The 57,671-nt window shown below is 73.4% G+C and carries 47 protein-coding genes (2 of these 47 cut by a window edge); 31 read left to right on the top strand and 16 right to left on the bottom strand.

The genetic code is table 11. From position 1 onward, the window contains the following. From KV205_RS05650 to KV205_RS05635, 4 genes are all read right to left on the bottom strand, one after another. Positions 1-842, bottom strand: partial view of a cation diffusion facilitator family transporter gene (locus KV205_RS05650; RefSeq protein ID WP_265862626.1) — the 5' portion only. 103 nt of this gene lie to the left of the window's left edge; the window shows 842 of its 945 coding nt (coding positions 1-842); it begins with the start codon at positions 840-842; its stop codon lies off the left edge, out of view. 22 nt (positions 843-864) lie between these two features. Continuing rightward, positions 865-1,737, bottom strand: coding sequence for an acyl-CoA thioesterase II (locus tag KV205_RS05645; RefSeq protein ID WP_265862625.1), 873 nt, complete (start codon positions 1,735-1,737; stop codon positions 865-867). Continuing rightward, the gene (locus tag KV205_RS05640) at positions 1,738-2,895 is read right to left on the bottom strand and encodes an acyl-CoA dehydrogenase family protein (RefSeq protein ID WP_265862624.1); all 1,158 of its coding nucleotides are present in this window, start codon (positions 2,893-2,895) and stop codon (positions 1,738-1,740) included. A 140-nt stretch (positions 2,896-3,035) separates the two neighbouring features. Continuing rightward, positions 3,036-4,529 (bottom strand): PucR family transcriptional regulator, encoded by a 1,494-nt coding sequence (locus KV205_RS05635; RefSeq protein WP_265862622.1) that lies wholly within the window; start codon positions 4,527-4,529, stop codon positions 3,036-3,038. A gap of 128 nt (positions 4,530-4,657) precedes the next feature. Here KV205_RS05635 and speB point away from each other — a divergent pair, with 128 nt between their 5' ends. Next, entirely contained in the window at positions 4,658-5,626 is a 969-nt protein-coding gene (gene speB / locus KV205_RS05630; protein WP_265862621.1) for an agmatinase, read from the top strand. Positions 5,627-5,740: 114 nt separating this feature from the next. Continuing rightward, positions 5,741-7,423 (top strand): thiamine pyrophosphate-binding protein, encoded by a 1,683-nt coding sequence (locus tag KV205_RS05625; protein WP_265862620.1) that lies wholly within the window; start codon positions 5,741-5,743, stop codon positions 7,421-7,423. Between the two features lie 9 nt (positions 7,424-7,432). Here the strand turns inward: KV205_RS05625 and KV205_RS05620 are convergent, their stop codons facing one another. Next, entirely contained in the window at positions 7,433-7,756 is a 324-nt protein-coding gene (locus KV205_RS05620; protein WP_265862619.1) for a hypothetical protein, read from the bottom strand. A gap of 296 nt (positions 7,757-8,052) precedes the next feature. Here KV205_RS05620 and KV205_RS05615 point away from each other — a divergent pair, with 296 nt between their 5' ends. From KV205_RS05615 to KV205_RS05600, 4 genes are all read left to right on the top strand, one after another. Beyond that, positions 8,053-11,829: an ABC transporter ATP-binding protein gene (locus tag KV205_RS05615; RefSeq protein WP_265862618.1), complete on the top strand. Its 3,777-nt coding sequence runs from the start codon at positions 8,053-8,055 to the stop codon at positions 11,827-11,829. An 80-nt stretch (positions 11,830-11,909) separates the two neighbouring features. After that, on the top strand, positions 11,910-12,269 hold the full coding sequence (locus KV205_RS05610; protein ID WP_265862617.1) for a hypothetical protein: 360 nt from the start codon (positions 11,910-11,912) through the stop codon (positions 12,267-12,269). A 110-nt stretch (positions 12,270-12,379) separates the two neighbouring features. After that, a complete protein-coding gene (locus KV205_RS05605) occupies positions 12,380-12,784 on the top strand; it encodes a hypothetical protein (RefSeq protein ID WP_265862616.1) in 405 nt (134 codons plus the stop codon). A gap of 100 nt (positions 12,785-12,884) precedes the next feature. Then, entirely contained in the window at positions 12,885-14,330 is a 1,446-nt protein-coding gene (locus KV205_RS05600) for a S28 family serine protease (protein ID WP_265862615.1), read from the top strand. A gap of 104 nt (positions 14,331-14,434) precedes the next feature. On the opposite strand, the gene KV205_RS05595 is transcribed toward KV205_RS05600, so the two are convergent. Then, a complete protein-coding gene (locus tag KV205_RS05595) occupies positions 14,435-16,273 on the bottom strand; it encodes a glycoside hydrolase family 3 protein (protein ID WP_265862614.1) in 1,839 nt (612 codons plus the stop codon). A gap of 131 nt (positions 16,274-16,404) precedes the next feature. Then, positions 16,405-17,316 carry a LysR family transcriptional regulator gene (locus tag KV205_RS05590; protein ID WP_265862613.1) on the bottom strand — a complete coding sequence of 304 codons (912 nt, stop codon included), beginning with the start codon at positions 17,314-17,316 and terminating at the stop codon, positions 16,405-16,407. Between the two features lie 91 nt (positions 17,317-17,407). On the opposite strand from KV205_RS05590, the gene KV205_RS05585 reads away from it, so the two are divergent. Further along, entirely contained in the window at positions 17,408-18,355 is a 948-nt protein-coding gene (locus tag KV205_RS05585; protein ID WP_265862612.1) for an EamA family transporter, read from the top strand. A gap of 80 nt (positions 18,356-18,435) precedes the next feature. Continuing rightward, positions 18,436-19,008, top strand: coding sequence for an AAA family ATPase (locus tag KV205_RS05580; RefSeq protein ID WP_265862611.1), 573 nt, complete (start codon positions 18,436-18,438; stop codon positions 19,006-19,008). A 19-nt stretch (positions 19,009-19,027) separates the two neighbouring features. Here KV205_RS05580 and KV205_RS05575 read toward each other — a convergent pair whose 3' ends face one another. Further along, positions 19,028-20,074, bottom strand: coding sequence for a LacI family DNA-binding transcriptional regulator (locus KV205_RS05575; protein ID WP_265862610.1), 1,047 nt, complete (start codon positions 20,072-20,074; stop codon positions 19,028-19,030). A 180-nt stretch (positions 20,075-20,254) separates the two neighbouring features. On the opposite strand from KV205_RS05575, the gene KV205_RS05570 reads away from it, so the two are divergent. The 5 genes from KV205_RS05570 to KV205_RS05550 all read left to right on the top strand — a co-directional run bounded on the left by KV205_RS05570 (position 20,255) and on the right by KV205_RS05550 (position 27,119). Continuing rightward, positions 20,255-21,379: a Gfo/Idh/MocA family protein gene (locus tag KV205_RS05570; RefSeq protein WP_265862758.1), complete on the top strand. Its 1,125-nt coding sequence runs from the start codon at positions 20,255-20,257 to the stop codon at positions 21,377-21,379. Next, positions 21,376-22,530 (top strand): dihydrodipicolinate synthase family protein, encoded by a 1,155-nt coding sequence (locus tag KV205_RS05565; protein WP_265862609.1) that lies wholly within the window; start codon positions 21,376-21,378, stop codon positions 22,528-22,530. The genes KV205_RS05570 and KV205_RS05565 overlap by 4 nt, the downstream gene beginning before the upstream one ends. A 26-nt stretch (positions 22,531-22,556) precedes the next feature. Beyond that, positions 22,557-23,330 (top strand): sugar phosphate isomerase/epimerase family protein, encoded by a 774-nt coding sequence (locus tag KV205_RS05560; RefSeq protein ID WP_274710150.1) that lies wholly within the window; start codon positions 22,557-22,559, stop codon positions 23,328-23,330. 94 nt (positions 23,331-23,424) lie between these two features. Next, a complete protein-coding gene (locus KV205_RS05555) occupies positions 23,425-25,650 on the top strand; it encodes an ATP-dependent RecD-like DNA helicase (protein WP_274710054.1) in 2,226 nt (741 codons plus the stop codon). A 179-nt stretch (positions 25,651-25,829) separates the two neighbouring features. Next, a complete protein-coding gene (locus tag KV205_RS05550; RefSeq protein ID WP_265862607.1) occupies positions 25,830-27,119 on the top strand; it encodes a citrate synthase in 1,290 nt (429 codons plus the stop codon). A gap of 393 nt (positions 27,120-27,512) precedes the next feature. Here the strand turns inward: KV205_RS05550 and KV205_RS05545 are convergent, their stop codons facing one another. Together KV205_RS05545 and KV205_RS05540 are read right to left on the bottom strand one after the other, a co-directional pair. Continuing rightward, entirely contained in the window at positions 27,513-29,765 is a 2,253-nt protein-coding gene (locus KV205_RS05545) for a cation-translocating P-type ATPase (RefSeq protein ID WP_265862606.1), read from the bottom strand. Between the two features lie 88 nt (positions 29,766-29,853). Next, the gene (locus KV205_RS05540) at positions 29,854-30,168 is read right to left on the bottom strand and encodes a heavy-metal-associated domain-containing protein (protein WP_265862605.1); all 315 of its coding nucleotides are present in this window, start codon (positions 30,166-30,168) and stop codon (positions 29,854-29,856) included. A 178-nt stretch (positions 30,169-30,346) separates the two neighbouring features. On the opposite strand from KV205_RS05540, the gene KV205_RS05535 reads away from it, so the two are divergent. Next, positions 30,347-31,594, top strand: a complete 1,248-nt coding sequence (locus tag KV205_RS05535; RefSeq protein ID WP_265862604.1) for a cation:proton antiporter — start codon at positions 30,347-30,349, stop codon at positions 31,592-31,594. On the opposite strand, the gene KV205_RS05530 is transcribed toward KV205_RS05535, so the two are convergent. Then, positions 31,572-32,288: a TetR/AcrR family transcriptional regulator gene (locus KV205_RS05530; protein ID WP_265862601.1), complete on the bottom strand. Its 717-nt coding sequence runs from the start codon at positions 32,286-32,288 to the stop codon at positions 31,572-31,574. The two genes, KV205_RS05535 and KV205_RS05530, sit on opposite strands and share 23 nt — an antisense overlap. Positions 32,289-32,439: 151 nt before the next feature. On the opposite strand from KV205_RS05530, the gene KV205_RS05525 reads away from it, so the two are divergent. Next, positions 32,440-34,719: an MMPL family transporter gene (locus KV205_RS05525; RefSeq protein ID WP_265862600.1), complete on the top strand. Its 2,280-nt coding sequence runs from the start codon at positions 32,440-32,442 to the stop codon at positions 34,717-34,719. 102 nt (positions 34,720-34,821) lie between these two features. On the opposite strand, the gene KV205_RS05520 is transcribed toward KV205_RS05525, so the two are convergent. After that, positions 34,822-35,019 carry an AlpA family transcriptional regulator gene (locus KV205_RS05520; protein ID WP_265862598.1) on the bottom strand — a complete coding sequence of 66 codons (198 nt, stop codon included), beginning with the start codon at positions 35,017-35,019 and terminating at the stop codon, positions 34,822-34,824. 229 nt (positions 35,020-35,248) lie between these two features. After that, positions 35,249-36,193, bottom strand: coding sequence for a sugar phosphate isomerase/epimerase (locus KV205_RS05515; RefSeq protein ID WP_265862597.1), 945 nt, complete (start codon positions 36,191-36,193; stop codon positions 35,249-35,251). 282 nt (positions 36,194-36,475) lie between these two features. On the opposite strand from KV205_RS05515, the gene iolC reads away from it, so the two are divergent. From iolC to KV205_RS05485, 6 genes are all read left to right on the top strand, one after another. Next, the gene (gene iolC, locus KV205_RS05510) at positions 36,476-37,435 is read left to right on the top strand and encodes a 5-dehydro-2-deoxygluconokinase (protein ID WP_265862754.1); all 960 of its coding nucleotides are present in this window, start codon (positions 36,476-36,478) and stop codon (positions 37,433-37,435) included. 45 nt (positions 37,436-37,480) lie between these two features. Next, positions 37,481-38,323: a 5-deoxy-glucuronate isomerase gene (gene iolB / locus KV205_RS05505; RefSeq protein ID WP_374214627.1), complete on the top strand. Its 843-nt coding sequence runs from the start codon at positions 37,481-37,483 to the stop codon at positions 38,321-38,323. After that, positions 38,320-40,188: a 3D-(3,5/4)-trihydroxycyclohexane-1,2-dione acylhydrolase (decyclizing) gene (gene iolD / locus KV205_RS05500; protein ID WP_265862594.1), complete on the top strand. Its 1,869-nt coding sequence runs from the start codon at positions 38,320-38,322 to the stop codon at positions 40,186-40,188. The genes iolB and iolD overlap by 4 nt, the downstream gene beginning before the upstream one ends. Positions 40,189-40,210: 22 nt before the next feature. Next, a complete protein-coding gene (gene mmsA, locus KV205_RS05495) occupies positions 40,211-41,713 on the top strand; it encodes a CoA-acylating methylmalonate-semialdehyde dehydrogenase (RefSeq protein ID WP_265862591.1) in 1,503 nt (500 codons plus the stop codon). A gap of 171 nt (positions 41,714-41,884) precedes the next feature. Next, positions 41,885-43,030 (top strand): calcium-binding protein, encoded by a 1,146-nt coding sequence (locus tag KV205_RS05490; protein WP_265862590.1) that lies wholly within the window; start codon positions 41,885-41,887, stop codon positions 43,028-43,030. A 54-nt stretch (positions 43,031-43,084) separates the two neighbouring features. Next, positions 43,085-43,732 (top strand): DUF4291 domain-containing protein, encoded by a 648-nt coding sequence (locus KV205_RS05485; protein ID WP_265862588.1) that lies wholly within the window; start codon positions 43,085-43,087, stop codon positions 43,730-43,732. On the opposite strand, the gene KV205_RS05480 is transcribed toward KV205_RS05485, so the two are convergent. Further along, the gene (locus KV205_RS05480; protein ID WP_265862587.1) at positions 43,698-44,117 is read right to left on the bottom strand and encodes a GNAT family N-acetyltransferase; all 420 of its coding nucleotides are present in this window, start codon (positions 44,115-44,117) and stop codon (positions 43,698-43,700) included. The genes KV205_RS05485 and KV205_RS05480 overlap by 35 nt on opposite strands. A 127-nt stretch (positions 44,118-44,244) precedes the next feature. Here KV205_RS05480 and KV205_RS05475 point away from each other — a divergent pair, with 127 nt between their 5' ends. Both KV205_RS05475 and KV205_RS05470 read left to right on the top strand, forming a co-directional pair. Next, positions 44,245-46,905 carry an alpha/beta fold hydrolase gene (locus KV205_RS05475; protein ID WP_265862585.1) on the top strand — a complete coding sequence of 887 codons (2,661 nt, stop codon included), beginning with the start codon at positions 44,245-44,247 and terminating at the stop codon, positions 46,903-46,905. After that, a complete protein-coding gene (locus tag KV205_RS05470) occupies positions 46,902-47,798 on the top strand; it encodes an ABC transporter permease (protein ID WP_265862584.1) in 897 nt (298 codons plus the stop codon). The genes KV205_RS05475 and KV205_RS05470 overlap by 4 nt, the downstream gene beginning before the upstream one ends. 28 nt (positions 47,799-47,826) lie before the next feature. On the opposite strand, the gene KV205_RS05465 is transcribed toward KV205_RS05470, so the two are convergent. Then, positions 47,827-48,537, bottom strand: coding sequence for a DNA-binding response regulator (locus KV205_RS05465; protein ID WP_265862582.1), 711 nt, complete (start codon positions 48,535-48,537; stop codon positions 47,827-47,829). Positions 48,538-48,783: 246 nt separating this feature from the next. Here KV205_RS05465 and KV205_RS05460 point away from each other — a divergent pair, with 246 nt between their 5' ends. From KV205_RS05460 to KV205_RS05440, 5 genes are all read left to right on the top strand, one after another. After that, positions 48,784-50,334 (top strand): VWA domain-containing protein, encoded by a 1,551-nt coding sequence (locus KV205_RS05460; protein WP_265862581.1) that lies wholly within the window; start codon positions 48,784-48,786, stop codon positions 50,332-50,334. Between the two features lie 328 nt (positions 50,335-50,662). Then, on the top strand, positions 50,663-51,310 hold the full coding sequence (locus KV205_RS05455; RefSeq protein WP_265862580.1) for a ScbR family autoregulator-binding transcription factor: 648 nt from the start codon (positions 50,663-50,665) through the stop codon (positions 51,308-51,310). 554 nt (positions 51,311-51,864) lie between these two features. Continuing rightward, positions 51,865-52,779 (top strand): AfsR/SARP family transcriptional regulator, encoded by a 915-nt coding sequence (locus tag KV205_RS05450; RefSeq protein ID WP_265862579.1) that lies wholly within the window; start codon positions 51,865-51,867, stop codon positions 52,777-52,779. 46 nt (positions 52,780-52,825) lie between these two features. After that, entirely contained in the window at positions 52,826-52,966 is a 141-nt protein-coding gene (locus tag KV205_RS05445; RefSeq protein ID WP_265862578.1) for a hypothetical protein, read from the top strand. A 3-nt stretch (positions 52,967-52,969) separates the two neighbouring features. Then, positions 52,970-54,952: a helix-turn-helix domain-containing protein gene (locus KV205_RS05440; RefSeq protein ID WP_265862576.1), complete on the top strand. Its 1,983-nt coding sequence runs from the start codon at positions 52,970-52,972 to the stop codon at positions 54,950-54,952. Positions 54,953-55,102: 150 nt separating this feature from the next. On the opposite strand, the gene KV205_RS05435 is transcribed toward KV205_RS05440, so the two are convergent. Further along, positions 55,103-56,248, bottom strand: coding sequence for a transposase (locus KV205_RS05435; RefSeq protein WP_265862753.1), 1,146 nt, complete (start codon positions 56,246-56,248; stop codon positions 55,103-55,105). A gap of 592 nt (positions 56,249-56,840) precedes the next feature. Between KV205_RS05435 and crcB (KV205_RS05430) the strand changes: the two genes are divergently transcribed. The 3 genes in view from crcB (KV205_RS05430) to crcB (KV205_RS05420) are tightly spaced (each overlapping or abutting the next) and all read left to right on the top strand, a layout consistent with a single transcriptional unit that may run on beyond the window. After that, positions 56,841-57,254 (top strand): fluoride efflux transporter CrcB, encoded by a 414-nt coding sequence (crcB, locus tag KV205_RS05430; RefSeq protein ID WP_265862574.1) that lies wholly within the window; start codon positions 56,841-56,843, stop codon positions 57,252-57,254. Continuing rightward, positions 57,251-57,613: a DUF190 domain-containing protein gene (locus KV205_RS05425; protein WP_265862573.1), complete on the top strand. Its 363-nt coding sequence runs from the start codon at positions 57,251-57,253 to the stop codon at positions 57,611-57,613. The genes crcB (KV205_RS05430) and KV205_RS05425 overlap by 4 nt, the downstream gene beginning before the upstream one ends. Beyond that, positions 57,610-57,671, top strand: the 5' portion of a protein-coding gene (crcB, locus tag KV205_RS05420; RefSeq protein WP_265862572.1) for a fluoride efflux transporter CrcB. It continues 292 nt past the right edge of the window; 62 of the gene's 354 nt are visible here — the first part of the coding sequence; its start codon is at positions 57,610-57,612; its stop codon lies off the right edge, out of view. Before KV205_RS05425 ends, crcB (KV205_RS05420) begins: the two co-directional genes overlap by 4 nt.

The raw sequence follows: 57,671 nt of genomic DNA, 5'->3' as shown, positions 1-57,671 counted from the left end.
GCCGAGGCCACGTCGCGGAAGTCGACCTTCGCGGCGACCAGCACCTCCTCCGGGCCCTGGATCAGGGTCGTGAGGTCCAGGACGGAGACCACGTGGTCCACCGCGAGGAGCTCGTCCCGCACCGCGTCCCGCATCCGCGGCGGCAGGGCCCGGCCCACCAGGAGCTCGGCGTTGGAGCGGCCCAGCACCCAGGCCACGTACACGAGCAGGCAGCCGATGAGGATCGACGCGACGCCGTCCCAGACGCCGGAGCCGGTGATCTGCCCGCCGAGCAGCCCGCCGGCCGCGAGCATCAGACCGGCCAGGGCGGCGGAGTCCTCCATGACGACGGCCTTGACGGTCGTGTCCGGGGTGAGCCGCAGATAGCGGGAGAACGGCGCCGCGGCGCGCTCGGCCTCCGCGCTGACCTGCCGGATCGCGGTCCGCAGCGAGAAGCCCTCCAGGACGGCGGCGATGCCGAGCACGAGGTACGAGACGAGCGGATCGCCGAGCTCCTCGCCCTGGACGAGCGTGTGGATGCCGTCGTAGAAGGAGAAGACGGCGCCGCCCACGAAGGTCGCCACCGCCGCGAGCAGTGCCCACACATAGCGCTCGCCCGCGTGCCCGAGCGGATGGTCCTCGTCGGCCGGGCGGCTGCCCCGCCGCAGCGCGGTGAGCAGCATGCCCTCGGTCACGGTGTCGGCCACCGAGTGGGCCGCCTCGGAGAGCATCGCGCTCGATCCGCTGATCACGCCCGCGACGGCCTTGGCGGCGGCGATCCCGAGGTTCGCCACCGCCGCCACGATCACCGTGGAGGTGCTTTCCCCGGTGTTTCCAGCGGTGCTTTCACCGATTTCCGACATAGTCGGACGGTATGTCCGGGTGTCAGCGCGGGACGCGAACGACACCCTCCTGGATGACGGAGATCGCGAGCCGCCCGTCCTGCGTGTAGATCCGGGCCTGGCCCAGACCGCGCCCGCCGGACGCGGTCGGCGACTCCTGGTCGTACAGCAGCCACTCGTCCGCCCGGAAGGGGCGGTGGAACCACATCGCGTGGTCGAGCGAGGCGCCCACGACGTCACCGACCGCCCAGCCGCCGCGCCCGTGCGCGAGCAGGACCGAGTCGAGCAGCGTCATGTCGGAGACGTACGTGGCGAGCACGACGTGCAGGAGCGGGTCGTCGGCCAGTTTGCCGTTGGTGCGGAACCAGACCTGGGAGCGCGGCTCGCGCGGCTCCCCGACCGTCCCCCACGGGGGCGTCTCGGCATAGCGCAGGTCCACCGCCGCCCGCGCCTCGATCAGCCGGTCCGCGACCTCGCGGGGGAGGTGGCGGGGCAGCATCTCGGCCGGCGTGGGCAGCGACTCCGGGTCCGGGGCGGGCGGCATGTCCGCCTGGTGGTCGAGCCCCTCCTCGTACGTCTGGAAGGACGCCGAGAGGTGGAAGATCGGCTGGCCGTGCTGGACGGCGACGACCCGGCGGGTGGTGAAGGAACGCCCGTCGCGGATGCGGTCCACGTTGTAGACGATCGGCGCGCCCGGGTCGCCGGGGCGCAGGAAGTACGCGTGGAGCGAGTGGGCGAGTCGGTCGGCCGGGACCGTCCGGCCCGCCGCCACCAGCGCCTGGGCGGCCACCTGGCCGCCGAAGACGCGGGGGACGAGCGCGGACCGGGACTCGCCGCGGAAGATGTCCCGCTCGATCCGCTCCAGGTCGAGCAGATCGAGCAGGGCATCCAGTGCCGTGGGTGTTGCCTCCGGCACTTACAGGCCCATCGACTTGGCGATGATCGACTTCATGATCTCGCTGGTGCCGCCGTAGATGCGGTTGACGCGGTTGTCGGCGTACAGGCGGGCGATCGGGTACTCGTTCATGTAGCCGTAGCCGCCGTGCAGCTGGAGGCAGCGGTCGATCACGCGGTGCGCGACCTCGGTGCAGAAGAGCTTGGCGGAGGCGGCCTCGGCCGGGGTCAGCTCGCCCGCGTCCAGGGCCTCCAGGGCGCGGTCGGCGACGGCCTCGGCCGCGTCCACCTCGGCCTGGCAGGCGGCCAGCTCGAACTTGGTGTTCTGGAAGTGCGCGACCGGCTTGCCGAAGACGGTGCGGTCGGTCACGTACTGCTGGGCGAACCGGACGGCGGCCTTGGCCTGCGCGTACGCGCCGAAGGCGATGCCCCAGCGCTCGGAGGCGAGGTTGTGGCCGAGGTAGTAGAAGCCCTTGCCCTCCTCGCCGAGCAGGTCCTCGACCGGCACCTTGACGTCGACGAACGCGAGCTCGGCGGTGTCGGAGGTGCGCAGGCCGAGCTTGTCCAGCTTGCGGCCGATGGAGTAGCCCTCGGACTTGGTGTCCACGGCGAAGAGGGAGATGCCGAAGCGGCGGTCCTCGGCCGACGGGGCGGAGGTGCGGGCGCAGACGATCACGCGGTCGGCGTGTACGCCGCCGGTGATGAAGGTCTTGGCGCCGTTGAGGACGTAGTGCGTGCCGTCCTCGGAGAGCTTGGCGGTGGTCTTCATGCCCGCGACGTCGGAGCCGGTGCCCGGCTCGGTCATCGCGAGGGCCCACATCTCCTCGCCGGAGACGAACTTCGGCAGGTAGCGCTTCTTCTGCTCGTCGGAGGCGAGCATCTTGATGTACGGGAGCGCGAGCAGCACGTGCACGCCGGAGCCGCCGAACTGCACGCCGGCGCGGGCGGTCTCCTCGTAGAGGACGGCCTCGAACTTGTGGGTGTCCAGACCGGCGCCGCCGAACTCCTCCGGCACGTTGATGCCGAAGATGCCCAGCTCGCCGAGCTTGTAGTAGAAGTCGCGGGGCGCCTGGCCGGCGGCGAACCACTCGTCGTAGACGGGGACGACCTCGGCCTCGATGAAGGCCCGGATGGTCTCCCGGAACGCCTCGTGGTCCTCGTTGAATACGGTACGGCGCACGAGCCGCCTCCTTCGGGTCCTGTCCTGGTCCGGCGCAACGCTTGTCTAAGCGCTTGCTCAGTCCAAGTTACCCGTGGGTTGTTGAAAGTGTCCAGAGTTCTGGACTGTGATCCAGCCCCGGCCCGCGGGGAGAGCGAGCCCTATGCGGCCCGGGCGCTGCCGAGGGCGAACCACAGCTCCATCCGTACGTCCGGGTCGTCCAGGTCGCGGTCGAGGAGGGTCGCGATCCGGGCGATGCGCTGGCGGACGGTGTTGCGGTGGATGTCCATGGCCACCGCGGTGCGGTCCCAACTTCCGTGCAGGGAGAGCCAGGTGCGCAGGGTCTCGGTCTGCGGTTCGGTGAGCGGGGCGAGCAGCACGCGCGCGTGGGTGGCGGCCTCGGCCGGGTCCACGAGGCCGGCCAGGCCGTTGGCGCGGTGCCGGACCAGGGGGGCGCGGGTGGCCTCGGCGCGGCGCAGGGCGCGGGCGGCCTGGGTGTCGGCGGCGGCGAGGGCGGCGGGTTCGGCGGGGGCGCTGACGCCGAGGGTCCAGCCGGGCCGGGCGGTGACGGAGGCCGCGGCCTCCGGCGGGAGCAGGAGCCGCACCACCGCCGGGCCCGCGCCCGCACCCGTTCCCCCGCCCGCACCGGCACCCGCACCCGCGCCCGGGTCCACCAGGTCCGTGCCCAGGGCAGCCGCGAGCTCCGCCGCCGCGAACGGCGTGCTGTCGCCGCCCCGGGCGTGCACCACCGTCCACGGCCCGGGGGAGAGGGCGGCCGCCGCCTCCGCGACCGGCGCGCCGAGCAGCAGCCGGGCCAGGGCCCCGTCCCGTACCGAGATGTCGGCGGCCCGGTGCGGCGCGGTGAGCAGCGAGAGCAGGACGACGGCGACCCCGGCGATGGTGTGGTCGCCCGGTGCGCGCCCTTCGGTCGCGATCCCGAGGGCCATGCCGTCGCCGCCGCCGAGCGCGTACGCGGCGAGCCGCAGCCCGCCGCCGTCCCCGCTCGCGGAGGCCGGGCCGCCGGGCCGGGGCCCGACCACGCCCGCCAGGTCCGCGAGGGCCCGGGCCGCCTCCGGCGGGATCGCGCGGCCGGCCGCCGCCGACTCGGTGCCATCGGCGCCGTACAGCACCGCGCGCCCGCCGAGCCGTGAGGCGAGCGCGCCGAGGACGGCAGGTACCGGCGCCGGGCGGGCGGCGGCGGTCGCCAGGGACTGCTGGGCCTCGCTCACCCGGCGCAGCTCGTGCAGCCGGGCCTCCGCCATCAGCCGCCACAGCGCCCGGGCCACCGCCGTGAACGGCGTCTCGGGCGGCACCTCGATCAGCGGCAGGCCGAGCCGCTCGCAGGCCCCGACGAGCGCGGCCGGCACCGTGTCGTACACCGGCGTGACGCCGAACCCGAGCGCCGCCGCACCCGCCTCGACCACCCGCTCCACGAACCGCGCCGGGTCGGCGAGCTGCACGCCCGCCGTGAGCAGCAGCTCGCCGCCGAGCAGATACGGGTACGGGTCGGCCATCTCCGAGGCGTGCACCCAGTGCAGCGGTACGTCCCCTGGCCCGGCCAGCAGCCGGAGCCCGAGGTCCCGCCGGGCGAGCAGCGCGGCGAGCGGGACGGGGGAGGTGGGCGGCGCGGGCTCCGGCGCGGCGGACGTGGTCATGGATCCTTCGTACACCACGCGGCCGTACTGTGGAGGAAACGCACACTTCTCCGCCGCTGTCCGGCCCCCTACTGTCGACTCGCCGGACCGATCCATCTCCGGACCGATACATCCCAGGAGGACCGACCATGAGCAGCAGCGACCAGAACACCCCGCGCGGCCCGATCGACTCGTCCCGCATCCCGCGGTACGCCGGTCCCGCGACGTTCGCCCGGCTGCCGCGGCTCGACGAGGTCGGCACCGCCGACGTCGCCGTGGTCGGCATCCCCTTCGACAGCGGCGTCTCCTACCGCCCCGGCGCCCGCTTCGGCGGCAACGCGATCCGCGAGGCCTCCCGCCTGCTGCGCCCGTACAACCCGGCGCAGGACGCCTCCCCGTTCGCCCTCGCGCAGGTCGCCGACGCCGGTGACATCGCGGCCAACCCGTTCAACATCAACGAGGCCGTCGAGACCATCGAGGCCGCCGCCGACGACCTGCTCGCCACCGGCGCCCGCATGATGACCCTGGGCGGCGACCACACCGTGGCGCTGCCGCTGCTGCGCTCGGTGGCCAAGAAGCACGGCCCGGTCGCCCTGCTCCACTTCGACGCGCACCTCGACACCTGGGACACGTACTTCGGCGCCGAGTACACCCACGGCACCCCGTTCCGCCGCGCCGTCGAGGAGGGCATCCTCGACACCTCCGCCCTCTCGCACGTCGGCACCCGCGGCCCGCTCTACGGCAAGCAGGACCTCACCGACGACGAGAAGATGGGCTTCGGCATCGTCACCTCCGCGGACATCTACCGCCGCGGCGCCGACGAGGTCGCCGACCAGCTGCGCCAGCGCATCGGCGACCGCCCGCTCTACATCTCCATCGACATCGACTGCCTCGACCCGGCCCACGCCCCCGGCACCGGCACCCCCGAGGCGGGCGGCATGACCTCCCGCGAGCTCCTGGAGATCCTGCGCGGCCTGTCCTCCTGCAACCTGGTCTCGGCCGACGTGGTGGAGGTCGCCCCGGCCTACGACCACGCCGAGATCACGGCGGTGGCGGCGTCCCACACGGCGTACGAGCTGACGACGATCATGTCGCGGCAGATCGCGGCGAGCCGGTGATCGCGCGGAGCCGATAATTCCCCGGGGTGCCCGGCCCGCCGGCCTTCGCGGCCGGCCGGGCCGGGCATCCTCGCGTACGCGCCCGACCACGCCCACGCCCCAAGGAGCCGGCCCATGACCCACGACCACGACCTGGTCCTGCGCCCGACGCCCGCGCAGACCGAGGCGGCCCTCCACCCGCCCGCCGGGCGGACCGGCGGGGACCTGGTCGTCGAGAGCCTCAGCGGCCTCGGCGCCACGACGGTCTTCGGGCTCCCCGGGCAGCACGCGCTCGGCATGTTCGACGCGCTGCGCCGCTCCGACCTGCGGTACGTCGGGCTGCGGGTCGAGAACAACGCGGGCTTCGCCGCCGACGCGTACGGGCGGATCACCGGCGAGGCCGCGCCGCTGCTGCTCTCCACCGGCCCCGGGGCGCTGATGTCGCTCGCCGCGCTCCAGGAGGCGGCCGCGGCCTCCGCGCCCGTGCTCGCGATCGGGAGCCAGATCCCGGTCGCCGGGCTCGGCGGCGGCCGGCACGGCTATCTCCACGAGCTGCGCGACCAGCAGGCGTCCTTCCGGGACGTCGTGAAGTCCGTGCACACCGTGCGGACGCAGTCGCAGATCCCGTCCGCGATCGCCGCCGCCTGGCAGTCCGCGCTCACCGCCCCGCACGGGCCGGTGTGGGTGGAGATCCCGCAGGACGTGCTGCTCGCGGAGACGACGCTGCCGGTGGTCACGGCCATGGACGCGACGCCCGACGAGATCCCGCCGCGGCCCGAGCTGACGGCCGTCGCCGCGCACCTGCTCGCGCACGCCGAGCGCCCGGTGATCGTCGCGGGCGGCGGGGTGGTCCGCTCGGACGCCTCCGGCAAGCTGCGGGCGCTCGCCGAGCGGATCGCGGCGCCCGTCGTGACGACCTTCGGCGGCAAGGGCGCCTTCCCGTGGCAGCACCCGCTGTCCCTGCAGTCCTGGCTGGAGGACCGGCACACCACGGACTTCCTGGAGGACGCGGACGTGCTCCTGGTGGTCGGCTCCGGCCTCGGCGAGCTGTCCTCGAACTACCACACCTTCGCCCCGCGCGGCCGGGTGATCCAGATCGAGGCCGACGCGGGCAAGCTGGAGTCAAACCACCCGGCGCTCGGCATCCACGCGGACGCCCGCCTCGCGCTCCAGGCGCTCCTGGAGACGGTGGCGGTACGGGAGGACCCGGCCGCCCCGGAGCGGGTCGCCGCCCTGCTCGCGAAGGTGCGGGGCCGGCTCGCCGCCCAGGAGCTCGACCTGGAGCAGCGGGTCGTGGCGGCGGTCCGCGAGGCGCTCCCGTCCCGGGCCCCGAGCTTCTGGGACATGACGATCCTGGCCTACTGGGCCTGGTCCGCCTTCGACGCGCGCCACCCGAACACCATGCACTCGGCCCAGGGCGCCGGCGGCCTCGGCTACGCCTTCCCCGCCGCGCTGGGCGCCGCCGTGGCCGACCCGACCCGCCCGGTGCTCGCGGTCTCCGGCGACGGCGGCGCGATGTACTCGATCGCGGAGCTGGCGACGGCGAAGCAGTACGAGCTCGACGTCACCTGGCTGATCGTCGACGACGGCGGTTACGGCATCCTGCGCGAGTACATGACGGACGCCTTCGGCGCGGCCACCGCCACCGAACTCACCCGCCCCGACTTCGTCGCCCTCGCCGAGTCCTTCGCCGTCCCGGCCACCCTCACCACCCCGGACACCCTGGCGTCGGACCTCGCCGCGGCCCTGAAGACCCCGGGCCCGTCGGTGGTGGTCCTCCCGGCCCTGCTGAAGATGTTCGAGCCGACGCACCTGTGACCGGGACGGTCACTTCATGACGGCCCCGTGCTCCGTCTCGTACTGATCGAGTCCGGTTCGGAAGCCCAGCAGGAACTCCTCCTGGGCCTCCTTGGTCAGCCCGGTCGGCAGCCGGCCGCCGGCCGGAACGTGGTCGGGAATGGACCGGAAGACCTCGGCTGCCGCCGCGGCGTGCTCCACCCCGCGCGTGTGCGCCGCCCGCAGGCGCTTGCCGACCCTGGCCAGCTGCTCGTTCAGCTCCCGTTCGGGGAAGCGCTGGGCGTCGTACAGACCGCTCCCTCCGGCGAGCCGGCCCGGATCCGGCCGGCCGCTGATCACGCGCAGCGCGTGCATCGCCGCCCACAGCCGGCCACATAGAAACGCGGTACTCCGCGTGGACTCCGTCACGCCCTCGTCCTACCCCGGCGGGGGCAGGCCGCGAACGTTCGTTCCCGGCCATGTGCCCTCCAGGCCCCGGCCCCGGCCCCGGCCCCGGCCCCGGCCCCGGCCCGGCCGCCCGGCCGCCCGGCGGCCTAGGACCTGCGACCCGCCCGGGTCGGTCCTTCGGCCCGGGATTGTTGCCGCGGGATGAAATCGCACGTCGGCCGCGTTGGCCCTTCCGGTAGAGCAGGACGGACGGGAGGCGCCACGTGGCGGCGGTGGGGCAGCAGCAGACGGGGGAGCGGGGCCCGGGATGGGCCCGCAGGCTCTGGGGGTATGCCTGGCGGTACAAGGCGGACGTGGTGCTCGCGCTGGGCTCCTCGCTCGCCGGCATGGCCGTGCTCGCGCTCGTGCCCCTCATCACCAAGGTCGTCATCGACGACGTGATCGGTTCGAGGACGGGCTCCCTCGCCCTGTGGACCGGCCTCCTCCTCGGCGCGGCCGTCGTCGTCTACGTCCTCACCTACATCCGCCGCTATTACGGCGGCCGGCTCGCCCTCGACGTCCAGCACGACCTGCGCACCGAGATGTACGGGACGATCACCCGGCTCGACGGGCGGCGCCAGGACGAGCTGTCCACCGGACAGGTCGTCGGCCGCGCGACCAGCGACCTGCAGCTGATCCAGGGCCTGCTCTTCATGCTCCCGATGACCATCGGGAACGTGCTGCTCTTCCTCATCTCGCTCGGCGTGATGGCCGCCCTGTCCCTGCCGCTCACCGCCGTCGCCCTCGCCGTCGCCCCCGCCCTGTGGTGGATCGCCCGCCGCAGCCGCACCCGGCTGCACCCCGCCACCTGGTACGCGCAGCAGCAGGCCGCCGCCGTCGCCGGTGTGGTCGACGGCGCCGTGACCGGCGTCCGCGTCGTGAAGGGCTTCGGGCAGGAGGAGCAGGAGACCGGCAAGATCCGCGAGGCCGGCCGGAAGCTGTTCGCGGGCCGGCTCCGCACCATCCGGCTCAACGCGAAGTACACCCCGGCCCTGCAGGCCGTCCCGGCGCTCGGCCAGGTCGCCGTGCTCGCCCTCGGCGGCTGGCTGGCCTACAAGGAGCAGATCACCCTCGGCACCTTCGTCGCCTTCTCCGCCTACCTCGCCTCCCTCGTCGGCCCGGTCCGCATGCTCGCCATGGTCCTCACCGTCGGCCAGCAGGCCCGGGCCGGCGTCGAGCGGGTCCTGGAGCTCATCGACACCGAGCCGACGATGAAGGACGGCACCAAGGAGCTTCCCGCGGACGCGCCCGCCACGGTCGAGTTCGACGACGTGTCGTTCGCGTACGAGAGCGCCGACGGCAAGGCCAACCCGGTCCTGGAGGGCTTCTCCCTGGAGATCCGGCCCGGCGAGACCGTCGCCGTCGTCGGCGCCTCCGGCTCCGGCAAGTCCACCGTGTCGCTGCTCCTGCCCCGCTTCTACGACGTGACGCACGGCGCCGTCCTCGTCGGCGGCCACGACGTGCGCGAGCTGACCCTCGACTCGCTGCGCGCCGCCGTCGGCCTGGTCCCCGAGGACAGCTTCCTGTTCTCCGACACCGTCCGCGCCAACATCGCGTACGGCGTCCCCGACGCCACCCAGGAGCAGATCGAGACCGCCGCCCGCGCCGCCCAGGCCGACCGGTTCGTCGCCGAGCTGCCCGAGGGGTACGACACCAAGGTCGGCGAGCACGGCCTGACCCTGTCCGGCGGCCAGCGGCAGCGCATCGCCCTCGCCCGCGCCATCCTCACCGACCCGCGGCTCCTGGTCCTCGACGACGCCACCTCGGCCGTCGACGCCAAGGTCGAGCACGAGATCCACGAGGCCCTGAGGTCGGTCATGGCCGGCCGCACCACCCTGCTCATCGCGCACCGCCGCTCCACCCTCGGCCTCGCCGACCGGATCGCCGTCCTCGACGGCGGCCGGCTCGCCGCCATCGGCACCCACGAGGAGCTCCAGGAGCACTCCGCGCTCTACCGCCGGCTGCTCACCGACCCCGACGAGCTGGGCGCCGTCTCGCCGGGGCACGTGCTGCCGGCCGAGCCGCCCGAGGACCGCACCCTGCGGGCCGAGCTGGACGCCGAGTTCGACGCCGAACGCGGCATCACCCCCACCCTGTGGGTACGGGACGAGCGCGCCGAGGAACGCGAGGCGAAAGGCGCCGGGGCCACCCCGGAGCTGCTCGCCGCCGTCGACGCGCTGCCGCCCGCCACCGACGCCCCGGAGGTCGACGAGGGCCGCGCGGTCGCCCCCGAGACCTCGTACGGGCTGCGCCGACTGCTGCACGGCTTCGGCCTTCCGCTGCTCGTCAGCCTCGGCCTGGTCGCGGTCGACGCGGGCGCCGGGCTGCTGCTCCCGGTCCTGATCCGGCACGGCATCGACGAGGGCGTCAACCGGCTCGCCATCGGCGCCGTCTGGGCCGCGTCCGCGCTCGCCCTGCTCACCGTGTTCGTCCAGTGGATCGCGCAGACCGCCGAGACCCGGATGACCGGCCGCACCGGCGAGCGGATCCTCTACGCGCTCCGCCTGAAGATCTTCGCCCAGCTCCAGCGCCTCGGCCTGGACTACTACGAGCGCGAGCTCACCGGCCGGATCATGACCCGGATGACCACGGACGTCGACGCCCTGTCGACCTTCCTGCAGACCGGCCTGGTCACCGCCTTCGTCTCCGTCGTCACCTTCTTCGGCATCATGGGCGCCCTCCTGGTGCTCGACCTCCAGCTCGCCCTGGTGGTCTTCACGACCCTCCCGGTCCTCGCCGTCGCCACCTTCTTCTTCCGCCGCGCCAGCGTGAAGGCCTATGAGCTGGCCCGCGAGCGGATCAGCGTGGTCAACGCCGACCTCCAGGAGTCCGTCGCCGGACTGCGGATCGTGCAGGCCTTCCGGCGCGAGCGGTCCGGCGCCGAGCGGTTCACCGCCCGCAGCCAGGAGTACCGCGCGGCCCGCATCCACGGCCAGTGGCTGATCTCGGTCTACTTCCCGTTCGTCACCCTGCTGTCCTCGGTGGCCGCCGCGGCCGTCCTGATCGTCGGCGCCCACCGCATCGAGGACAAGACCCTCACCACCGGCGCGCTGGTCGCCTACCTCCTCTACATCGACCTGTTCTTCGCCCCCGTCCAGCAGCTCTCGCAGGTCTTCGACGGCTATCAGCAGGCCGCCGTCTCGCTCAAGCGGATGCAGGAACTCCTCCAGGAGCCCACCTCCACCGCCGCCGCGGACGCCCCGCTCGACGTGCTCTCGCTGCGCGGCGAGATCGCCTTCGAGGACGTCTCCTTCGGCTACGGCTCCGCGGACGACGGCGAGGAGGCCCTGACCGGCATCGACCTGCGCATCCCCGCCGGGCAGACCGTCGCCTTCGTCGGCGAGACCGGCGCCGGCAAGTCCACCCTGGTCAAGCTGGTCGCCCGGTTCTACGACCCGACGGCCGGCCGGGTCACCGCCGACGGCACCGACCTGCGCGCGCTCGACCTCACCGCGTACCGGCACCGGCTCGGCGTCGTCCCGCAGGAGGCGTACCTCTTCGAGGGCACCGTGCGCGACGCCATCGCCTACGGACGCCCGGACGCCGGCGACGCCGAGGTGGAGGCCGCGGCCCGCGCGGTCGGCGCCCACGACATGATCGCCACCCTCGACGGCGGCTACCTCCACGCGGTCGCCGAGCGCGGCCGGAACCTGTCGGCGGGCCAGCGCCAGCTGATCGCCCTGGCCCGCGCCGAACTCGTCGACCCCGACGTGCTGCTCCTCGACGAGGCCACCGCCGCCCTCGACCTGGCCACCGAGGCCCAGGTCAACGCGGCCACCGACCGCCTCGCCGGCCGCCGCACGACCCTGGTCGTCGCCCACCGCCTGACCACCGCGGCCCGCGCCGACCGGGTCGTCGTCATGGACCACGGCCGGGTCGCCGAGGACGGCACCCACGACGAACTCCTCGCCCTGGACGGGCGGTACGCGGCCCTGTGGCGCACCTTCATCGGCGAGGACGAGGACACCGAGCAGGAGCCGACTCCCGCCGAGGCGATCTGAGCACGGCAGATCCGAGCACGGCAGATCTGAGTACGGGAGCGCATACCGGGCCCCGGGCGGACGGGGGTTGAATCGGTCGCATGAGCGACGACCTCCTCCCGCCCCTCCCGGGCCCCCGGCCCGCACCGACGGCGGCGCGCCGGCTGCGCACCCGCGCCCTGTGGGCCGGGCTGCTCCTGGTGCCCGCGACGATCCTCGTCGTGGTGCTCGCGCTGGCCTCGGCGAGCGGCACGGAGTGCGTGATGTACGGCACCTGCGGGGAGATCCCCGGCTGGGCGTACCTGGCCACCCTCGCCGTGGCGGTGGCCGCCTGGATCCGGGCCCTGAGCACCCCGGACACCCCGCACACCCCCGCCACCGGCCGCACGGCCGCGTTCTGGATCCTGCTCGGCGCCGAGCTGACCTTCCTCTCCCTCGTCGCCGGCCACTTCTCGGGCTAGGCCGTGTCTTCGGCGTACGGCCGGAGCCGGGCCCGCAACCGAATCGGGCCCGGCCGCGTCGTAAACCTGTACGAGTTCAGGCGGGGGAACCAAGGGGAGGGGCGGGGGACATGAGCGCGGGGGCGGTGCGAAAGACGGGGCGGGGCCTCTCGGCGTATCTGCTCGCCCTGGTCACGGCCGTAGGTCTGCTCGTGCTTGCCGGCCCACCGGCCGGGAGCGCCGAGGCGGCGTCCGTCTGCGCCGGGCGGCCCACCCGCGTCATCGGGTTCGCCACCGGCGAGCTGCGGCTCTACCGCACCCGGCAGTACGCGTGCGCGGTCGCCGTCGCCAAGCGGCCCGGGCCGCTGCGGCCGATGTCCCTGTCCGTGCAGCCGCGCGGCGGACGGGCGGCCGTGGACGCCGGACGGTTCGGCCGGCAGGCCGGGCCGGTCACGGTGTACGCGCTGAACCGCTGCGTCCGGGTGTCCGCCACCATCGACGGCCGCTCCACCGCCACCGGCTGGATCCTGTGCTGAAGCACAGGAAACGCCCCGGCGTAAGGCCCAACTGGGTCTGGCGGTCCACACGTTGCCCCCGCTAGGTTCGCGACACCGTTGTGAACCAAGGGGAGGGTGCATGCGCAAGTCGCTCAGATGGCTGTTGTCGCTCTCGGTGCTCATAGGCACCGCGGGCTCCACCGGCGTGGCCACCGCCGCGGAACCGGACACGGACAGCAGAGCCGTCGCAGAGGCGCAGAGCGCGGACATCAAGGACCGCATCCTGGCGATACCCGGGATGAGCCTGATCGAGGAGAAGCCGTACGCCGGCTACCGCTTCTTCGTCCTGAACTACGAGCAGCCGATCGACCACCGGCGCCCGTGGGCCGGCACGTTCCAGCAGCGGATCTCGGTCCTGCACAAGGACACGGACCGCCCGACCGTCTTCCGCACCAGCGGCTACGGACTGAGTACCACGCCCGGCCGCGCCGAGCCGACCCGGATCGTCGACGGCAACCAGGTCTCCATGGAGTACCGCTTCTTCACGCCGTCCCGGCCGCAGCCCGCCGACTGGTCGAAGCTGGACATCTGGCAGGCCGCCAGCGACCAGCACCGCATCTTCACCGCGCTGAAGAAGATCTACGGCAAGAACTGGCTGTCCACCGGCGCCTCCAAGGGCGGCATGACCGCCACCTACTACGAGCGCTTCTACCCGCGCGACATGGACGGCGTGGTGGCGTACGTGGCGCCCAACGACGTGGTGGAGAAGGAGGACTCGGCCTACGACCGCTTCTTCGAGACCGTCGGCACCAAGGACTGCCGCGACCGGCTGAACGCGATGCAGCGCGAGGCGCTGGTGCGCCGCGAGCCGCTGGAGAAGAAGCTCGCCGCCCAGGCCGCGGCCGACGGCTCCACCTTCAACACCCTCGGCACGCTCGACAAGGCCTACGAGGCCGTCGTCCTCGATTTCGTGTGGGGCTTCTGGCAGTACTACGGCCAGGACGTCTGCGACCAGATCCCGGACGCCGCCACCGCGAGCGACGACACCGTCTACGAGACGATCGACGCCTACTCCGGCTGGGCCGCGTACACCGACCAGAGCCTGGAGGGCTACACGCCGTACTACTACCAGGCGGCGACCGAGCTCGGCTCGCCCACCATCACCCAGCCCCACCTGGCCGGGCTGAGCCGCTACGGCTACCAGCCGGCCCGCAACTTCGTGCCGCGCGAGATCCCCATGAAGTTCAAGCCGTGGGTGATGCGGGACGTCGACACCTGGGTCCGCCACAACGCCAACCACATGCTGTTCGTCTACGGCGGCAACGACCCGTGGGGCTCCGAGCAGTTCCGCCTCGGCAAGGGCGCCCGCGACAGCTTCGTGTACGTGGCGCCGGGCGCCAACCACGGCGCCAACGTGGCCGGTCTGGTCGAGGCCGAACGGGCCAACGCCACCGCCCGGATCCTCGCCTGGGCCGGCGTCGACGCCCCCGCCGTCCGGGCCGCGCAGCCGCTGGCCCGCTTCGACGCCCGGATCGACCGGCCGGTCGACGAGGACGCCACCCGGGAGCACGGGCTGCGCCCGTAGGTCCGTCCGCGATTCCCGTGGTTCCGGGCCCCCGTACGCACGCGATCGCGCGCGTACGGGGGCCCTTGCTCGTCGTCGCCCGGGCCCGCCGGCCGCTTCGCCGGTCAGCGGTACGAGAGTCCGTAGCCCACCGGGTACAGCACCTTCGCCGGGTCGGCCGCGTCCTGCACCGGGACCGGAAGCCGGCCCTGCGGCTCGGCCCGGCCGGCCAGGACCCGTACGGCGGCGCGCAGTTCGACGTCCGTCCAGGAGTAGGCGGCGAGCGTGGCCCGCTGGCCGGTGGTCCGCGCCACGTCGTACGGATTGCGGATGGCGATCGTGACCACCGGCACCCCGGTCGCCACGAGCCGGGCGACCAGTGTGCGCTGGGTGCTGGTCGCCGTCAGGTTGTACGTGCCCACCACGACCAGGTCCTGGCCGGCCGCGGCGGCCACCGCCTCGTCGATCTTCGCGGCGGTCGGGGCCGTCCCGGTCGGCACCACCGTGGGGGTGAAGCCGAGTTCGTTCAGGGCGCCGGCCACGGTGCCGGTCGGCGGGCCGGTGGTGCCCGACGGCGAGGCCGGGTCGGCGCCCACCACCAGGACCTTGGGATGGCTGCGCCGGCTGACCGGCAGGAAGCCGCCCTCGTTGACCAGCAGCGTGGTGGTCCGCTCGGCGATCCGGTCCGCGTGCGCGAGGTGGGCCGGGGTGCCGACCGTGCGGTCGACGCCGGCGTCGCTGACGTACGGGTCCTTGAACAGGCCGAGTCCGGCCTTGAGCCGCAGGATCCGCAGGATCGATTCGTCGAGCCGGGCCTCGGTCAGCTCGCCGTTCTTCACGGCGGCGAGCACCGCGTGCCAGGCGACGGAGAGGTTCGGCGGGTTGAGCAGCTGGTCCACGCCCGCCTTCAGCGCGAGCACGGGGACGCGCTCGTCGCCGTACTTCGTCCGTACGCCCTCCATGCCGAGCGCGTCGGTGACCACCACGCCGTCGTAGCCGAGCTGTTCGCGCAGGATGCCGGTGAGGATGGGGCGGGACAGCGTCGCCGGGTCCTCGCTCGGGTCGAGCGCGGGCACCACGATGTGCGCCGTCATGATCGAGTCGATGCCGGCGGCGATCGCCGCGCGGAACGGCGGGGCGTCGAGCTCCGCCCACTGCTCGCGGGTGTGGGTGATGGTCGGCAGGCCGTAGTGGCTGTCGGTGGCCGTGTCGCCGTGCCCCGGGAAGTGCTTGGAGGTCGCCGCGACCCCGCCCTGCTGATACCCCTTGACCTGCGCGGCGACCATCGCGGCCACCGCCGCCGGGTCGGCGCCGAAGGACCGTACGCCGATCACCGGGTTGGCCGGGTTGACGTTGACGTCGGCGACCGGCGCGTAGTTCTGCCGGATGCCGACGGCGGCCAGCTCGGCGCCCGCGATCTGCGCCGCCTTGCGGGCGTCGGCGTGCGAACCGCCCGCGCCCAGCGCCATCGCACCGGGCATCAGGGTGGCCGGCTCGCCGACCCGGCAGACGATGCCGTGCTCCTGGTCGGTGGAGATGAGCAGCGGGAGCGGGGTCGGCTGCGCGAGCCCGGCCCGCTGGATGCCGTTCGACAGGTCGGCGATCTGGTGCGGGTCGCGGGTGTTGTGCGCCCAGGCGAAGTAGATGATCCCGCCGACGTGATAGCGATCGATCAGCTCGGCGGCCGTGCGGACGCCGATCTCCTTGAGGTTGGCGTCGACGTCGGCCTGGTCGGGGGCGGTGGCGGAATGGCCGTAGACCCGCATGACGAACAGCTGGCCGACCTTCTCCTCCAGGGACATCCGGGAGAGGAGCGTGCGCAGCTTCTTGTCGTCGGCGGTCCGCTGCTCGTCGGAGACCGGCTGGTCGGCGAGGGCGGCGGGGGCGGTCACGCCCGTGACGGCGGCGGCCGCCGCAGCGGCGGTGGCGGTGAGGACGGTGCGTCGGGAGGGGGCCGGGGGCACTGGTGCTCCTTCCGTGAAGGAAACTTCCAAGGTGACACGGATATCCGGAAACTAACTGCCAGGTCAAGGATCCGCGCAGGAATGACGCCCCGTCACCCGACCGGCGTCCGTCGCCGGGGCGGCGCCGCCCGTCACTCGGTCGCCGCGATCTCCGGCCACACCTCCTGCAGGGTCCGCACCGTCTCCGTGATCGCCGGCCGCCGGGCGGCCCCGGTCCGCCACAGCGCCCACAGCCGCCGCATCGGGATCGGGTCGAGCCGCAGCGCCACCACCTCCGGCGGCAGGGTGCCGCGCCCGAGCCGCGGTACGAGCGCGATGCCGAGCCCGGCCGCCACCAGCGCCACCTGGGTGTGGTTCTCCTCGGCCTGATGGGCGATCAGCGGCTCGTAACCGGTCGCCCGCAGCGTCCGGATCAGCCAGTCGTGACACACCGTCCCCGGCGGCTGGGTGATCCACCGCTCCTGGCTCAGCTCCTCGCGCCGCACCCCGTCCCGGCCCGCCAGCGGATGCTCCCGCGGCACCAGGATGTCGCACAGGTCGTCGCCGATCACCGCCTGCTCCACCCCCGGCGGTACGGGCAGCGGCGCGATGTCCCAGTCGTGCGCCACGGCCAGGTCGAGCACGCCCCGCCCCACCAGGTCCACCGAGAGGTGCGGGTCCACCTCGGACAGGCGGGCGTCGAGCGCCGGATGGCGGCGGGCCAGATCGGCGAGCGCCCGGGGCATCAGACCGCGCGCCGCGCTGGCGAAGCAGCCGATCCGCAGCCGCCCGGCGGGCAGCCCGCGCCGCTCCTCCAGACGCACCTCCGCCTCCTCCACGAGCGCGAGCAACCGCTCGGCGGTGTCGGCCAGTTGACGGGCTTCGTCGGTCAGCCGGACGCCCCGGCCGCTGCGTTCGAGCAGGGTCGTGCGGGTCTCCCGCTCCAGCTTGGCGATCTGCTGCGAGACCGCCGAGGGCGTGTAGCCGAGCGCGGTGGCCGCCGCGCCGACCGTGCCGTGCACGGCGACGGCGTGCAGTGCACGCAGACGTCCCAGATCGAGCACGTCGACGACCCCTTTCTGTAGCAGTGCTTCATCCAATCATGAAGGAATCCGTGCTGGTGCTACACGGTCCGGGCGGGCGATGCTCGTCCCCATGCGCCCCGCTCATGTAGCCCTCGCCGCCCTGGTCGCCGCCGTCTGGGGAGTCAACTTCGTCGTCATCGAGATCGGCCTCGACCACTTCCCGCCGCTGCTCTTCTCCGCCCTCCGCTTCCTCGTCGCCGCCCTGCCCGCCGTCTTCTTCGTCGGGAGGCCCAAGGTGGCGTTGGGGGCACCTCCCACGCCCGGAGGGCCGTGGGGGAGGATCGTGGGGGTCGGACTCGCCCTCGGCGTCGCCAAGTTCGGACTGCTCTTCACCGGCATGAGCCTCGGCGCCCCGGCCGGCCTCTCCTCCCTGATCCTGCAGGTCCAGGCGGTCTTCACGGCCCTGTTCGCCTTCCTCGCCCTCGGCGAGCGGCCCGGCAGGGTCAAGGTGCTGGGCATGGGTGTCGCGCTCGCCGGCATCGGCGTCGCCGCCGTCGACGAGGGCACCTCCGGACCGCTCACCGGCTTCGTCCTGGTGATCGCGGCCGCCGTCTGCTGGGGCGTCTCCAACGTCCTCACCCGCAAGGCCGCCCCGCCCGACCCGCTCAACTTCATGGTCTGGGTCAGCACCGTCCCCGTACTCCCGCTGCTCGCCCTCTCCCTCCTCCTCGAAGGCCCCGACCGCGACCTGGCGGCGCTGCGCGGACTCGACTGGACCGGCGCCGGCGTCATCGTCTACGTCGCCTGGGTCACCACCGTCTTCGGCTTCGGCGCCTGGGGCTGGCTGCTCCGCCGCCACCCGGCCTCCTCCGTGGCCCCCTTCTCCCTCCTCGTCCCCGTCTTCGGCATGTCCTCCGCCGCCCTCTTCCTCGGCGAACCGGTCAGCCCGCTGCGCTGGTGCGCCGCCGCGCTGCTCGTCGGGGGAGTGGCCCTGACCTCCCTCCGGCCGACCACCGGCCGCGCGCCGAATATTTCCTGGCTGCGCCAGGCGGGCCGGGCTACTGTGTCACGCCCCTGAGACCCGTACGCGTGACTCGTACGCCTGACCCTGCGCGTGAGCCGTGCGCGTGACCCGTACCGTCCGCTGAAAGAGTGTGCATGACCTTCGAGAACGTCGTCGTCGACAGCCCCGAACCCGCGCCCGGCGCCGTCCTGTTGGCCGGCATCCCGGGCAGCGGCAAGAGCACCGTCGCGGCGGCCCTCGCGGCCCGGTTCGCACGGTCCGCGCACATCGAGGTCGACCACCTCCAGGAGCTCATCGTCAGCGGCGGCCACTGGCCGAGCCCGGACGGCGACGCCGAGGCCGACCGGCAGATCCTGCTGCGGGCCCGGCACGCCTGTCTGCTCGCCGACAGCTTCGTCGCGGCCGGCTTCCTGCCCGTCCTCGACGACGTGGTGGTCCGCCGCTCCCACCTCGACTTCTACCACGCCCGGGCGAGGACGCCGCTGCACGTCGTCTTCCTGGCCCCGGGTCCTGACAAGGCCTGGGAGCGCAACAACGCCCGCCACAAGCGCCTGACGACCAACTGGGGTTGGCTCGACGAGGCCATGCGCGAGGAACTGTCCGGCGAGGGCGTCTGGATCGACAACGCGGAGCAGACGGTCGAGCAGACCGTCGACGCCGTCCTCGCCGCCACGGGACTGGACGCCGCCGTTCCCGGCACCGCCTGACGCCCGTCAGGCCTTGCGGTCACCCCTTCGGCGGCGCCGTCGACCCCCGTACCACCAGCTCCGCCGGGATCGTCGCGGGCTCGCCGCCCGCCGGCGGCTCCTCCGTGCCGAGCGCGATCCGCCCGGCCCGCGCGCCCGCCTCGTGCAGCGGGAGCCGTACGGTCGTGAGCGCGGGCACCGCGTCGACCGAGAAGGGCAGGTCGTCGAAGCCGGCCACCGAGACGTCGCCCGGGATGCTCAGGCCCCGGTCGCGCAGTGCCGCGCAGACGCCGAGCGCGACCGTGTCGTTGGCGGCGACGACCGCCGTCAGGTCCGGGGCGCGGGACAGGAGCTCGGCGGTCACCTCGTAGCCGGACGGGCGGTCGTAGCGGCCGTGCACGGTCGGGCCCTCCGCGACCCCGGCCGCCGCGAGCGCCGCCCGGTGGCCCTCCAGGCGGTGCCGGGTGGTGGTGCGGTTCTCCGGGCCCGCGACGTAACCGATCCGCCGGTGCCCGAGCGAGAGCAGGTACTCGGTGAGCCGGCGCGCCCCGGTCCGGTTGTCGAAGGCGAGCGTGGCGGCCGACACCCCCTCCAGCGGGGGCCGCCCGCACAGCACCACCCGGGTGCCGGCCTCGGTGAGCCGGGCCAGCTTCGCGCTCACCGCCGCCAGGTGCTCCGGGTCCTCCAGGGAGCCGCCGGTGAGGATCACGGCCGCGGCCCGCTGCCGCTGGAGCAGGGTGAGATAGGTGAGTTCGCGTTCCGGGTCGCCGCCGGTGTTGCACACCACGGCCAGTTTCTCGCCGCCGGCCCGCCCCGCGCCCGGCGCGCCGATGGCGCCCTGCGCGGCCCCGGCCATGATCCCGAAGAAGGGGTCGGCGATGTCGTTGACGAGGATGCCGACCAGGTCGGAGGTGGCGGCGGCGAGCGAGCTGGCCGGACCGTTCGGTACGTAGTCGAGCTCGTCCACCGCGCGCAGCACCCGCTCCCGGGTGGCGGCGGCGACCGGGTAGTTGCCGTTCAGGACGCGGGAGACGGTCGCGGGGGAGACCTGTGCGCGGGCTGCCACGTCCGCCAGGGTGACGGTCATCGCGTGCGTACCTCCAGGGCCCTTGTCGGCAGTGATGTCGGCAGGCTAGCGTCATCCCTGGTAGAAAGCGCTTTCTATCATCCTTTCCGTCCACTCCGCCTCTCCCCTCCGCCGCTCCGCCCCTCCGGGAGGAACACCCCCGTGACACCCCGCACCGCCCGCCGCACCGTCCGCATCGCCATGAACGGCGTCACCGGCCGCATGGGATACCGCCAGCACCTCGTCCGCTCGATCCTCGCCCTGCGCGAGCAGGGCGGACTCGACCTCGGCGACGGCCAGGTCCTGTGGCCGGAACCGGTCCTCGTAGGCCGCCGCGAACCCGCGCTGCGCGCGCTCGCCGAGCGGCACGGGCTGACCGAGTGGTCCACCGACCTCGACGCGGTCCTCGCCGACGACACGATCGACATCTACTTCGACGCGCAGGTCACCTCCGCCCGCGTCGCCGCGCTGACCAGGGCCATCGCCGCCGGCAAGCACGTCTACACCGAGAAGCCCACCGCCGGTGACCTGGCCGGCGCCCTCGAACTCGCCCGGCTGGCCCAGGAGAAGGGCATCCGGCACGGCGTCGTCCAGGACAAGCTGTTCCTGCCGGGTCTGCGCAAGCTGAAGCGGCTGATCGACGGCGGCTTCTTCGGCGAGATCCTGTCCGTGCGCGGCGAGTTCGGCTACTGGGTCTTCGAGGGCGACTGGCAGGAGGCGCAGCGCCCCAGCTGGAACTACCGCGCGGAGGACGGCGGCGGCATCGTCGTCGACATGTTCCCGCACTGGGAGTACGTGCTCCACGAGCTGTTCGGCCGGGTCACCTCCGTCACCGCCGCCGTCGCCACCCATGTGCCGCGCCGCTGGGACGAGCGGGGCAAGCCGTACGAGGCGACGGCCGACGACGCCGCGTACGGCATCTTCCAGCTGGCGGGCGGCGCGATCGCGCAGATCAACTCCTCCTGGGCGGTCCGGGTGCACCGCGACGAGCTGGTCGAGTTCCAGGTCGACGGGACGCACGGCTCCGCCGTCGCCGGCCTTCGCGGCTGCCGGATCCAGCACCGCGCCGCCACCCCGAAGCCGGTGTGGAACCCGGACATCCCGGCGACCGAGCCCTTCCGTGAGCAGTGGCAGGAGGTGCCGGACAACGCCGAGTTCGACAACGGCTTCAAGGCCCAGTGGGAGCTGTTCCTGCGGCACGTCGTGCTCGGCGAGCCGTACCACTGGGACCTGCTCGCGGGGGCGCGCGGCGTGCAGCTCGCCGAGCTGGGCCTGCGCTCGGCGGCGGAGGGGCGCCGGATCGAGGTCCCGGAGGTCGCGCTGTGATCGCCCTTCCCCTGCCGGGCGGCGGCACGCGCGCGTACACCCCCCGTACCGAGCCGCTCGCGCTCACCGGGGCCGGCCCGCTGGTCTCCCGTACGGTCTTCTCCGCCGCGCACGTCGTCGCCGACCCGTACGCCGACACCACCCCCGACGGCCCTGCCGCCCTCGACTGGGACGCCACCCTCGCCTTCCGCCGCCATCTGTGGTCCCACGGGCTCGGCGTCGCCGAGGCGATGGACACCGCGCAGCGCGGCATGGGCCTGGACTGGGCGGGCGCGGCCGAGCTGATCCGCCGCAGCGCCGCCGAGGCGAAGGCGGTGGGCGGCCCGATCGCGTGCGGGGTCGGCACCGACCAACTCCCCACCGGCCCGGCCTCTCTTACGGAGATCCGCGCGGCGTACGAGGAACAGCTCGCCGTCGTCGAGGAGTCGGGCGCCCAGGCGATCCTCATGGCCTCCCGCGCCCTCGCGGCCACCGCGACCGGCCCCGAGGACTACCTGGAGGTCTACGGGCAGCTGCTGCGCCAGGCCGCCGAGCCGGTGATCCTGCACTGGCTGGGCCCGATGTTCGACCCGGCCCTGGCGGGCTACTGGGGGTCGGCGGACCTGGACGCGGCGACGGAGGTGTTCCTTGAGGTCATCGCCGCGCACCCCGACAAGGTCGACGGCATCAAGGTCTCGCTGCTCGACGCGGGCCGCGAGGTCGCGCTGCGCCGCCGGCTGCCGGACGGGGTCCGCTGCTACACGGGCGACGACTTCCACTACCCCGAACTGATCGCGGGGGACACTCACGGTTTCAGCCACGCGCTGCTCGGGATCTTCGACCCGCTGGGTCCGCTGGCGGCGGAGGCGGTCAGGGTGCTCGACACGGGCGACACGGCAGGCTTCCGCGCCGTCCTCGACCCGACGGTGGAGTTGTCCCGCCATCTCTTCGAGACCCCCACCCGCTTCTACAAGACGGGGGTGGTGTTCCTCGCCTGGCTGGCCGGCCACCAGGAGCACTTCACGATGGCCGGCGGCCTGCAGTCCGCCCGCTCCCTGCCCCACCTCGCCCGGGCGTACGAACTGGCCGACGGCCTCGGCCTGTTCCCCGACCCGGCGCGCGCGGAGTCCCGGATGCGCTCGCTCCTCACCGTGTACGGAGTCGCCCAGTGAACCTCGAACGCTTCGGCATCAACCAGATGACCGTGAAGCAGCTCGCCCTCCCCGACCTCGTGCGGGAGTGCGTCCGGCTCGGCATCCCGGGCGTGGGCCTGTGGCGCGAACCCGTCCAGGAGTACGGGATCGAGGCCGCCGCCGCGCTCGTACGGGACGCGGGGCTCGCCGTCACCACGCTGTGCCGGGGCGGCTTCTTCACCGGTGAGGGCTGGGAGGCGGAGAACCGCGCGGCCATCGACGAGGCCGCGGTCCTCGGCACCGACACCCTCGTCCTGGTCTCCGGCGGCCTCACCCCGGCCTGCCCGGACCTGCCCGCCGCCCGGGCCCGGATCACCGAGGCCATCGGCGCGCTCGCCCCGTACGCGGGCGAGCGGGGCGTCCGCCTCGCCATCGAGCCCCTCCACCCGATGTATGCCTCCGACCGCTGCGCGGTCTCCACCCTGGACCAGGCCCTGGAGATCGCCGAGCACTTCCCGGCCGACCAGGTGGGCGTCACGGTCGACACCTACCACCTCTGGTGGGACGACCGCGCCCCGGCCGCCGTCGCCCGCGCGGGCGCGGCCGGCCGCATCCACTCCTTCCAGCTCGCCGACTGGACCACCCCGCTCCCGGCCGGCGTCCTCAACGGCCGCGGCCGGCTCGGCACCGGCGCGATCGATCTCCCCGCCTGGGCGGCCCTGGTCGAGAAGGCGGGCTACACGGGCCCGGTGGAGGTCGAACTCTTCAACGACGCCCTGTGGGCGCGCGACGGCGTGGAGGTCCTGGAGGAGACGCTGGAGGCATTCCTGGCCGTGTGAGTCCCGGGCAGGGGCGGGCGTTGTCCACAGGTGCGCGCATCCGGGTTGTCCACAGGCCCGCCCCGTTGTCCGAGGGCTTCGCTACCTTCGGGGCATGTCCAGCGAAGTGCGCAGTCTCGCGGTGCTCGAAGGGGTCCTGGAGCGGATCACCTATGCCAACGAGGAGTCCGGGTACACGGTGGCCCGGGTCGACACCGGGCGCGGGTCCGGGGACCTGCTGACGGTCGTCGGGGCGCTGCTCGGGGCGCAGCCGGGGGAGTCGCTGCGGATGCAGGGGCGGTGGGGCTCGCACCCGCAGTACGGGCGGCAGTTCACCGTGGAGAACTACACGACGGTGCTGCCCGCCACCGTCCAGGGCATCCGCCGCTATCTCGGCTCGGGCCTCATCAAGGGCATCGGGCCGCGCATCGCCGAGCGGATCGTGGACCACTTCGGCACCGACACCCTCGACGTCATCGAGACCGCGCCGAAGCGCCTGATCGAGGTGCCGGGGCTCGGGCCGAAGCGGACGAAGCTGATCGGCGCCGCCTGGGAGGAGCAGAAGGCGATCAAGGAGGTGATGGTCTTCCTGCAGGGCGTCGGGGTGTCCACCTCCATCGCGGTGCGGATCTACAAGAAGTACGGGGACTCCTCGATCGGCGTCGTGAAGAACCAGCCCTACCGGCTGGCCGCCGACGTCTGGGGCATCGGCTTCCTCACCGCCGACCGGATCGCCCAGGCCGTCGGCATCCCCCACGACAGCCCGGACCGGGTGCGGGCCGGCCTGCAGTACGCGCTGTCGCAGTCCACCGACCAGGGGCACTGCTTCCTGCCCGAGGAGCGCCTGATCTCCGACGCGGTGAAGCTGCTCCAGGTCGACACCGGGCTGGTCATCGAGTGCCTGGGCGAGCTCGCCGAGGACCCGGAGGGGGTCGTACGGGAGAAGGTGCCCGGCCCCGAGGGGCTGCCGGTGACCGGGGTGTTCCTGGTGCCGTTCCACCGGGCCGAGCTGTCCCTCGCCGGGCAGCTGCGCCGGCTGCTCGCCGCCGAGGAGGACCGGCTGCCCGCCTTCCGGGACGTCGCCTGGGACCGGGCCCTCGCCTGGCTGGCGGAGCGGACCGGGGCCTCGCTCGCGCCGGAGCAGGAGGAGGCGGTCCGCCTCGCCCTGACCCGTAAGGTCGCGGTCCTCACCGGCGGACCGGGCTGCGGCAAGTCCTTCACGGTCCGCTCGATCGTGGAGCTGGCCCGCGCCAAGCGGGCCAAGGTGGTGCTCGCCGCGCCCACCGGCCGCGCCGCGAAACGGCTCGCGGAGCTGACCGGCGCCGAGGCCTCGACCGTGCACCGGCTCCTGGAGCTGAAGCCCGGCGGCGACGCCGCGTACGACCGGGACAAGCCGCTGGACGCCGATCTGGTCGTGGTCGACGAGGCCTCGATGCTGGACCTGCTGCTCGCGAACAAGCTGGTCAAGGCGGTGGCCCCGGGGGCCCATCTGCTCCTGGTCGGGGACGTGGACCAGCTGCCCTCGGTCGGTGCGGGCGAGGTGCTCGGCGATCTGCTCGCCCCGGGCAGCCCGGTGCCGGCGGTCCGGCTCACCCGGATCTTCCGGCAGGCGCAGCAGTCCGGCGTGGTCACCAACGCGCACCGGATCAACGCGGGCGAGCAGCCCGTCACCACCGGCCTGCCGGACTTCTTCCTCTTCGCCGAGGAGGAGACCGAGGACGCCGCCCGGGTCGCGGTGGAGGTCGCCGCCCGCCGGATTCCCGCCAAGTTCGGCCTCGACCCGAGGCGGGACGTCCAGGTCCTCGCCCCCATGCACCGGGGCCCGGCCGGCGCCGGCTCGCTCAACGGGCTGCTCCAGCAGGCGATCACCCCGGCCCGCCCCGACCTCCCCGAGAAGCGCTTCGGCGGCCGGGTCTTCCGGGTCGGCGACAAGGTCACCCAGATCCGCAACAACTACGAGAAGGGCGCCAACGGCGTCTTCAACGGCACCGTCGGCGTCGTCACCGCCCTCGACCCCGTCGAGCAGCGGCTCGTCGTGCGCACCGACGAGGACGAGGAGGTGCCGTACGACTTCGACGAGCTGGACGAGCTGGCCCATGCCTACGCTGTGACCATCCACCGCTCGCAGGGCAGCGAGTATCCGGCGGTGGTGATTCCGGTCACCACCAGCGCCTGGATGATGCTCCAGCGCAACCTGCTCTACACGGCTGTCACCCGCGCCCGGAAGCTCGTTGTCCTGGTCGGCTCGCGCAAGGCGATCGCCCAGGCGGTGCGCACGGTTTCGGCCGGGCGCCGCTTTACCGCACTCGCCCATCGGCTCACAGGGAGCACTCTCGTGTGAAAGATCACGGAGGACTTCCGGAACCGGGGCGAAGGGGGCAGGATAAGCAGGTTGGCGGCACTGAGTGCCGCCGAATGGCCCAATGAGCGACCCCGAGTGCACTCTCCACAGCCAAATGGGGGATGGTAGAGACAGTCAGGGCACCTCGAAGAAGAGGCACTACGTCGGTGAGGGATGACGTGAGCGACAACTCTGTAGTACTGCGGTACGCGGACGGTGAATACACCTACCCGGTGGTCGAGAGCACCGTCGGCGACAAGGGCTTCGACATCGGGAAGCTCCGAGCCCAGACCGGTCTGGTCACCCTGGACAGCGGATACGGCAACACCGCCGCCTACAAATCCGCCATCACCTATCTCGATGGTGAGCAGGGCATCCTGCGGTACCGCGGCTACCCCATCGAGCAGCTGGCCGAGCAGTCCACCTTCCTGGAGGTGGCGTACCTGCTGATCAACGGCGAGCTGCCGAAGGCGGACGAGCTCTCCGTCTTCCAGAACGAGATCACCCAGCACACGCTGGTCCACGAGGACGTCAAGAACTTCTTCCGCGGCTTCCCGCGGGACGCCCACCCGATGGCGATGCTGTCCTCCGTGGTGTCCGCGCTGTCCACCTTCTACCAGGACAGCCACAACCCGTTCGACGAGAAGCAGCGCCACCTGTCGACGATCCGGCTGCTCGCCAAGCTGCCGACGATCGCGGCCTACGCGTACAAGAAGTCGATCGGTCACCCGTTCGTCTACCCGCGTAACGACCTCGGCTACGTCGAGAACTTCCTGCGCATGACCTTCTCGGTCCCGGCCCAGGAGTACGACCTGGACCCGGTCGTGGTCTCGGCGCTCGACAAGCTGCTGATCCTGCACGCGGACCACGAGCAGAACTGTTCGACGTCCACCGTCCGGCTGGTCGGCTCCTCGCAGGCGAACATGTTCGCCTCGATCTCGGCCGGCATCTCGGCCCTGTGGGGCCCCCTGCACGGTGGCGCCAACCAGTCCGTCCTGGAGATGCTCGAGGGCATCCAGGCCAACGGCGGCGACGTCGACTCCTTCATCCGCAAGGTGAAGAACAAGGAGGACGGCGTCCGCCTGATGGGCTTCGGCCACCGGGTGTACAAGTCCTTCGACCCGCGCGCCAAGATCATCAAGGCGGCGGCGCACGACGTCCTGTCGGCCCTCGGCAAGTCCGACGAGCTGCTCGACATCGCGCTCAAGCTGGAGGAGCACGCGCTCTCCGACGACTACTTCGTCTCGCGCAACCTCTACCCGAACGTGGACTTCTACACGGGCCTCATCTACCGCGCGATGGGCTTCCCGACCGAGATGTTCACGGTCCTCTTCGCCCTCGGCCGCCTTCCGGGCTGGATCGCCCAGTGGCACGAGATGATCAAGGAGCCGGGTTCCCGCATCGGCCGCCCGCGCCAGATCTACACCGGCGAGGTCCTGCGCGACTTCGTCCCGGTCGAGTCCCGCTGACTCCCGGACCACCAGCAGTCACAAGCGGAAGCGCCCCGCCGCCGATCCCCCCACGGGTCGGCGAACGGGGCGCTTCCCATATCCCCGGTGCGGATTCCCCCCACGGGATCCGGGCCGGGCGTCTGCTCGCGCGGTCTGCCGGGGTACGTACGTACGGGAGGGCCGCTCAAAGCTCCCCGGTGCACGTGCCCCGGCCGCGCTTGCCTGGAGACGTCCCCCAAGACATCTCCGTGAACGTCCCCCAAGACGTTCTCGGCATCGCCCACTTAGACTCGCGAACAGCCCAGATGGTTACCCCCCAATATCTGTGATCTAGATCTCTTTGTGAAGGTCCTGTGCGTCACGTGTAGGTGAATTCGCGTGATCACTCGCCGTACGGGGTCCCCCGGGGGCTCAGCGGAAGCGGCGCAGCCGCAGGCTGTTGGTCACCACGAAGACCGACGAGAAGGCCATCGCGAGCCCGGCGATCATCGGGTTGAGCAGCCCGGCCGCCGCCAGCGGCAGCGCGGCCACGTTGTAGCCGAAGGCCCAGCCCAGGTTCCCCTTGATCGTCGCGAGGGTGCTCCGGGAGAGCCGGATCGCGTCGGCCGCGACCCGCAGATCGCCCCGTACGAGCGTGAGGTCGCTCGCCTCGATGGCGGCGTCCGTGCCGGTGCCCATCGCCAGGCCCAGATCGGCGGTGGCCAGGGCCGCCGCGTCGTTCACGCCGTCGCCGACCATGGCCACCGTGCGGCCCTCGGCCTGCAGCCGCCTGACCACCTCGACCTTGTCCTGCGGCAGCACCTCGGCGATCACCTCGTCGATGCCGACCTCCGCCGCCACCCGCTCGGCCACCGTCCGGGTGTCGCCGGTGAGCAGCACCGGCCGCAGCCCGAGGCCGCGCAGCCGGGTCACCGCCTCGGCGCTGGTCTCCTTGACCGCGTCGGCGACCGTCAGGGTGCCCCGGGCCCGCCCGTCCCAGGCCACGTGGACCACGCCGGGGGCGGCCCGGTCCGGGACCTCGATCTCCTCGGCGGCGAGCAGCGCGGCCCGCCCGACCAGGACCAGGTGTCCGTCGACCGAGCCGCGCACGCCGAGCCCGGGGACGCTCTCGAAGGACTTCGGTACGGGCAGCTCGCCGACCCGCGCGGCGGCGCCGGCCGCGACGGCGCGGGCGACCGGATGCTCGGAGGAGTGCTCCAGGGCGCCCGCGAGCCGCAGCAGCTCGGCCTCGTCGGTGCGGTCGGCGCCGTAGGCGCCCCCGTACACATGCACCCCGGTCAGCTCCATCCGGCCGGTGGTGACCGTGCCGGTCTTGTCGAGCACGACCGTGTCGACGCGGCGGGTGGACTCCAGGACCTCCGGGCCCTTGATGAGGATGCCGAGCTGCGCGCCGCGCCCGGTGCCGACCATGAGCGCGGTCGGGGTCGCGAGGCCGAGGGCGCACGGGCAGGCGATGATCAGCACGGCGACGGCGGCCGTGAAGGCGGCGGTGGTGTCGCTCGTGACGAGCAGCCAGCCGACCAGGGTGCCGAGCGCGATCAGCAGCACCACGGGCACGAAGACGGCGGAGATCCGGTCGGCGAGCCGCTGCACCTCGGCCTTGCCGTTCTGGGCGTCCTCGACGAGCTTGGCCATCCGGGCCAGCTGGGTGTCGGCGCCGACCCGGGTGGCCTCGACGACGAGCCGGCCGGAGACGTTGACGCAGCCGCCGGTGACGGTGTCGCCGGGCGCCACGTCGACCGGCACGGACTCGCCGGTGAGCATCGAGGCGTCCACGGCGGAGGCGCCGTCGGTCACGGTGCCGTCGGTGGCGATCTTCTCCCCGGGGCGTACGACGAAGCGGTCGCCGACCGCGAGCGCGCCGACCGGGACCCGTACCTCGACCCCGCCCCGTAGGGCGGCGACGTCCTTGGCGCCGAGCCGCAGCAGCGCGTGCAGGGCCGCGCCGGCCTTCCGCTTGGCGCGGGCCTCCAGATAGCGGCCGAGCAGGAGGAAGGTGATGACGCCGGCGGCGACCTCCAGATAGATGGTGGAGGCGGCGTGGTCGCGGGAGACGGTGAGGTCGAAGTCGTGGCGCAGGCCGGGCATCCCGGCGTCCCCGAGGAACAGCGCCCACAGCGACCAGCCGAAGGCGGCGAGGGTGCCGAGCGAGACCAGGGTGTCCATGGTGGCGGCGCCGTGCCGCAGATTGGTCCAGGTGGCCCGGTGGAAGGGCAGCCCGCCCCAGACGACCACGGGCGCGGCGAGGGTGAGCGAGAGCCACTGCCAGTTGTCGAACTGCAGGGCCGGGACCATCGAGAGCAGGACGACGGGGAGGGAGAGGACGGCGGAGACGGTGAGCCGCTGCCGGAGGGAGGCGAGCTCGGGGTCCTCCTGATCCCGGACTTCGGACGTGTCGGCCTCCGACTCCGGCCCGGGCTCCGGCTCCGGCTCGGGCGGCGGGGGCTCCTCGGCGGTGTAGCCGGTCTTGACGACGGTGGCGATGAGGTCCGCGACCGGGAGCTCCGCCGGGTGTTCGACGCGCGCCTTCTCGGTGGCGTAGTTGACGGTCGCGGTCACGCCCTCCATCCGGTTGAGCTTCTTCTCGACCCGGGCGGCACAGGACGCGCAGGTCATGCCGCCGATCGTGAGCTCGGTGACGGTGGAGGTCGTGAGCGGTTCCATGGAGGTTCCCAACAGGAGCAGGGCCGTACGTAGTCACCGTACGGCCCTGCGGGGGTGAGGCGGAGGGCCGGTGGTCCCGGCCCGCACGTCAGGCGAGGCCGACGAGCTCGTAGCCGGCCTCGTCGACGGCGGCGCGGACGGCCTCCTCGTCGAGCGGGGCGGCGGAGACGACGGTGACCTTGCCGGTGGCGGCGACGGCGGTGACCGAGGCCACGCCGGCGATCTCGGAGATCTCGCTCGACACCGCGCCCTCGCAGTGGCCGCAGGTCATGCCCTTGACCTCGTAGACGGTGGTGATGCCGTCGGCCTGGGCCGCGTCCGCCGCGCCGCCCTGACAGCCGCCGGTGGAGGAGCAGCAGGAGGCGGTCGCCTGGGGGAGTTCGGTCCGGGTCTCGGCGGTCATGGCGTTCTCCTCTTCGAGGGGCGTGTACTCACCCCCATTGTACCCCTAGGGGGTATGGATGCGGGTGGGGGTCCGGGTGCGGGTTCGTACGGGGTCCGGACGGGGGTCCGGTCGTGCCGGGCCCTCACGTTCCTCCGCGTGCCCGGCGATTGGCCGGAGCTTATGGTATTGACCCCGTATGTCGCATTCGGGGACCACGCTGATCCTGATCATGGCGATCGCCGTCCTGGCGCCGCTGCTCGCCTACGGAGCCGCCCGCTGGCTCCCCGTACCCCTCGTCATCTTCGAGATCCTGCTCGGCATCCTGGTCGGCCCCGACGTCCTGGACTGGGCGAGGACCGACGCCCTCATCGACGGGCTCTCGGAGCTCGGCCTCACCATGCTGATCTTCCTGGCGGGGTACGAGATCGAGTTCGGCAAGGTCCGCGGCGACACCCTCAAACGCTCCCTGGGCGCCTGGGGCATCGCCCTGGTCCTCGGCCTCGGGGCGGGCGTGCTGCTCGGCGGCGGTTACACCAAGGGCGTGTTCATCGGGGTCGCGCTCACCAGCACCGCGCTCGGCACCGTGCTGCCCGTGCTGCGCGACTCCGGCGGACTGCACGGGCGCTTCGGCTCGGTCGTCATGGCCTTCGGCGCGGTGGGCGAGTTCGGGCCGATCATCGCCATGGCGCTGCTCCTGAGCGGCCGCCGGCCCGCCGAGTCGGCCGCCCTGCTCGCCGTCTTCGCCGCGCTCACCGCGGCCGCCGTCTTCTGGGCGATGCGGCCCCGCCGGCCGTGGTTCTCCGACATCATCGTGCGCACTCTGGACAGCAGCGGGCAGTTCGCGCTCCGCTTCGTCTTCCTGTTGCTGGCCGTGATGCTGGGCGCCTCCACGGCGCTCGGCCTGGACGTGCTGCTCGGCGCCTTCGCCGCCGGGATGATCACCCGGCTGCTGCTCGCCGGAGCCGCCCCGGAGTACGGGCCGCGGATCCTGGAGAAGGTCGAAGCCGTCGGCTTCGGCTTCCTCGTCCCCGTCTTCTTCGTCGTCACCGGCATCGAGTTCGACCTCGACTCGCTGCTCTCCGGCGGCCGTACGCTGCTGCTCCTGCCGCTCTTCCTCGCGCTGTTCCTGGTGGTGCGGGGCGGGCCGATCTGGTTCCTGGCCCCGCGCGACCTCGGCCGGCGCGACCGGAGCGGGCTCGTGCTCTACGGCTCCACGGCGCTGCCGCTGGTCGTCGCCATCACCACCATCGGTGTGGACGACAAGACGCTGACGGCGGGCGAGGCGGCGGCGCTCGTCGGGGCGGGCATGGTGTCGGTCCTCGTCTTCCCGCTGCTCGCGCTGAGGCTGCGGGCGGGCGCGGAGGGCGAGGCGGAGGGGGCGCCGGAGTCCGCGTCCGTGCCCGAGTCCGCGTCCGAGTGGATCACGGGCTCGGAGTCGTGGTGACCGGAGTCGTGGTGACCGGAGTCGTGGCACCGGGAGTGGTGAGCCGCTGGTCCGCGAGGGGCGGGGCGAGGTAGCGCAGCAGGACCGTCTTCAGCTCAGTGATCACCGCCTCCCGCTCCGGTCCCTCGGGCGCGGCGAGCACGAGCGCGAGTCCGGACTTCACGATGGCGAAGATCATGTCGGCCATCCGGGCGCGCTGGGCGGGCTCGGTGCCGGGCAGGTAGTGGGCCATCAGCTCGCCGACCCGGGCGAGCATCGAGGCGTGCAGGGCGTCGTGCTCCTCGGCGATCCGGCCGGGGATCTCGGAGCCGTGCATGAGCGCGAGGAAGACCGGGTGCTGGCAGTTGAACTCGATCAGCGGGTCGAGGACGGCGTCCACGAGCTGGGGGATCGGCAGTCCCAGGTTCGCTGGAGTGAAGGCCTGCCCGTGGGCGGCTCGCATCTCGGAGAGCAGTCGGTCGCCCAGCTCCAGGGCGATGGCCTCCTTGTTCGGGAAGTACTGGTAGAGCGTGCCGGGCGAGACGCTCGCCTCGCGGGCGATCGCGTTGGTGCTCGCCGCCGTGTAGCCCTTGGCGCAGAAGACGTCCGCGGCGGCCTGGAGCAGCTGGGCGATCCGGCGTTCGCCGCGGGCCTGGCGGCGGCGCGGCCTCGGTTCCGCGGGCGCGGTTCCGGGGGTCTCCTCGTCCTCGGACATGGCTGTCCACAGCCTCCTCAACACGTTTGACAAACACGAGAGGTCGCTCGCATTCTTGAAAAACGCGAGCGATGTCTCGTGTTTGCCAGCCTATGGCAATGGGCGACCCCTGCGCGCGTCGCACGGGTCACGGTGAAGGGGACACCGCGTCATGGCCGAAGTCAAGAAAGCCCTGCCCACGGGGGGTGGGCCCGGCCGCTGGACACGGCTGGTGACGGCCCGGCCCCGGCTGTCGCTGCTCGTCGCGCTGGTCCTCACCGCGCTCGCGGTGCTGGCCGGCGGCGGGGTCGCCGACCGGATGGGCAGCGGCGGCTGGGAGGACCCGGACGCCGAGTCCACCCGGGCCATACAGGTGCTTGAGCGGGAGTTCCCCGCCTCGCAGCCCAATGTGCTGCTCCTGGTCGACGCGGGGTCCGCCGGGGTCGACGCGCCCGCGGTCGTCGCCGAGGCCCGCCGGCTCGCCGAGCGGCTCGACGCCCAGGAGGGCGTCGACGGCGTCGGCTCCTACTGGCAGACCGGCTCGCCGGCCCTGCGTTCGAAGGACGGCCGGCAGGGCGTGATCGCCGCCCGCATCGACGGCGAGGAGAAGGCGGCCGGCGAGATCCTGCAGCGCCTCGCCCCCGAGTTCCGCGGCACCCACGGACCCGTCGAGGTCTCCGTCGGCGGCCCGCTCGCCGTCCGTCATGAGATGCAGACGATCATCCAGGAGGACCTGCTCAGGGCGGAGATGATCGCCCTGCCGATCACCCTCGTCCTGCTCGTCATGGTCTTCGGCAGCGCCGTCGCCGCCGTGCTGCCGCTGGGCATCGGCATCGTCGCCATCCTCGGCACCAACGCGGTGCTGCGCGGCATCACGGAGTTCACCGACGTCTCCGTCTTCGCCCAGAACCTCACCACCGCCCTGGGCCTCGGACTCGCCATCGACTACGCCCTGTTCGTGGTCCGGCGGTTCCGTGAGGAGCTGGCCGGCGGCGCCGACACCCGCACCGCCGTCGCCACCACCCTGCGCACCGCCGGACGGACCGTGCTCTTCTCCGCCCTCACCGTCGCCGTCTCGCTGGCCGCGATGCTGGTCTTCCCGCAGTACTTCCTGCGCTCCTTCGCCTACGCGGGCATCGCCGTGGTCCTGCTCGCCGCCGCGGCCGCCCTGATCCTGCTGCCGGCCGCGCTGCTGCTGCTCGGCGACCGGGTCAACGCCCTGGACCTGCGCCGGGTCCTCCGGCGGCGGGGCACCGCCGATGCCGGGCGGGCGGAGGGCGCCGGATGGGGGCGGGCGGCCGGTCTCGTGATGCGGCGGGCGCCGTGGTTCGCCGCCGTCACCGCCGCCGGCCTGGTGCTGCTCGGACTGCCGTTCCTCGGCGTGAAGTTCGGCACCGCCGACGACCGCCAGTTGCCCGCCACCGCCGAGTCCCGCGTCGTGCAGGACCAGCTCCGCGAGGGCTTCCCCGGCAACCCCGGCGGCGCGCTCACCGTGCTCGCCGAGGGCCCGGCCACCGCCGCCCAGTACGAGGACTACCGCACCCGGATCGAGGCCCTCGCCGGCGTCGCCCGGGTCGACGGGCCGGTCACCGCCGGCACGGCCGGTGCCGCCGATGCAGCCGGTTCCGCGGGCGCCGGCGGGCGGACCCACGCGTACTACACCGTCGTCCCCGAGGGCGAGGGAGTCGGCGCCGGAGCCCAGCGCGTGGTCGGCGAACTGCGCGCCGAGGAGGCCCCCTTCGCCACGTCCGTCACCGGCGCCGCGGCCGTCCTGGTCGACTCCAAGGACGCCATCGGCGAGCGTCTGCCCTGGGCAGCCGCCATCGTCGCGGTCGTCACCCTGATCCTGGTCTTCCTGCTCACCGGCAGCGTCGTCGTCCCGCTCCAGGCCGTCGTGCTCAACGCCCTCAGCCTGACCGCCATGTTCGGCGCCGTCGTCTGGGTCTTCCAGGAGGGACACCTCGCCGGGCTCCTCGGCTTCACCTCCACCGGCGACATCGAGACCACCCTGCCCGTCCTCATGTTCTGCGTGGCCTTCGGACTCTCCATGGACTACGGGGTGTTCCTGCTCTCCCGCATCAAGGAGGAGTACGACGCCACCGGCGATCACGAGGGCGCCGTCCGGCACGGACTGCGCCGCACCGGCGGGCTGATCACCGCGGCGGCCGTCATCCTGGCCGTCGTCATGGTCGCCATCGGCACCAGCCGGGTCACCAACACCAAGATGCTCGGCCTCGGCGTGGCCCTCGCCGTCCTCATGGACGCCATGGTGGTGCGCAGCCTGCTCGTGCCGTCCGTGATGAAGCTGACCGGCCGCCTCACCTGGTGGGCGCCCGCGCCGCTGCGCCGGCTCCATGCCCGCTTCGGCATCAGCGAGGGCGGCATACCCGGGGCGCCCGCCCCCGAGGCGGGCGCCGCCCGCGAGCCAGAGAAGGAGACCGTCGCCGGATGACCGTCCGCGGATGACCGGCGCGGGACGACGGAGGCCCCGCACCGCGCGGGGGCGCGGTGCGGGGCCTCCGGGGCTCGGGGCCTCCGTCTCCCTCGGGGCGGCTCAGTTCCGGCGGCTCCGGTTCCCCGGCCGGTTCGCGACCCAGGCGCGGATGGTGTCCGGGGTCCAATAGGGCTTGCCCGACTCCACGTGGTCGGGCACGGGCAGCAGTCCGTGCTTCCGGTAGGAGCGGACCGTGTCCGGCTGCACCTTGATGTGCGCGGCGATGTCCTTGTACGACCAGAGCCTTCTGTCGGTCATGGCGTGGCACCTCTCCTGCGTGCCCGGCAGGGCGGCGGGGGCGCCGTCGGGGGAGCTGCCGGACGTCACTGGTGATCACTCGTGACGCGTGATCACTGAGCCTGTGCCCGGTCGACGGCCCCTTCCGACGGGAGGAGAGAGGCTGTCGAGCGCCTGTGACGGAAAGCCCGCGTAACGGAGACATGCGTGACGAAGGAGCGACGGCCGTGACGAAAGTGACGCACGATCATCAGACGCCACAGGAGCGGAGGAAGCGGCGGGTGCGCTCCGCGATGGGGTAGGGAGCGTCGGGCTCGCAGGGGTACATGTCCTGCTCGACGATGGCGAACAGGTCCACGTCCAGGGCGCGCGCCGCGTCGAGCACCGGCTCCAGGGCCGGCACCCCGGCCGGCGGCTCGCACATCACGCCCTGGGCCACCGCCGGACCGAAGGGCAGCTCCTCGGCCACCACCCGGGCGAGCACCGCCGGGTCGACCTGCTTGAGATGGAGGTAGCCGATCCGCTCGCCGTAGGTCTCGATCAGCTTCACGCTGTCGCCGCCGCAGTAGGCGTAGTGGCCCGTGTCCAGGCACAGCGCCACCAGATCGGGGTCGGTGGCGTCGAGGAAGCGGGTGACGTTCTCCTCGGTGTCGAGGTGGGTGTCGGCGTGCGGATGGACCACGATCCGCAGCCCGTAGCGCTCCCGCACCTCGTGGCCGAGGCGCTCGGTCAGACCGGTCAGCTGCCGCCACTGTTCGGCCGTGAGGGTGCGGTCCTCCAGGACCTCGCCGGTGCGGTCGTCCCGCCAGAAGGAGGGGATCACGACCAGATGTTCCGCGCCCATGGCCTGGGCGAGCGCCGCGTTCTCGGCGACATGGGCCCAGGTCCGCTCCCACCCGGCCGGCCCGTGGTGGAGCCCGGTGAACACGGTCGCCGCCGAGACCCGCAGCCCCCGGCTGCCCGTCTCCTCGGCGAGCAGGCCCGGATCGGTCGGCAGATAGCCGTACGGGCCGAGCTCGATCCACTCGTAGCCGGCGCCCGCCACCTCGTCCAGGAACCGCTGCCACGGCACCTGCCGCGGATCGTCGGGGAACCACACCCCCCACGAGTCCGGGGCGGAACCGACTCTGATCCGCGGCGGCTGGGGGGAGGCTGACGGGGGCGGCGAGGGCCGCCGAGGTGACGGATTCGTCATGAATGCCACCTTGGGGCGGACTCCTGGGGGCGTCAAGACGGCGTCGGGCAGTACGTGCGCAGCACGCCCGGTCGCGTCCGGCGGCACGTCCGGATGGCAGGACCTGTCGTTGACACGCCCCAGGGCCGTGGATAGACCTGAGGACGTGGGCCCACCAGGGCCGAGGCGAGAGGTGACGTGCCGATGACGGCGGAACCGGAGCACCGGCGGGACGGCCGCCCCGACGACCCGATCGGGCGGGAGCCGGTCGCGTACGACCGGGTCACTTACGACCTGATCGCGATGGGGCGCCTCGGTGTGGACCTGTACCCGTTGCAGAGCGGGGTGGAGCTGGCCCGGGTGGAGAGCTTCGGGAAGTTCCTCGGCGGCTCCCCGGCCAATGTGGCCGTCGCCGCCGCGCGGCTCGGCTGCCGCACCGCGCTGATCAGCCGGACCGGGGCCGACCCGTTCGGCGCGTACCTGCGCCGCGAGCTGCGGGCCTTCGGGGTGGACGAGCGGTGGGTCACCGAGGTCGCCGCGTACCCCACCCCGGTCACCTTCTGCGAGATCTTCCCGCCCGACCACTTCCCGATCCACTTCTACCGCCGCCCCAAGGCCCCCGACCTGGAGATCCACCCCCACGAGCTGGACCTCCACGCACTCCGGGCGGCCCGCGCGCTGTGGGTCACCGGCACCGGACTGAGCGCCGAACCCAGCCGCACCGCGACCCTCGCGGCGCTGCGCGAGCGGGCCGCCGCGGCCGGACCCGGCGCGTTCACCGTCCTCGACCTCGACTGGCGCCCCGCCCTCTGGGACGCCCCCGGCGAGGCCGGCCCGCTGTACGCGGAGGCGCTGCGGCACGCGACCGTCGCCGTCGGCAACCTCGACGAGTGCGAGATCGCCACCGGCGAGCGCGAGCCGTACGCCGCCGCCCGCGCCCTGCTCGCCGCCGGTGTCCGGCTCGCCGTCGTCAAACAGGGCCCCAAGGGCGTCCTCGCGCTCGCCGCCGACGGCACCACCGCCGAGGTCCCGCCGCTGCCCGTCGAGGTGGTCAACGGCCTCGGCGCCGGCGACGCCTTCGGCGGCGCGCTCGCCCAGGGCCTGCTCGCCGGCCTCGACCTGGAGCTGCTGCTGCGCCGGGCCAACGCCGCGGGCGCGATCGTGGCCGGCCGGCTCGCCTGCTCGCCCGCCATGCCGTACGCCGAGGAGATCGACCTGGCCCTCGCCACCGGCGACGCCTCGATCCCGGAGCGCCCCCGATGACCCGGCCCCCGATGACGGGGCGCCCCGGCGGGTAGGGACATGACCATGGACTCCACGCTCGCCCTCCATCTCCCCGCCGGCTCGGCCGCCCGCGGCCCGTACGACGTCGACATCGACCCCGAGCGGGCCGGCTGGACGCACAGCTCGCTGCGGGTGCTCGATCTGCCGCCCGGCGGGACCCACGAGTTCGAGACGGGGAACAGCGAATGGGTGGTGCTTCCGCTCTCCGGGGGCGGTACGGTGCGCGTCGACGGGGAAATCCTCGAACTCGTGGGCCGCGACAGCCCGTTCGACGGGGTCTCGGACTTCGCCTACGTACCCAGGGACGCCCACGCCCAGATCGCCTCCGGTGCGGGAGGCCGCTTCGCTTTGGCAGGAGCGAAGTGCGAGCGACGACTCCCCGCACGCTACGGCTCCGCGCCGGAGGTTCCCGTCGAGACCCGGGGCAGCGGCAACCGCACCCGCGAGGTGCGCAACTTCGCCGCGGCGGGCGTTTTCGACTGCGACCGGCTGATCGCCGTCGAGGTGATCACCCCCGGCGGCAACTGGTCCTCCTATCCGCCGCACAAGCACGACGAGCACCGCCCGGGCACGGAGTCCGTCCTGGAGGAGATCTACTACTACGAGGTGTACGCGCCGCCCGGAGCCCCGCACCACGCCCCGCCCGGCTACGGCTACCAGCGGATCACCCCGTCCCGCCCCGGCGGCGCCGAACTCCTCGCCGAGGTGCGCACCGGTGACGCCGTCCTCGTTCCCGACGGCTGGCACGGCCCGTCGATCGCCCAGCCCGGGCACCCGCTCTACTACCTCAACGTCATGGCCGGACCCGGCCCCGAGCGGGAGTGGCGGATCAGCTTCCACCCCGACCACACGGAGGGATACAAGTGACCCGGCTGACCGTCGCCCAGGCCCTGGTGCGCTTCCTCGCCGCCCAGCACACCGAGCGCGACGGCGTGCGGCAGCGGCTCGTCACCGCCACCTGGGGCATCTTCGGCCACGGCAACGTGGCCGGGCTCGGCCAGGCGCTCGTCGAGCACGCCGACCTCATGCCGTACCACCAGGGACGCAACGAACAGGCCATGGTGCACGCGGCCGTCGGCTACGCCCGCCAGTCCCGGCGGCTCCGGATCCACGCCGTCACCACCTCCATCGGCCCCGGCGCCACCAACCTCGTCACGGGTGCCGCGCTCGCCACGATCAACCGGATCCCGGTCCTCCTGCTGCCCGGCGACACCTTCGCCACCCGCCCGGCCGACCCCGTGCTCCAGCAGCTCCAGGTCCCGTACGCCGGCGACGTCTCCGTCAACGACTGTCTGCGCCCGGTGTCGAGGTACTTCGACCGGATCGTCCGTCCCGAGGCGCTGATCCCGGCCGCCCTCGAAGCGATCCGGGTCCTCACCGACCCCGCCGAGACCGGCGCCGTCACCCTCGCGCTGCCGCAGGACGTGCAGGCCGAGGCGTACGACTGGCCCGAGGCGTTCTTCGCCGAGCGGATCTGGCGGGTGCGCCGCCCGGCACCGGACGAGGACGAGCTGGAGGCGGCGGCGGAGGCGATCGGCCGGGCCGCCCGCCCGCTGATCGTCGCGGGCGGCGGCGTCAAGTACAGCGGGGCCGAGGAGTCGCTCTCCGACTTCGCGGCACGGACCGGCATCCCGGTCGCCTCCACCCAGGCCGGCAAGGGCGCGCTGCCTCACGGCCACCCCCAGGACATGGGCGGCATCGGCCACACCGGCACCGCCGTCGCCGACCACCTGGCCCGTACCGCCGACGTGGTGATCGGGGTCGGCACCCGCTGGAGCGACTTCACCACCGCTTCCTCGACCCTGTTCGGCCACCCCGCCGTGCGGTTCGTCAACCTCAACATCGCCGCCGTCGACAGCCACCGGATGGCGGCGCTCCCCCTGGTCGCGGACGCCCGCGAGGGCCTGGAGCAACTCCACGGTCTCCTTGAGCAGCACCATGTCACCGAGCACTACGTGCACGAGTACGCGGAGGAGAAGCTGCGCTGGAAGGCCCGTACCGACGCCGCCTGCGCCGCGTCCGACCCGAGCGCCCGCCCCACCCAGGCGCAGGTCCTCGGCGTACTCGACACCCTGGTCACCGGGGACGACATTCTGATCAACGCGGCCGGCTCGCTGCCCGGCGACCTCCACAAGCTGTGGCGGACCCGTTCCACCGACCAGTACCACGTCGAATACGGCTACTCCTGCATGGGATACGAGATCCCGGCGGCCATCGGCGTCTCGCTCGCCGCGCCCGGCCGGCCGGTGTGGGCGCTGGTCGGCGACGGTACGTATCTGATGAACCCCACCGAAATCGTCACCGCCGTGCAGGAGGGACTGCCCGTCAAGCTGGTCATCCTCGACAACCACGGCTACGCGTCGATCGGCGGCCTGTCGGAGGCGGTGGGCGCCGAGCGCTTCGGCACCGACTACCGCTTCCGCGCGGAGGACGGCGGCTTCACCGGGCCGCCCCTCCCCGTCGACCTCGCCGCCAACGCCGCCTCCCTCGGCCTGCGGGTGCGGCGCGCCCGTACCGTACGTGACCTGCGGGAAGCCCTCGCGGACGCCCGGCAGGCCACGGTTCCCACATGTGTCTACGTGGAGACCGAAACGGGCGACAGTGTGTCGGGCCCGCCCCCCGCCCAGGCGTGGTGGGATGTGCCCGTGGCCGCGATTTCGACCCGCCCGTCGGCGGTCAAGGCCCGCGAGGAGTACGACCGGCACGTCACCGCCCGACGCCGCCACCTGTAGCAGCCAGAAGGAGCATTCCGTCATGACGAAGACCGTCAACCACTGGATCGGTGGCAAGAGCGTCGAGGGCACGTCGGGCAACTGGGGCCCGGTCACCGACCCGGCCACCGGCGCCGTCACCACGCAGGTCGCGCTCGCCTCCGCCGACGAGGTCGACACGGCGGTCGCCGCCGCCAAGGCCGCCTACGCCACATGGGGCACCTCCTCGCTGGCCCAGCGCACCACGATCCTGTTCCGCTTCCGCGCGCTGCTCGACGCCAACCGCGACGCGATCGCCGAGCTGATCACCGCCGAGCACGGCAAGGTGCACTCCGACGCGCTCGGCGAGGTCGCCCGCGGCCTGGAGATCGTCGACCTGGCCTGCGGCATCACCACCCAGCTCAAGGGCGAGCTGTCCACCCAGGTCTCCAACCGGGTCGACGTGGCGGCCATCCGCCAGCCGGTCGGCGTCGTCGCCGGCATCACCCCGTTCAACTTCCCGGCGATGGTGCCGATGTGGATGTTCCCGCTGGCCATCGCCTGCGGCAACACCTTCATCCTCAAGCCGAGCGAGAAGGACCCGTCGGCCTCCCTGAAGATCGCCGAGCTGCTCGCCGAGGCGGGCCTGCCGGACGGCGTCTTCAACGTCGTGCACGGCGACAAGGTGGCCGTGGACCGCCTCCTGGAGCACCCGGACGTCTCCGCGGTCTCTTTCGTCGGCTCGACCCCGATCGCCCGCTACATCCACACCACCGCCTCCGCCAACGGCAAGCGCGTCCAGGCGCTCGGCGGCGCCAAGAACCACATGCTGGTCCTCCCGGACGCCGACCTCGACGCCGCCGCCGACGCCGCCGTCTCCGCGGCCTACGGCTCCGCCGGCGAGCGCTGCATGGCGATCTCCGCGGTGGTCGCGGTCGGCTCCATCGGCGACCAGCTCGTCGAGAAGATCCGCGAGCGCGCCGAGAAGATCAAGATCGGCCCCGGCAACGACCCGACGTCCGAGATGGGCCCGCTCATCACGGCCGTCCACCGCGACAAGGTCGCCTCCTACGTGCACGGCGCGGCGGACGAGGGCTGCGAGGTCGTCCTCGACGGCACCGGCTACACCGTCGACGGCCACGAGAACGGCCACTGGATCGGCCTCTCCCTCCTCGACCACGTCCCCACCACGGCCAAGGCCTACCAGGACGAGATCTTCGGCCCGGTCCTCTGCGTCCTGCGCACCGAGACGTACGAGGAGGGCGTCGCCCTCATCAACGCCTCGCCGTTCGGCAACGGCGTCGCCATCTTCACCCGCGACGGCGGCGCCGCCCGCCGCTTCCAGCTGGAGATCGAGGCCGGCATGGTCGGCGTCAACGTCCCGATCCCGGTCCCGGTGGGCTACCACTCCTTCGGCGGCTGGAAGGACTCGCTCTTCGGCGACCACCACATCTACGGCAACGACGGCGTCCACTTCTACACCCGCGGCAAGGTCGTCACCACCCGCTGGCCGGACCCCTCCGACGCCCCGGCCGGCGTCGACCTGGGCTTCCCGCGCAACCACTGACGCCCGACCGGCCCTCTCGCGCCACCCTGCGGCCCGTACGGCTTCGGCTGTACGGGCCGTCCTCGTCCGCCGTTCGACTACACCCCGCGAGCAACCGTCACGGGGTGTGAGCGGGCGGGAACGATCCTGAGGCAGTTCTCGAAAATCTGTCCATGATCGAAAGGAATGTCGATGACGAGGAGTCATCTCCGCCGTGTAGCCACGAGCGGATACGCCTGCGCACTCGCTCTGGGGGCCGTCGGACTCGCCGCCCCGTCGGCCGAAGCCCAGCAGCCGACCTGCTTCGGCGCGCCCGCCACGATCGTCGTCGGCGCCCCCGGCCAGACCACCAACGGCACGGCGGGCAACGACGTGATCGTCGGTACGGCCGGCAGCGACACGATCAACGGCCTCGGCGGCAACGACCTGATCTGCGGCCTCGGCGGCGACGACCTGCTGACGGGCGGGCTCGGCAGCGACCGCCTCGACGGCGGCGCGGACAACGACCGTCTCATCGGCGACACGTTCAACACGAGCGGCTCCTCCACCGGCGCCGTGTCCTCCGACACCCTGCTCGGCGGCAGCGGCAACGACTCGCTGGCCGGTGACAACCGGGCCCCCTTCAGCGGCGCCTTCACCGCCTCGGGCGGTGCGAACGACACCCTGGACGGCGGCACGGGCAACGACTTCCTGACCGGCGACAGCCTGGGCGCCAACGCCAGCGGCAGCGGATGGGACCGCCTCAACGGCGGCGCCGAGAGCGACGACATCGTCGGCGACGCCCGTTCGACGGCCGGGAACGCGAGCGGCGCGGGCAGCGACATCATCGACGGCGGCCTGGGAGCCCAGGACTTCCTCGTCGGTGACAGCGACGCGACGGGCGGGAACGCGAGCGGCAACGGCGGGAACGACGTCATCAGCGACACCACGGACGGATCGTTCGCGATCATCGGCGACCACAACCTCCGGGTCGACAACGGAGGCACCGCGACCGGCTCCGGAAGCGACCGGATCACGGGCGGTCCGAGCAACGAACTGCTGACCGGCGAGAGCTCCGTCTCCAGCGCGGCCACCACCTCCGCGAGCAGCGACGTGATCAACGGCGGCGGCGGCAACGACCGGATCTTCGGCGACAACGCCGACTACAACCTCACCGCCACCGTCGGCACCGCGGGCGGCTCGGACGCCCTGCGCGGCGACGACGGCGCCGACACCATCCTCGCGGGCCCGGGCAACGACTCCCTCGACGGCGGCCCCGGCGCCCCCGACACCTGCAACGGCCAGACGGGCACGGACACGGCCAACGCCTCCTGCGAGGTCGTCCAGAACGTCCCCTGACCGGACGGGAAAACCACTGGCCCCCGGGGTGCCCGCCGACCCACCCTGGGGGCCATGTCCGCACCGCCGCAGCACCCGAAGCACCCGAAGCATCAGATCCGCGCCCTGCACACCGACTCGACGGTGACCGTGTACCAGGCCTACCGCCCGGAGCTCGGCCTTCCCGCCGCCCGGGACGGACGCTTTCCGCCGGAGTGGAAGCGGGACCGGATGACCTGGATCAAGCCGTCGTTCCTGTGGATGATGTACCGCTGCGGCTGGGGGCAGAAGGAGGGGCAGGAGGTCGTGCTCGCCGTCGAGATCCGGCGGGACGGCTTCGAATGGGCCCTGCGGAACGCCGCCCTCTCCCACTACGTGCGCGGCTTCCACACCGACCGGGCGGACTGGCAGCGGGAGTTGAAGCGCGCACCGGCCCGGGTGCAGTGGGATCCCGAGCGGGACCTGCACCTGAGCGGGCTCGGCCACCGGTCCCTGCAGCTCGGGCTTGCCGGGGAGGCCTCGCGGCGGTACGCCGACGAGTGGACGGTCGCGATCCGGGACGTGACGCCGCTCGCCCACGAGATCCACGGGCTGGTACGGGAGGGGCGCCTGGCGGAGGCCGGGCGGCTGCTGCCGGAGGAGCGGCCGTACCCCGTGCCGGACGGGCTGCTCGACCGGGTCGTGCCGATCAGGACCGGGGAAACGACCAGCCCCGCATCGTGAACACGCCCTCGTCCGCCGCGCCCGCCGCCGCGTACGTCCGCAGCGCGGGCTCGTTGTCCGTGTCCACGCCCACCCACATGCCGTAACAGCCGCGCGCCCGGGCCTCCGCCGCGAGCGCCTCGGTGAGGGCGCGGCCGATGCCGCGGCGGCGATGGGCCTCGTCGACGGAGAGCTCGTACAGGCACAGTTCCACGCCCTTGTCGGGGTGGTGCATCTCGATGCCGGAGACGAAGCCGGCCGGGGTGCCGTCGGGCGCGTAGGCGATGAGCAGCACATGGCCGGGGGCGGCGAGGAAGGCCGCCGCCCACTCCTCGCGGGGCGGCGCGTCGTACAGGTGCGCCGCCGCGAGCAGCTCCGCCACCGTGGTGGCCCGCCGGATCTCCACCGCACACCTCCCGTGTCGCGTACCGCGCCTGGTGTACGGGGACGGTACCGCGTACGACCGGAGGAGGCCTCCGAGTTCCGACCGGGGCACCCGGGGCGCGGCCCCCGGTCCGCCTAGGCTCGATGCCATGCAGCTGCGACTTCCCCGCAAGGGCCTGCGGCGGTGGGCCGCGGCCGGCGCCGCGCTCGCCGTGCTCCTCGGCGGCGCCGGTACCTGGACCGCCGTCGCCTCCGACGGGCCCGCGCCCGTGCACCGCGCGGACTCGATGCTCGACCTCGACGGAGTACGGCTCGACACCTCGTACTTCACCGCGGGCGACGATGCCGGGCGCCGCCCCGCCGTGCTCCTCGGCCACGGCTTCGGCGGCTCCAAGGACGACGTCCGCGCCCAGGCCGAACGGCTGGCCCGCGACGGCTACGCCGTCCTCACCTGGTCCGCGCGCGGCTTCGGCGCCTCCACCGGGCAGATCGGCCTCAACGACCCGGAGCGCGAGGTCAAGGACGTCCGCGGGCTCGTCGACTGGCTCGCCGCCCGGCCCGAGGTGCTGCTCGACAAGCCGGGCGACCCGCGCGTCGGCATCACCGGCGCGTCGTACGGCGGCGCGGTCGCGCTGCTCGCCGCGGGCCACGACCCGCGCGTCGATGCGGTCGCGCCGCAGATCACGTACTGGAACCTCGCCGACGCGCTGTTCCCGAACGGCGTCTTCAAGAAGCTGTGGTCGGGCATCTTCTTCTCGTCCGGTGCCACCGGCACGGGACAGCGGCCGGGCGCCGCCGCCCCGACCGCCTGCGGGCGCTTCAGCCCCGAGATCTGCGCGCTCTACCAGCGGGTCGCCGTCTCCGGGCGGCCCGACCCCGCCGCCCGTGCCCTCCTGGAGGCGCGCAGCCCGTCCGCCGTCGGCGGGCGCATCAAGGTGCCCGCGCTGATCGTGCAGGGGCAGGCCGACTCGCTGTTCACGCTCGACCAGGCCGACGCCATGGCCCGGACCATCGCGGGCAACGGCGCGCCCGTCGCGGTCGACTGGACCGCCGGCGGGCATGACGGCGGCGACCGCGAGACCGACCGGATCGAGGGCCGGATCGGCGCCTGGTTCGACCGCTATCTGAAGCAGGACACCGGCGCCGACACGGGCCCGGCCTTCCGGGTCAGCCGGACCGGCGGCGTGGACTCCACCGACGGCCGGGCCACCCTGCGCGGCGCCACCGCCGACCGCTACCCCGGCCTCGCCGCGGGCCGGGTACGGGTCGCCCTCTCGGGCCCCGCCGCCCCGCGCCCCTTCGCCAACCCGGCCGGCGCCAACCCGCCCGCCCTGTCCGCCGTGCCCGGGCTCGGCGGCGGGCTGAGCCAGTTGTCCTCCCTCGGCGCGGGCTTCTCGCTCGACTTCCCCGGCCAGTTCGCCGCCTTCGACGCCCGGCCGCAGTCCGCGCCGCTGCGCGTCACCGGCGCGCCCACCGTCCGGGTCCGGGTGACCTCGACCGCCCCCGACGGTTCGGCCGTCGTCTTCGCCAAGGTGTACGACGTGGGGCCGGACGGCCGGCAGCAGGTGCTGCCCGCCCAGCTCGTCGCCCCGGTCCGGATCGACGGCGCCGCCCAGGGCCGCACCGTCGACCTCACCCTCCCGGCCGTCGACCACGAGGTCCCGGCCGGGCACCGGCTGCGACTTGTGCTCGCCGCGACCGACCTCGGCTACGCGTCCCCGGCCGCCCCCGCCACGTACACCGCCGCCGTCGAGGGCCCGCTGACCGTGCCGACCGCACCGGCCGTCACCACCCAGGCCACCGGCCTGCCGTGGTGGGTCTGGGGCCTGCCGCTCGGCGGCGCCGTCGTGGCCGCCGTGCTGCTGCTGACCGCCCGGCGGCGTACCGCGGCCCCCGCCCCGGACCCCGAACTGGCCCACGTACCCCTGCAGATCACCGGCCTCAGCAAGAAGTACGCGGGCGGCGACCGGTACAGCGTCCGCGAGCTGTCGTTCCGGGTCGAACAGGGCCAGGTCCTCGGCCTGCTCGGCCCCAACGGAGCCGGCAAGACCACCACCCTGCGCATGCTGATGGGCCTGATCACCCCCGACGAGGGCGAGATCCGGGTCTTCGGGCACGCGATCCGGCCCGGCGCCCCGGTGCTGTCCCGGGTCGGCGCGTTCGTCGAGGGCGCGGGGTTCCTGCCGCATCTGTCCGGGCGGGAGAACCTGGAGCTGTACTGGGCCTCCACCGGCCGCCCCGCCGAGGACGCCCACCTCGACGAGGCGCTGCGCATCGCCAACCTCGGCGGCGCCCTGCAGCGCGCCGTGCGCACCTACTCGCAGGGCATGCGGCAGCGGCTCGCCATCGCCCAGGCCATGCTGGGCCTGCCCGACCTGCTGATCCTGGACGAGCCGACCAACGGCCTCGACCCGCCGCAGATCCGCGAGATGCGGGAGGTGATGATCCGGTACGCGGCCGGGGGCCGGACCGTCATCGTCTCCAGCCACCTCCTCGCCGAGGTCGAACAGTCCTGCACCCACCTCGTGGTGATGGACCGCGGCGGCCTCGTCCAGGCCGGCCCGGTCGGCGAGATCACCGGCAACGGCGACACCCTGCTCGTCACCCTGGCCGGCCCGGTGCCGGACCCGGTGGTGGAGAAGCTGGCCGCCGTACGGACCGAAGCGGGCCTGCTCGTACCGCTCGACGGCCGGACCGCCACCGAACTCATCGGCGAACTCGTCCGGCTCGACCTGCCGGTGACCGGCGTCGGACCGCACCGGCGGCTCGAGGACGCGTTCCTGACCCTGATCGGAGGAGAGTCGGCATGACCACCGCCACCACGCCCACGGGGCCCGCGACCGCGCCCGCGAGCGCCACCGCGACCGGTTACGCGCCGGGCCGCACCCTGCCGCTGCGGGTCGAGGCCCTGCGCCAGCTCAAGCGCCGCCGCACCCTGGTCATGGGGCTGATCCTGGCCGCCCTCCCGTTCGTCCTCATCGTCGCCTTCGCCATCGGCGGTTCGCCGGGCGACAACGGCAACGGGAACGGCCGGATCAACCTGATGGACACGGCGACGGCATCCGGCGCCAACTTCGTCGCCACCTGTCTCTTCGTCTCCGCCGGCTTCCTCCTGGTGATCCCGGTCGCCCTCTTCTGCGGCGACACCGTGGCCTCCGAGGCCGGCTGGTCCTCGCTGCGCTATCTGCTCGCCGCACCCGTGCCGCGCGCCCGGCTGCTGTGGTCCAAGCTCGCCGTGGCCCTCGGCTTCAGCGCCGCCGCGATGCTGCTCCTTCCGCTGGTCGCGCTCGTCGCCGGCACCGTCGCCTACGGCTGGGGCCCGCTGAAGCTGCCCACCGGCGGCGCGCTCCCGGCCGGCGAGTCGCTGCTGCGGATCGGCATCGCCGTCGCCTTCGTCTTCGTGTCCCAACTCGTCACCGCGGGCCTCGCCTTCTGGCTCTCCACCCGCACCGACGCACCCCTGGGCGCGGTCGGCGGCGCCGTCGGACTCACCATCATCGGCAACGTCCTCGACGCGGTCACCGCCCTCGGCGACTGGCGCTCCTTCCTCCCGGCGCACTGGCAGTTCTCCTGGATCGACGCGCTCCAGCCGCAGCTGGAGTGGACGGGCATGGCCAAGGGCGCGGCGGTCTCCGTCACGTACGCCCTGATCCTCTTCGCCCTCGCCTTCCGGGGCTTCGCTCGCAAGGACATCGTGTCCTGACCCGGCACGAGCCCCCTCTGTCGGCCGTCTAGATCCACCCCCTTCGAGCCGCTTCCGCCCCCGCGCGGAAGCGGCTCGTCGTGCCCAGGGCCGCCATCAGCTCACCCACCCTCCGGCTGTACGTCCGCGGCGACATGCCCAGGCGGGCCGCGGCCGTCTCGTCGGTGAGCCCCGCGAGGAGGGCGTCGAGCACGGGGCGCAGCTGCGGCGGCAGTTCGCGGGCGGGAGGGGTCAGGCCCGCCAGCTCCTGGCTGGTGTCCCACGAGGCGTGGTGGGCCCGGACCAGGGCCTGGACGACCACCGGGTCGCGGATCAGGAGCAGCCCGTTGTAGTGCAGCTCCAGGTCGAGCGGGACCGCGGCGACCGTGCGGTCCACGACGATCATCTTGAACGGGATGGTCTCGGCGACCCGGGCCCGGCCCGGGACCCGGACCGCCCCCGCCACCTGGGGGAGGGCGTGCCGGGGGACGATCCGGCGGACCTCGCCGGCCCGCTCCGCCGCCGCGCGCATGCACGCTCCCGCCAGCTCCAGGAACGGCTCGGGGATCGCGCGCGACACGGAGGCCGCCGGGTCGTCGAAGGTCAGCAACTCGTGCCGCGCGGACGCCGCCAGGCCCGCGAGCGCGGCGCTGACCCGGCGGGTGCCGCGCACCGGGCGCCCCGGCGGACGCTGCGGCTCCGGACCGGCCCGGCCCATCGCCGAACGGGCGAGCATCACGGAGCCCGCTGTCTCTGCCACCGCTGACCACCCCCGCCCGATCGGTGTGCCACTCCATGTACGCACGCGACTGCGTACGGTGACAACCCCTGTTGACAAGGATGGCGAGTCCCTGCCACGGCAGCGCGCCCCCGCCGCCGTTGCCGCATTGAGATCCTTCCGCAACTCCTTCGTCTGCTCCTTCCGGCCCTCCCGGACGTCACATTCACAAGTGCCGACCTCCCAGGGAGAGATGAGGAGATGGGGGATATGCCCATGAAGCGGATCATGAAGCGAAGGCTGGCCGGTGTGGTCGCCGGAACGCTCGGAGGCGTCCTGCTGGTCGCGGGCTGCGCGGGCGGCGCAAACGGTTCGCGCACCAGTGCGGACGGCTCCCGCGCCGACCGGGGCGCGCCCGCGCCGAACCGCCCGGCCGTCCCCGACGGCGGCAAGGGCGCGGCGGAGAAGGCGCCGAGCAAGGCCCCCGACGGGAAGCCCGCGCCCGCCCCGGACCGGCTGTCCACCTTCGCGCTCGACGTCGACACCGCCTCGTACGGCTACGCCCGCCGCACCCTCGCCGAGGGCCGGCTGCCCGACCCGGCGGACGTCCGTCCCGAGGAGTTCGTCAACAGCTTCAAACCGGACTATCGGCGTCCCGAGGACAACGGCTTCAGCGTCACCGTCGACGGCGCCCGCTCCGACGCGCCCGGCTGGTCGCTCGTACGCGTCGGCCTCGCCACGAGGCCCAGCGACGGCGAACGCCCGCCCGCCGCCCTCACCTTCGTCGTCGACATCTCCGGCTCCATGGGCGAACCGGGCCGCCTCGACCTGGTCAAGGAGTCCCTCGGGCTGCTCGCCGACAAGCTCCGCGACGACGACTCCGTCGCCCTCGTCACCTTCAGCTCCGACGCCGAGACCCGGCTCCCCATGACCCGCGTCGGCCCCAACCGCGGCCGGATCCACGAGGTCGTCGACGCCCTGGAGACCACCTCCTCCACCAACGTCGAGGCGGGCGTCCGCACCGGCTACGGCGTCGCCGTCGAGGGCCGCCGCAAGGGCGCCACCAACCGGGTCGTGCTGCTCTCCGACGCCCTCGCCAACACCGGCGACACCGAGGCCTCCGGCATCCTGGAGCGCGTCGACAAGGAGCGCCGCACGTACGGCATCACACTGTTCGGCGTCGGCGTCGGCAGCGACTACGGCGATGCCTTCATGGAGCAGCTCGCCGACAAGGGCGACGGCCACACCAGCTACGTCGGCACCTCCGAGCAGGCCCGCAAGGTCTTCGTCGACCAGCTCCCCAGCCACATCGAACTGCGCGCCCGCGACGCCAAGGCGCAGGTCGCCTTCGACCCGAGGACCGTGGAGAGCTTCAAGCTCATCGGTTACGACAACCGCAAGGTCGCCGACGAGGACTTCCGCAACGACCGGGTGGACGGCGGCGAGGTCGGCGCCGGGCACACCGTGACCGCGCTGTACGCGGTGAAGCTGCGGCCCGGGCAGCAGGGCCGGGTCGCCACCGCCACCGTCCACTGGCTCGACCCCGCGACCCGCGCCCCGCACGAGCGCTCCGGCACCGTCGAGACCGCCGCGCTCACCGCGCCGATCTGGGGCGGCGGCCACGACAGCCTCCAGCTGACCGCCATCGCCGCCTACTTCGCCGACCGGCTGCGCGGCGGCCAGGTGGCCGGAGCCCCGCAGCTCTCCGGCCTCGCGGCCCGCGCGGGCGCGCTCGCCGACCGGGCCCGCTCGGCGTCCGTACGGGAGCTGGCCGAGGCCATCCGGCAGGCCGACCGGCTCGGCGGCCGCGACGGTTCCGCCGACCCGTACGCGGACTGACCGGCCGTACGCTGACCGACCGGCCGGTCCGGCCGGTATACCGAACAGGGGACCGGAGGGTCGGTTTTCCGGTCGCCCTGAGTGACGTTCGAAGAGATCGAGCACGCCGTCAGGTCGGCGCGAGCGGAGCCGACCTGACGTTCTCTTACTCGAGTAGATCGGCAAATCAGCTGGTCAGAGGCGTGAATTCGGCGATGGCCGGGCGTTCGGGTTCATTGCGAACATGGCTTCGGGTATCTTCCAGCTGCCGGAAAATTGGTACCCCAAGGTTTGTTTTCTCGGGCCACCGGGATGCCGGTTCGGGCGCGATGAGAGGGACGTGACTCCCATGGCGAAGCAGGATCGGGCGATCCGTACCCGCAGGGCGATCCTGGAGGCGGCGGCGGCCGTCTTCGACGAGCGGGGCTACGAGGCGGCGAAGCTCTCCGACATCCTCGCCCTCGCCCAGGTGACCAAGGGCGCGCTCTACTTCCACTTCGACTCCAAGGAAGACCTCGCGCACGCGGTGATCGACGCGCAGGTGTCCGTGGTGCCCACGCCCCCGCCGCAGACCTGCAAGGTCCAGGAGTTCGTGGACGTCGGCATGGTCTTCGCGCACCGGCTCACCGTCGACCGGGTGCTCAGCGGCAGCGTCCGGCTCACCCTCGACCAGGGCGGCCACGACCTCAACCGCAGCGGCCCCTACCGTGAGTGGACCGACATCAACATGAGCCTGCTGCGCGAGGCGAAGGGGCAGGGCGAGCTGCTGCCGCACGCCGACCCCGAGCAGGTGGCCCCGCTGGTGGTCGGCGCCTACGCCGGGCTCAATCTGATGACCCATGCGCTGGAGGGCGACCGCTCCTCCATGGAGCGCTGGGCCTCCGCGCTCTACCAGCACTTACTGCCCAGCATCGTGGTGCCGGCGGTGCTCACCATGCTGGACCTGGAGCCGGGCCGCGGCGCCCGCGCGCTGGGCCTCGCGGACGAGGCCTCCTAGGCGGGGCTCCGCACGGCCGGACCCCTCTGGGGAGGCCCTTCCTCGTGGGGGCCTTCCGCTTGGGCCCTTCCGCTTGGGCCCTTCCGCTTGGGCCCTTCCGCGTGGGCCCTTCCGCTTGGGCCCTTCCGCTTGGGCCCTTCCGTGTGGGTCTCCCCGCGCCCGTTCCCGGCCCGTACCCCTGGCGTCCCCCGGACGTCATGTTCTGATGCGTCACTTCCTGGTGGTGGGGTGCTTCCCCCTGCGTCCGCGCCGGGCCATCATGATCTCAAAGAAAACCGCCATGCCGGTTTTCTCGTGCCGCTGGCCGGAAGGCGCCCGCACGCCTGCCTGAAAACGAGCGGGAAACCATACCCGTGGGTCCAGTATCTGGATCCGCGAGTACGTTTCCTCACATCCTGACGCGTTGTTGATGGGGCAAAGGTGGGGCGAACCGGGCAAAATTTCCGCCCACGGGGTCCGGAGATTCCATACCGTCCGGTTTCTTATTGACATGCCGCGCGGTCTCTTTTCTAATCGTCCAGGGTCATCCCGTGCGCAGACACTGAGGGGGCAAGGTGGACGTCCGGATCCTGGGGGGACTTTCGGTGTGCGAGAACGGGGTGTCGATCACCCCGACCGCCGCCGCGCCGCGACAGGTGCTCGCGCTGCTCGCCGCCTCCGCCGACCAGGTCGTGCCGGCCACCGTGCTCATGGCCGAACTGTGGCCGTCCGGCGGCCCGCGCGGCGCCCGCGCCGAACTCCACGCGCACATCACGGGACTTCGCGCGCTCATCGCCGCCGCCCTCCACGACGGCGACCGGCGTCCGGGCGACGGGCGTACGGGCGACGGGCGCGCCGCGGACGGGCGCACCGCCGAGACCGTGCTCGCCGCCCAGTCCGGCGGCTACCGCCTCGACACCGGCGGCGGCTCCCACGACGTCGGCCGGTTCGAGCGCGCCGCGGGCGCCGGCTACCGCGCCATGGAGGCCGGCGACCTGTCCCGGGCCGCGCTCCGGCTCGGCGAGGCGCTCGCCCTCTGGCGCGGCGAGCCCTACGAGGGCGTGGCCGCCGGACCCCGGCTGCGCGCCGAGACCGTGCGCCTGGCCGCCTCCCGGATGAGCGTCCTCGACCAGTGGGTGGAGGCGCAGCTGGGCCTCGGCAAGCACGCCGAGATGGTCCCCGAACTCGCCACCCTCGTCGCCCGGCACCCCGTCAACGAGGCGCTGCACGCCCAGTTCATGGTCGCGCTGCTGCGCTCCGGGCGCACCGAGGACGCCCTCGACGTCTACCAGCGTCTGTGCGGCGCGCTCCTCGTCGACGGCGACCGGGAGCCCTCCGCGCGGCTGCGCCGGCTCTACCGCTCGCTGCTCACCGTCCGGGACGGCGCCCGGCCGCCCCGGGTGCCCGCGCAGGCGCCCGGCGTGTGGGCCCGTACGCCCCGGCTCGTACCCGCCTTCGCGGGCGCGTCGTTCGCGGGCGCGCCGGTCTGATCCGGCCGCGCCCCGCCCGCTCCTGACGCCCGGTCCGTTGACCGGCGTGCACGAGCGATCCAGTCTCAGCCAGCAGTTCCAGCAGTTCCAGCAGTTCCAGCAGTTCCAGCAGTTCCAGCAGTTCCAGCAGTACCAGCGGTACGGGCGTCCGGCGCGACGCCCGGTTCTGCACAAGAGCGGGAGTTGATACATGTCCCACCACGGCACGGACGGGGGCGGAAGCGTGGACGCGCTCTCCGTGCTGGAGCTGCTCGCCCAGCAGGCGCCGCCGGAGCGGCTCGCCGAGCTGCTCGACGGGGCCCGCGAGGCCGGCCGCCCGGCCGCCGAACTCGCCCATCTGGAGCGGGCCGTGCAGCTCGCGACCGGTGTCGCCCAGTCGCTCGCCCGCCGCGAGCAGCGCGGCCTCGCGCTCGACGCGCTCGCCGACACCGTCCGCGACCTCACCCACCCGTACGACCTCGACGGACTGCTGCGCCTGATCGTCCGCCGCGCCCGCCGGCTCCTCGACCTCGACCTGGCCTGCGTCACCCTGCGCGACGCGCACGGCACGCGCGTGCTGCACAGCAGCGAGGGCGGGCTCACCGTCCTCGACCCGGCCGGCTGCACCGCCGCTCTGGAGCGCGAGGGGCTGGGCGGTCTCGTCCACGTCCTCGGCGGACCGGCCTGGACCGAGGACTATCTGACGGACGACCGCTTCCCGCACGTGCCCGCCGTCGACCGGCTGGTCCGCGACGAGGGACTGCGCGCGGTGCTCGCCGTGCCGCTGCGGATCGGCGACACGGTCCTCGGCCTGCTGTACGGCGGGGACCGCCGGGCCCGCCGGTTCGCCGACGGCGAGCTCGGCCTGCTCGCCCCGCTCGCCGACCTGGCCGCCGTGGCCACCGAGAAGGCCGGCCTGCTCGACCAGACCCGCGCCGAGGTCACCGAACTGGAGCAGGACAGCTCCCGCGCCCGTACCGCGCTCACCCGCATGCGCTACATCGGCGAGGCCCACGGCCGGATCATGAACCTGGTGCTGTCCGGCGGCGATCTCCTCGGCGTCGCCAAGACCGCCGGCGACGCCCTCGACGCCTGCGTCCTGGTCCGCGACCCGGGCGGCCGCACGCTCGCCGCCGCCGGCGAGGTCCCTGCCTTCGACGAGGACGCGGTGGCGAAGGCCTCCCTCGACGCGCACGCCGGCCGCCGTCCCGTCCGCGCCCCCGCCGGGGACGACACCCCGCGGGCCGGGGCCCCCGCGCAGACCTGGGTCGCCCCGGTCATCGCCGGCTCCGAGGACCTCGGCGTCCTCGTCGTCAGCGCCGCCACCCCGCTCACCGGAGAGGACGAGCGCCTGCTCGAACTCGCTGCCCAGTCCGTCGCCTTCCTGCTCCTGATGCAGCGCTCCACCGCCGTCGCCGAGGGCCCCGTCCGCGACGAGCTCCTCGACGACCTGCTCGCCGAGCCGCAGCACGCCCCGCAGCAGATCGCCCAGCGCGCCCGCCGCCTCGGCATCGACCTGCGCAAGCCGCACGTCCTGGTGGTGGCCCGGCCCGAGGGCGGCGAGCAGGGCCGCGCCGTCGTGTGGGCGTCCTCGTACGCGTACCGGATGGCGGGTCTGAAGACCGTGCAGGGCGGCTGCATCGTGCTGCTGCTGCCCGGAGTGGACGCCTCCGCCGCCGCGAAGGCCGTCTCCGCCGAACTCGCCCCGCTGCTCGGGCATCCGGTGTCCGTCGGCGCCGCCGGCCCCGGCTGGAGCCCCGACAGCGTCGCCCGGCTCTCCCAGGAGGCCATGCGCTGCCTGGACGCCATGAGCGCGCTCGGCGGCGCCGGTGCCGCCGCGTCCGTCGACGACCTGGGCTTCCTGGGCCTGCTGCTCTCCGACGACCACGACGTGGACGGCTTCATCGAGTCGGCGATCGGCCCCGTACTGGACTACGACGCCGAGCGGTTCACCGATCTCACCCGCACCCTGGAGGCCTACTTCGCCTCCGGCGCCAGCCCCACCAACGCGGCCGAGGCCCTGCACGTGCACCCCAACACGGTCTCCCGCCGCCTGGAGCGCATCGGCGAACTCCTCGGCACCGAATGGCAGAAGCCCGGCCAGGTCCTCGAAGTGCAACTCGCCCTGCGCCTCCAGCGCACCCGCGACGTCCTGGCCCGCCGCCGCACCGCCCTGGTCGCGGACCCCGAGTAACTCCGTGGAGCGCAGCCGGGACAAGGGGTACGGGGTCCGGAAGCCCCAACTCCCGGACCCCGGTCCGAAGCCCGGGCCGGGGACCGATCCGGCCCCGGCCCGGAAGCACCTCGATCAGCCTCGATCAGCGTCGACGAGCCTCCGTCGGCCTCAGCCCGCCGAGCGCGCCGGCGCCGCGCCGAACGGCGCGTTCCGGTCCGCGGCGAGCACCGTGGCCGCGTGTGCTGCCGAGGCCAGCGTGATGTGCCGGTGCCAGCCGCGGAAGGAACGGCCCACGAAGTCCCGCAGGCCCGCGCCCTCGCCGACCGCCCGGAAGTCCCGCTCGACCCGCCGGGACAGCTTGGTCAGCCGCAGCAGCGGACCGACCGCCGAACCGGTCAGATCGGTGATCCACAGCCGGGCCGGAGCCTCCTGCGGCTCGTCCCACTCGCCGAGCAGGAGCAGCGGCCGCTGCCGCTCGCCCGCCGGCACCGGCAGGGTGACCCGTACGGCCGTGGCCAGCGAGGTCCGCGAGGTGCGCACGCCGTGCACCGAGTCCACCCAGCTCACCGGGCGGCGCAGCCCCTTCAGCGACTCCAGGATCTGCAGCGCGGTCAGCGGCCCCGAGCCGAAGCCGGGCAGCGAGCGGTCCGCGACGGTCAGCCGGCAGCCCGCGCCGATCCGCGCCACCACCGGCACGCCCGCCAGGGCGAGCCGGTGCAGGGCCGCCCGGCCCGCACCGCCGCGCACGTCGAGCAGCAGCGGCTTGCGGGCCACGTCGGGCCAGCGGGCGGTGTCGAGCGCCGCGTTGACCGCGCACTCCTCCAGGGTCTCCTCGCCGGCGCCCTCCGGGACCTCGGCCCGGTCGCGCCGGGTGCGGTCCTTGACCCACGGATCGGGCAGGAAGAGCCGCCAGTTGACCGGCACGCTGGTCTCCTCGGAGGCGAACCACAGACCGAACGCCTGCTGCCCGCGGAAGACCTGCCCGCGCTCCGGGTCGAACCGCCGGTCGACGCCCACCGAGTGCTGTCCGGCCTTCGGTATCGGCATCGGCCGCACGACCCAGGCCTGCGGGGCCGCGGTGCGCTGGACGTGCCGGGCCAGCTCGGCGCGCATCGGCCGCCAGTCCCAGGTGGAGCTGGAGATGAAGTGATGCAGGCTCTGCTCGGCGGCCGGGCCGCCGATCTGGGCGGCGATGTTGCGGATGGACTTGCGGCCCTGCGCGGTCAGCAGACCGCTCAGATACTGCTCGGCCTTCATCCGCTGGTCGCGGCGCGGGAAGCCGGAGAACAGCGCGGCGCAGAGTTCGCCGTACACGTCCTCGCCGGCGGTCTTGCCGACCGCGTCCCGGTGCCCGGTGACGGTCCTGAACCTCGATGCGGTTGCGACGGATGTACTCACGACACTCCTGCCATGGGGGGTGGTGCAGCTCCCTCCCGCTGCCCCACCACACTCCCGTCCCCGCCCCCTCCCGGACGAGGTGGAGACGGCACCCGTCTGGGCCGCCCGGTGGTGGCCGGACCACACCCCCACTCCCGCTCGACCCTTTCCGGCCACGGGAACGCGATACCCCACGGGGGGATCTGACAGATTCGGGAGCCCGGCTTTGACCCCCGTGCGGCCCCGCCCGGAACATCGGGGCGAGGCAGCACGGGCCGGTCTCCGGTTAATGCCCCAGGCCGGAGACCGTGCCTGTGCGCCTCGTCCCTCGCCGACCGGCCGGCCGTCCCCGCCGCCGGCGGGGCCACTGCCGAGCGGCGGGCCGTCCCCTGCCGACCGGTGGTGTGCGGTGCCGACCGCTGGTGCCATGCCGACCCGGCGGGACCCATGTGGGGCCGGCGAGGTCTCTGCCGCCGCCCGGTCGGGTCCCTGCCCACCGGCGGGAATGCGCTGCGCCTACGCTGGTGCCATGGGATTCCGCGCACAGCTGCCGGTCGTCGGGGTGATCGCCGCGGGCGGCGCGCTCGGCGCGACCGCGCGCTATGCCGCGACCCTGCTCTGGACCACCCCGGCCGGCGCGTTCCCCTGGACGATCCTGACCGTGAACGCGGTCGGCTGCGCCGTCCTCGGCGCGCTCATGGTGGTCGCCACCGAGACCGCCAACCCGCCGCACCCGCTCGTCCGTCCCTTCCTCGGCACCGGCGTCTGCGGCGGCTTCACCACCTTCTCGACCTATTCCCTCGACACCCAGCGGCTGCTCGCCGGCGGCGAGGTCCCGCGCGCCCTGCTCTATCTGGGGGGCACCGCGGTGACCGCGCTCGCCGCCGTCTGGGCCGGCGTCGTCGCCGCCCGCGCCGCCACCGTACGGAGGAGCCCGTCATGACCCGGCTCGCGGGCCGCGCGCTGCGGCTGACCGCCCTCGTCGGCGAGAACGACACCTGGCACCACCGCCCGCTGTCCACCGAGATCGTGCACCGCGCGCACGCCGCAGGACTGGCCGGCGCCTCCGTCTTCCACGGCGTCGAAGGTTTCGGCTCCTCCGCCCTGGTGCACACCGCCCGGCTGCTCTCGCTCGGCGAGGACCTGCCGATGGCGATCGTGATCGTCGACACCGAGGAGCGGGTGCGGGCCTTCCTGCCCGAGCTCGAGGAACTGATGGCGGACGGCGGCCTGGTGCTGCTCGACGCCTGCGAGGTCGTACGGTACGGGCCGCCCGCGGCGGCCGGGGAGCCGCCCGCGTGAACTGGCTGCTCGTCGTCGCCGGCGCCGCCGTCGGCGCCCCCCTGCGCTACCTCACCGA

This window comes from Streptomyces sp. SKN60, assembly GCF_026236535.1.
GTDB lineage: Bacteria > Actinomycetota > Actinomycetes > Streptomycetales > Streptomycetaceae > Streptomyces.
Note: the sequence above shows the minus strand (reverse complement) of the source record. Positions and strands in the feature narration are given on the sequence as shown.

Coding starts and splice junctions, on each gene's coding strand:
- KV205_RS05635 (WP_265862622.1), bottom strand. CDS start 4,529: ATGACCACGTCCGCCGCGCCGGAGCCCGCGCCGCCCACCTCCCCCGTC.
- speB (WP_265862621.1), top strand. CDS start 4,658: ATGAGCAGCAGCGACCAGAACACCCCGCGCGGCCCGATCGACTCGTCC.
- KV205_RS05625 (WP_265862620.1), top strand. CDS start 5,741: ATGACCCACGACCACGACCTGGTCCTGCGCCCGACGCCCGCGCAGACC.
- KV205_RS05620 (WP_265862619.1), bottom strand. CDS start 7,756: ATGCACGCGCTGCGCGTGATCAGCGGCCGGCCGGATCCGGGCCGGCTC.
- KV205_RS05610 (WP_265862617.1), top strand. CDS start 11,910: ATGAGCGACGACCTCCTCCCGCCCCTCCCGGGCCCCCGGCCCGCACCG.
- KV205_RS05605 (WP_265862616.1), top strand. CDS start 12,380: ATGAGCGCGGGGGCGGTGCGAAAGACGGGGCGGGGCCTCTCGGCGTAT.
- KV205_RS05600 (WP_265862615.1), top strand. CDS start 12,885: ATGCGCAAGTCGCTCAGATGGCTGTTGTCGCTCTCGGTGCTCATAGGC.
- KV205_RS05585 (WP_265862612.1), top strand. CDS start 17,408: ATGCGCCCCGCTCATGTAGCCCTCGCCGCCCTGGTCGCCGCCGTCTGG.
- KV205_RS05580 (WP_265862611.1), top strand. CDS start 18,436: ATGACCTTCGAGAACGTCGTCGTCGACAGCCCCGAACCCGCGCCCGGC.
- KV205_RS05575 (WP_265862610.1), bottom strand. CDS start 20,074: ATGACCGTCACCCTGGCGGACGTGGCAGCCCGCGCACAGGTCTCCCCC.
- KV205_RS05570 (WP_265862758.1), top strand. CDS start 20,255: ATGAACGGCGTCACCGGCCGCATGGGATACCGCCAGCACCTCGTCCGC.
- KV205_RS05560 (WP_274710150.1), top strand. CDS start 22,557: ATGACCGTGAAGCAGCTCGCCCTCCCCGACCTCGTGCGGGAGTGCGTC.
- KV205_RS05555 (WP_274710054.1), top strand. CDS start 23,425: ATGTCCAGCGAAGTGCGCAGTCTCGCGGTGCTCGAAGGGGTCCTGGAG.
- KV205_RS05545 (WP_265862606.1), bottom strand. CDS start 29,765: ATGGAACCGCTCACGACCTCCACCGTCACCGAGCTCACGATCGGCGGC.
- KV205_RS05540 (WP_265862605.1), bottom strand. CDS start 30,168: ATGACCGCCGAGACCCGGACCGAACTCCCCCAGGCGACCGCCTCCTGC.
- KV205_RS05535 (WP_265862604.1), top strand. CDS start 30,347: ATGTCGCATTCGGGGACCACGCTGATCCTGATCATGGCGATCGCCGTC.
- KV205_RS05530 (WP_265862601.1), bottom strand. CDS start 32,288: ATGTCCGAGGACGAGGAGACCCCCGGAACCGCGCCCGCGGAACCGAGG.
- KV205_RS05525 (WP_265862600.1), top strand. CDS start 32,440: ATGGCCGAAGTCAAGAAAGCCCTGCCCACGGGGGGTGGGCCCGGCCGC.
- KV205_RS05520 (WP_265862598.1), bottom strand. CDS start 35,019: ATGACCGACAGAAGGCTCTGGTCGTACAAGGACATCGCCGCGCACATC.
- KV205_RS05515 (WP_265862597.1), bottom strand. CDS start 36,193: ATGACGAATCCGTCACCTCGGCGGCCCTCGCCGCCCCCGTCAGCCTCC.
- iolC (WP_265862754.1), top strand. CDS start 36,476: ATGGGGCGCCTCGGTGTGGACCTGTACCCGTTGCAGAGCGGGGTGGAG.
- iolB (WP_374214627.1), top strand. CDS start 37,481: ATGGACTCCACGCTCGCCCTCCATCTCCCCGCCGGCTCGGCCGCCCGC.
- mmsA (WP_265862591.1), top strand. CDS start 40,211: ATGACGAAGACCGTCAACCACTGGATCGGTGGCAAGAGCGTCGAGGGC.
- KV205_RS05490 (WP_265862590.1), top strand. CDS start 41,885: ATGACGAGGAGTCATCTCCGCCGTGTAGCCACGAGCGGATACGCCTGC.
- KV205_RS05485 (WP_265862588.1), top strand. CDS start 43,085: ATGTCCGCACCGCCGCAGCACCCGAAGCACCCGAAGCATCAGATCCGC.
- KV205_RS05475 (WP_265862585.1), top strand. CDS start 44,245: ATGCAGCTGCGACTTCCCCGCAAGGGCCTGCGGCGGTGGGCCGCGGCC.
- KV205_RS05470 (WP_265862584.1), top strand. CDS start 46,902: ATGACCACCGCCACCACGCCCACGGGGCCCGCGACCGCGCCCGCGAGC.
- KV205_RS05460 (WP_265862581.1), top strand. CDS start 48,784: ATGAAGCGAAGGCTGGCCGGTGTGGTCGCCGGAACGCTCGGAGGCGTC.
- KV205_RS05455 (WP_265862580.1), top strand. CDS start 50,663: ATGGCGAAGCAGGATCGGGCGATCCGTACCCGCAGGGCGATCCTGGAG.
- KV205_RS05440 (WP_265862576.1), top strand. CDS start 52,970: ATGTCCCACCACGGCACGGACGGGGGCGGAAGCGTGGACGCGCTCTCC.
- crcB (WP_265862574.1), top strand. CDS start 56,841: ATGGGATTCCGCGCACAGCTGCCGGTCGTCGGGGTGATCGCCGCGGGC.
- KV205_RS05425 (WP_265862573.1), top strand. CDS start 57,251: ATGACCCGGCTCGCGGGCCGCGCGCTGCGGCTGACCGCCCTCGTCGGC.